Below are 56,157 nucleotides of genomic sequence, written 5' to 3' on the forward strand. Positions count from 1 at the left end.
TGAGCGAACTCACAGCCAACTGCGACAGCGGGAATGTCTCTTGCCCCATGCTCTCAAAACTGCGCACCGACTAGTGAAACTTCGGGCTCGAACCTGACATTGAAGTGCCGGTGATCTTGGAGTCACTGGCACATGGTAGCCGCTTACTGCGCCGGATGCGAAGGTAAATTCGGCATCGCGACCCATCCGGGCAGTTCGTCCGGCGAAACTGAAACATGCAGGCGTTCTGACGGGTCCTGCCCGACCTTGCGGTGCTTTCGCAGCAGGAAAATCTTGCCCCAGCCGCGCCATGTGCCAACCGACGGCGCATGGGGATCAATGGGAAACCGATCGCGCCAGCCGTCGGGCAAAGGCAGACCGTGCAATTCCGCCTTGTCCAGCATCCAGATCAGGGAAATGTTGCTCAGCGGCCGCGCCTCTTCGTAGCCGTTCAGTTGGCCACCTATGTCGCCATGGGTTCCGCGGAACCAGACCTGCTCCACATGGCCCTTGAACTCGGGCGTGCAGGTCCACAGAACTGGTTCGAACACTTCGCGCGTCTCATCCAGCGCCAAAGCGTGATACCCGTGACGGGTGGCCGGGCCCAACTGATGGTTGTGAAAGGCGTGCTTCTCTTCGGCCCTGCGCCACAGCAACGGCAGACGCAAACCCAGCGCCTTGACCGTGTCCCAGACGCCGATCATCTCGATCTCGACCCCGTCGTGGCAGAAACGTCGGCGGAATTCGCTGGCGGCGATGCCGTCTGGATTGCATTCATAGTGGCGATACGCTTGCAATATGTTTCGTTCAGTGGCGTGTTCCGCCTTGAGCAGGCCGATCATGTCAATCACGCCGGCCAGACTGCGCACGCCATAGGCACCGCGCGAATAACCGATGAAAAAGATCTTGTCGCCCGGCTTGTAGCGGGACGCCAAATACCCATAGGCGCGACGGATCTGGCGGTTGATGCCCCGGCCCATCATCACGTCCAGCGAGGACTTCCAGCTTTCCCACTGCACGCCTGCCTCGTAGAACACCGAAACCTTGCTGCCCATCTCGCAGCACAGGCGAAATGTCTGACCGGCATGGGTTTCAAACCCCGGTTCCAGAGTGGACATGGTGCCATCAAGAATGATGACATGGCTGATCGGTTCGCGGTGCCGCGTCTCGGCGGAATGCTCGGACCGCAAAGGGCGCCCGAGCCATCCCAGAACCTTTCTACTCAGCCGCGACAGATTCATGCGTCAGCAATTCCCATACTCTTTGAGGTGTGAAAGGCATGTCCGCCTGCCGCACCCCGTGATCCCAGAGCGCATCCTGAACCGCGTTTGCCACAGCGGCCAGCGCGCCCACGGTGCCAGCCTCGCCACACCCTTTCATCCCCATCGGGTTCGAGGTTGACGGAACCGGCGCCGAGGTAAACTTAATCATGGGTATGTCGGTTGCACGGGGCAAGGCGTAATCCATAAACGAAGCCGTGAGCAGTTGCCCATGTGCATCGTGCACGACATGTTCTGTCAGGGCCTGGCCGATACCCTGCACCACCCCGCCATGCACCTGCCCTTCGGCCAGCATCGGATTGATAAGATTGCCAAAATCGTCAACCACCGTGTAGCGGTCCACCCAGGTTTCGCCGGTGCAAGAATCGATCACGACTTCGGCAACATGCGCGCCGTTCGGGTAGCTGCGCGCATCCAGGTTGGCGCGGGCCTCATGTTGCAGCAGATCCGTTCGACCATCGGCACGCGCCATCTCGGCGGCTTCGGTCAGGGTCGGCGTCAGGTTGGAGCCCGGCGCTCGGAATGTCTCGTGGTCAAAACTCACATCATTTTCCTCGACCCCCATCTTATCGGCAAGATAAGGCGTGAATGCGGCGATCATCTTGTCAATCGTGGCCAGGGTGGCCGTGCTTTGCACCGTGACCGAGCGGGACCCGCCAGTGCCGCCGCCATGGGCAAGCCGGTCGGTATCGCCCTGAATGACGGTGATCTTGTCCATGGGGATACCCGTCTGATCTGACAGGAACTGGGCGTAGACCGTCTCATGCCCCTGCCCGTTCGATTGTGTGCCGACGTACAGATTCACCGTTCCATCCTCGCAAAACGCGACCTTCGCGTTTTCGGAAGGGTCCCCCAAAATGCTTTCGATATAGTAACAGAGACCCTGCCCCCGGATCAGACCGCGTTCGGCATCCGCAGCTTTACGGGCCTCGAACCCTGTGGTCTGGTCGGCCGTGCGGGTGAGAACCATGTCGAAATCGCCGACATCATAAGTTTCGCCGGTGGAAGTGGTGTAGGGGAAATCGCCGGGGCGGATGAAATTCCTGCGCCGCAGTTCCCACGGGTCAATGCCCAGTTCGCGCGCGGCGCGGTCCATCGCGCGTTCAAGCACGTAAATCGCCTCGGGGCGGCCCGCACCGCGATACGCATCCACCTGCGTCGTGTTCGTAAAAAAGCCTTCGACCCGCAAACAGGTGGTCTGAACGTCATAGACACCCATCAGCACTTTGCTGAACAGGCTGGTCTGGATCGCCTGACCAAAGTGGCTGTTGTATGCGCCAAGGTTCACCTTGCTGTGGACCCGATAGGCGGTGATCTTGTGATCGGCGTCGAAGGCCAGCTCGGCCAGCGAGGTCAGATCGCGGCCATGATGATCAGACAGCATCGCCTCGGACCGGTCGGACATCCAGTGCACCGGCTGACCCAGTTTCATCGCCGCCACGGAGACGCAGAAATATTCAGGGTACGGCATGACTTTCATACCGAAACCACCACCCACATCCGGGGTCGTGACGCGTATGTCGTCCGCATCCAGTTTCAGTTTTTGCGCCAGTTGGGCCTTCATCGCCCATACGCCCTGACCTCCGTAAGAGAAATGCAGGCGCCCCTCGGACCAGTTCGCCTGACATCCGCGCGGCTCCAGCGAATTGATGATGACCCTGTTGTCGGCGACGTTCAGCGACACGGTATGCGCGGCCGCCTGAAAGGCTGCCTGGGTCGCGGTTTCGTCGCCCAGCCCCCAATCGAAAGCACGGTTCTCGGGCGCTTCCACGTGCAGGATCTCGCCCCCGGCCTCGACGTCCAACTTGGCCGGGCGCTCTTGCGTATCCATCCAGATCAATTCAACCGCGTCCTGCGCCTGCGTCAGGGTATCCGCAATGACAACTGCCACCGGCTCGCCCACGAAACGCACGCGATCCCTGGCCAGCATGTGCCGATCGGGCGCAGCGGCCCTGGACCCATCCCGGTTCTGCAAGACCGCCGCATTCAGCACCGTGTCGATGCCTGACGCGGCCAGATCGTCCAGAGTCATGACCAGCCGAACACCGTCGGCAGCCCGCGCGGCCTCGACATCCAGAGAGGTGATGTCACCATGCGCCACCGGGCTGCGGAAGAATGCGGCAAACAAAGCGTTCCCGGGCACCACATCATCCATGTAACGCCCCTGCCCGGTCAGGAACCGTTGATCCTCGGTCCGTTTCACCGGCTGGCTTCTGCCGAACTTTTCCATGGGTGGCCCTCCTGCGCGATATCAGGGGCGAGCCTAGCCCGCGACCCGGCGATGTCCAGCGGGGTTCACCGGAATTCGTTTGCGCGCAAAGGATGTTCGGCTAGCCTTTGGCCATGAGCTGGACGCATGATACCGTTTTTCCCTTCTCTGCCCCGATGACCAGCGGGCAGTCGAGCACACATGACGTTTATGTCGGAGGCGAAGGCCCACCGATCCTGATCCTTCAGGAACTGCCCGGGATCGGGCCCGAAACGCTGGCGTTGTCCGCCAAGCTCAACGCATCCGGCTTTCGCGTCTACCTGCCTCATTTGTTTGGAACCTATGGCAAGGTTGAAATGGCCAAGAACATGGCCCGGTTGTTCTGCGTACGGCGCGAGTTCAACATTTTCGCCCGTGGCAGGCAAAGCCCCATTGCAGGATGGATGCGCGCCCTGACCCGTGAGATCAAGCAACGCGAAAACAGCGCCGGTGTAGGCGTCATCGGCATGTGCCTGACCGGCAGTTTCGCCCTTACCCTGATGGCCGAAGACGCCGTTCTGGGCGGGGTAGCCAGCCAACCTGCGCTGCCGATCCTCGGGGGCCGCCATCTGCATATGAGCGCTGAAGATATCGGCGCGGCCTCTGCGGGTATGGCCGCGAAAGGCCCCGGTCTGGCGATGCGGTTTTCCGAAGACAAGCTTGCACCCAAGAAACTGATGCGGGCGCTTGAACAGGCATTCGGCAATCTGCTGGAAACCGTCGAATATCCCGGCAAAGATCATTCGCTGCTGACGCTGGATTTTCATGAACCCGCCTATCAACGCGTTGACGCCTATTTCAAAGCACGCTTTGGCATGGCATAGGCGCGCTAGGCCTTTCCCTTGCCGCGCGCATTCGCTATTGCAGGCGCTGACCCGAATTTGTTGACGCAGGACGCATCCCATGGCGATGGAAAAGACATTCAACGCGGCCGAGGCCGAGGCCCGGATCTACAAGGCCTGGGAACAGGCCGGAGCCTTCAAGGCAGGCGCGAACAAATCGCGCGACGAGAGCTTTTGCATCATGATCCCGCCGCCGAACGTGACCGGCGCGCTGCATGTGGGCCATGCGTTCAACAACACCCTACAGGACATCCTGATCCGCTGGCACCGCATGCGTGGCTTTGACACGTTGTGGCAGCCCGGCCAGGACCACGCCGGCATCGCAACCCAGATGCAGGTCGAAAAGATGCTGGCCGCCACCCAACAACCCAGCCGCACCGAATTGGGCCGCGAAAAGTTTCTGGAGAGAGTCTGGGAATGGAAGGGTGAATACGGCGGCACCATCATCGAGCAGCTGAAGCGCCTCGGCTCCTCCTGCGACTGGTCGCGCAACGCCTTCACCATGGCCGGCGCGGCGGGCGACCCGCGCACGGGCCATGAAAACAGCCCCAACTTCCACGACGCGGTGATCAAGGTTTTTGTCGATATGTACGACAAGGGCCTGATCTATCGCGGCAAGCGGCTGGTCAACTGGGACCCGCATTTCGAAACCGCGATTTCGGACCTCGAGGTCGAGAATATCGAGGTTGCCGGCCACATGTGGCACTTCAAGTACCCTTTGGCGGGCGGTGAGACATATGAGTATTTGGAAAAAGATGAAGATGGGAATGTGATCTTCCGCGAGGAGCGGGATTATATTTCCATCGCCACGACCCGCCCCGAGACCATGCTGGGCGACGGCGCGGTTGCGGTGCACCCCTCGGACGAACGCTATGCGCCGATCGTTGGCAAGCTGTGCGAAATCCCGGTTGGTCCGAAAGAGCATCGCCGCCAGATCCCGATCATCACCGATGACTACCCCGACCCGAATTTCGGCTCGGGCGCGGTGAAGATCACCGGCGCGCATGACTTCAATGACAACATGGTCGCCAAACGCGGCGGTATTCCGATGTACCGCCTGATGGACACCAAGGGCGCGATGCGGGCCGATGGGGCCCCTTATGCCGAAGAGGCAGGCAAAGCGCAGGACTATGCGCGTGGGCGCGCGTTCACCGAGAACGAAATCGACGCGATCAATCTGGTGCCGGATCATCTGCGTGGCCTCGACCGGTTCGAAGCGCGGGCCAAGGTGGTGGAAGAGATCACCGCTGATGGTCTGGCCGTGATGACCCGCGCGGATGATCCGCGTCTGGGTTCGACCGCATTGAAGCCGGATCAGGAAGGCGCCGACACGCTGGTGCCGCTGGTCGAGAGCAAACCGATCATGCAGCCCTTCGGCGACCGGTCGAAAGTGGTGATCGAGCCGATGTTCACCGATCAGTGGTTCGTCGATGCCGCCAAGGTCGTCGGCCCCGCGCTGGACGCGGTCAAGGACGGCACGGTCAAGATCATTCCAGAGTCGGGCGAGAAGACCTATTACCACTGGCTGGAAAATATCGAGCCCTGGTGCATCAGCCGCCAACTGTGGTGGGGGCATCAGATTCCGGTTTGGTATGGTCTCGACCTGTCGGCAGAAGACTTCATTGACGACGAGAACGATGGCGACCTTGATCTGGTTGAATTGGGTCGTTTGCTGAACGAAGGCGGCATGCTGCACCGTGGCAATGTCATGGAATGTGCCGCGAGCTTTGAGGCCGTTACCGAAAAGTTCCTGGACGACAACGCGGACATTCCCAGCCCTCTGAGCCACGCGACCGTGATCGAAGTCGCCGACAAGCAGGAGGCGATCCATCGGTTCGCCGAAAGCCTGGCGCAGTACGCCGTTGAACAGGATCCGACCAAGCTGGTTTACCCGGTGTGGCGCGACCCTGACGTGCTGGACACGTGGTTCTCCTCCGGCCTGTGGCCCATCGGCACGCTGGGCTGGCCCGAACAGACCGAGGAGTTGCAGCGCTACTTCCCCACGGACGTTCTGATCACCGGTTTCGACATCCTGTTCTTCTGGGTCGCCCGGATGATGATGATGCAACTGGCCGTGGTCGATCAGATCCCGTTCCACACCGTCTATCTGCACCAGCTCGTCCGCGACGAGAAGGGCAAGAAAATGTCCAAAACCACCGGCAACGTCATCGACCCGCTGGAGATCGTGGACGAATTCGGCGCCGACGCGCTGCGCTTTACCAACGCGTCGATGGCGGCGATTGGCGGCGTGCTGAAACTGTCCCGCGAACGCATCACCGGTTATCGCAACTTTGGCACCAAACTGTGGAACGCCGTCCGCTTTGCCGAAATGAACGAGGTTTTCACCGATGCCGTCCCGCAACTGGACGTTGCCGATCTGAAACCCAAGGCCGCCGTGAACCGCTGGATCATCGGCGAAACCGCCCGGGTGCGCGAAGAGGTCGACGCGGCGCTGGGCAGCTACCGCTTCAACGACGCGGCGAACGGGCTTTATGCTTTTGTCTGGGGCAAGGTCTGTGACTGGTATGTGGAACTGTCCAAACCTCTGCTGCAAGGCGATGACGCCGAGGCCCAGGCTGAAACCCGCGCCACCATGCGCTGGGTTCTGGATCAGTGCCTGATCCTGCTGCACCCGATCATGCCCTTCATCACCGAGGAACTGTGGGGCCTGACCGGCGCGAGGCCCAAGATGCTGGTGCATGCCGACTGGCCCAGCTATGCCGCCGCCGATCTGGTCGATGCCGACGCGGACCGCGAAATGAACTGGGTGATCTCGGTGATCGAGAACACCCGTTCGGCCCGCGCCCAGATGCGTGTTCCGGCGGGTCTGTACGTGCCGATGCTGGTGACCGAGATCGACGCCCACGGCCAGGCCGCCTGGGACCGGAACGAGGCGCTGATCAAGCGACTGGCCCGGATCGACAGCCTGACCAAAGCCGACACGCTGCCCAAGGGCACCATCTCGATCGCGGCGCCCGGCGCGTCCTTTGGCCTGCCGCTGGCGGATATCATCGACATCGGCGCGGAAAAGGAACGGCTGGAAAAGGCCAAGGGAAAGCTGGCCAAGGAACTTGGTGGCCTGCGCGGCCGTCTGAACAACCCCAAATTCGTGGCCTCGGCCCCCGCAGAGGTCGTGGAAGAGGCCAAAGCCAACCTCGCCGCCCGAGAAGAGGAAGAGGCGAAACTGAACGAGGCGCTGGCCCGACTGACCGAAATCGCCTGATCTTCATCTTTTTCCAAATACTCAAATCCGGAACCCCGCCGCGGCCACAACGGCGGGGTTTTCTTTTGCACCATCGGACCTTGCCCGACCCTGCCCCTGCTTGTTAGCAATCAGCGAACTCATTTCTCCGAGGCCGTCATGACGCACAAAGCCCCACCGTTCCAGACAGTCTCGACCGGGCTGGTTGTGGCAATCGTCGGTTTTTTCAGCTCTTTCCCGATCGTCTTGCAGGGGTTGGCGGCGATGGGCGCGTCCCCGGCGCAGGCGGCGTCAGGATTGATGATGGCGGCGATCGCCATGGGCCTGACCGCCATCGTGCTGAGCCTGTGGTACCGACAGCCGATCAGCGTGGCCTGGTCCACGCCGGGTGCGGCCCTGCTGGCGGTTTCCGCCACACCTGCGCTGGGGTTTGCCGAAGCGACAGGCGCGTTCCTTTGTGCAGGGGCTTTGACCGTGTTGGCCGGGCTGTGGCGACCATTGGGGCGCATGGCTGCGGCGATACCGACGACCCTGGCGCAGGCCATGTTGGGAGGCGTGTTGCTGCCGCTTTGCATATTGCCCTTTCAGGCGGCAGTTGACCTGCCGTGGCAAGCGCTGCCGGTAATTCTGACATGGTTCATCGCCGGCCGGATCAACCGCCTGTTTGCCGTTCCGGCTGCGGTCGTGGCAGCGGCAGCCGTCGTGGTCCTGAACGCCGGGGACGCGTCGCTGACGCCGACGCAATGGATCGCGGCTCCGGTCTGGACCACGCCCAGCTTCTCTGTGGCTTCGGTCATCGGGATTGCCGTGCCGCTGTCCGTCGTCACGATGGCGACCCAGAACATCCCCGGCATCGCTGTGATCCGCAGCTTTGGCTATGCACCGCAGACCGGCAAACTGTTCTCGTCCGTGGGCATTTCCAGCATCTTGTCCTCTCCGTTCGGTGCCCCCGCCACCTGCCTTGCGGCGATCACCGCTGCGATGTGCGCGAACGAGGACAGCCACCCTGACCCCGCGCAACGCTATTGGTCTGCCGTGATGGGTGGATTGTTCTATTGCCTGTTCGGGGTGTTCGCCGTGGCGATTACCGGGTTCGCCATTCATGCCGATCCACTGTTGATGGGCACGCTGACCGGTGTTGCGCTGATCGGGGTGATGGCCAATGCCACATCCGCCGCGCTGGAAGTTCCGGCCGAGCGCGAAGCGGCCATCCTGACCTTTGCCATCACTGCATCAGGGATCACCGCGTTCGGGCTTGGTGCGGCGGTCTGGGGCTTGCTGGCAGGCGGGATGGCCTATCTTGTGAAACAACGCTTTCGGTGAACGGGTTCAAACCGCACTTCAAAGCAAGTATGAAGAGGCCATGTTTGGAGCGTTAGGAAAACTCGTCGAGCGCCAGATCAAGAAAGCCCAGGCCGAGGGTCAGTTGCAGGGCCTCGAGGGTGAAGGCCAACCACTGCCTGACCGGTCATCCGAGGCATTGAGCGATCCGGCCATCGCCGCCGGCCATCGGATCATGGCGCAGGCAGGCGTAATGCCGGAAGAATTCGACATCAAAAAGCAGCTCGACACAGCGCGGCAGGATTATGCGACCCTGACGGACCCGGCAAAGCGCAAAGCCGCAATGGCCCGTATCGCCGATCTGGAAATGCGCTACAACATGGCCCGCGACGCACGGCGGGCCTTCATGCGGTGATCATTTGAACTCGGGCTTGCGGCCCTGCATCTGCGCCATGACAACTTCCATCTGGTCGGGTTTGCCTATCAGTTCCACCTGCTCAGCGGATTCCGCCATCAGAACGTCTGCGCGGGACTGAGTTTCAGCGACCTCGATCAGACGCTTGGCAGCACGGATGGCCGAAGGGCTTTGACCCGCGATGTTTTCGGCAATGGCCAACGCTTCGGTCAACGGATTGTCGGACAATTGCGTCACAAGGCCCCACTCCGCCGCCTGCGGCGCACCGATCGGGCGGGCCGTATAGGTCAGCAGCCGCAGCACGTCCGACCGGACCAGCCGGGGCAGCAGAACCATGCCGCTCATATCGGGGATGATGCCCCATTTCATCTCCATCACGGCCAGTTTCGCCTCGGGATGCGCGATACGGATATCCGCGCCCAGCGCGATTTGCAGGCCACCGCCATAGGCCACGCCCTGAATTGCGCAGATCACCGGAACCGGTACGCCACGCCAGATCAACGCCAGTTCCTGAATCTCGTTGGCGTCTTCATGGCTGCGGGTCATCAGCCATTCCGTGGGGTCCATGTGGGCCATCTTGGCAAAGCTTGCCATGTCGAGCCCGGCGCAAAAGCTTTTGCCTTCGCCAGACAGGACCACGGCACGGGCATCCGACGCGGCGACTTCTTGCCCGGCGGACAAAAGTGCCTTGATCATTGCATCATCCAGCGCATTCATCTTGTCGCCTCGGGTCAGAGTGACATGGGCAACGTGGTCTTGATAGGCAACGGATACGCGTGACATGGAGGACCTCCGGTAATTCAATCGTGACAAACATGCCCGGACAGACTGAGGAATACCACTGCGACGTCAGGGCATGTCGGTGACAGGCATTCGCCCGAACCACGGGGAATCGAGGGTCATGACATAGAACTGATCCCCCGCAATCTTGCCCCCGGTCGTGATGCCCAGGCGGCCTTGCGGGTCCTGTAGCGTGCGCAGGATCGTACCGTCGCCATCGAACTGCACCATCATGCCACGATGGATCGGCGCGGGGCGTACTGCCGGACCCAATCGCCAGATCACCTTGCGCAGGAACGGGTACGGCATCAGCGCCTCGGACGGGACACGCGGGCTGGCGAAGGCCATCCAATAGGTGCCGTCGCCCTGAGCCTCGAGGTTGTCGGGATAGCCGGGCAGGTTTTCCAGCAGGATCTCCTGCCGCCCTGCATTTGGTCCGGTCAGCCACAGCTTGTGCACGCGCGCGCGACCTGTTTCCGCGATCAGCAGAAAATCCTCGTCAGGTGAAAGCGCGACACCGTTGGTATAGACAAAGCCCTCGGTGATTTTCTCGGTGCGGCCGTCGGGTGTGCGACGCGCGACGTAACCCGTATCGGACTGTTCCCAGATGGTGAGGACAGAGGTCGGTTTGGTCCCGCCCATGGTTTCAGGATCGAAGCGGTCAGATGAATTCGAGAAGTAGATCGTGCCATCCTGCGCCACGTCCAACTGGTTGGCGTAGATCACCGGCGCGCCGTTGATGTCACTCACCACCCTTTCCAACGTGCCCGGACCGGTCCAGCGCATCACGCCCCGATAGCTGTCGGCGATGTAAAGCGCGCCATCCGGTCCGGCCTTGAGGCCCAGCGGACGCCCGCCAAGTTGGTCAACCTCGACCGGTTCCACCCCGTCGATGCGGTAAAGGGTACCTGACAGGCTGGTTGTGTAGATCGTGCCATCTGGCATGACGGCGATGTCTTCGGGCCCGATCTCTTGACCCGGCAGGGGGATCAGCTGCGCCGCATCCAGTGCCGTGTTTTCAACGAAATTCCCGACAAACCCGGCATCTTCCGGCATTTTGACAGCGACAGGTTTTACCGGGACCGGCCAGATCAGAAGATAGGCAAGCCCCAGGAGAACAACGATCGAGAGAATGCGCATCTGCGCTCCTTTGTTCTTACTTCTTTTCCAGCACGCCCAACGCCTGTGCGCGCTTGCTCATCGATCGGGCTTGGGGTTATCTGCGGACATGACCGGACCTCGATACACCCCACTTGCCCAATCCCTGCCCTCCACCGTGCCCTTTGTCGGCCCGGAAACGCAAGAGCGCCAGCGCGGCGCGTCCTTTGTGGCCCGACTGGGCGCCAATGAGAGCATTTTCGGACCCTCGCCCAGCGCGACCCAGGCCATGGCGCATGCCGCGTCAGAGATCTGGATGTACGGCGACCCCGAAAACCATGACCTGCGCCATGCTTTGGCCGACCATCACGGCGTATCGCCGGAAAATATCGTCGTGGGCGAAGGTATTGACGGGCTGCTGGGCTATCTGGTTCGGCTGATCGTCGGGCCCGGGGATGCGGTTGTCACCTCGGACGGGGCCTATCCGACCTTCAACTATCATGTGGCCGGGTTCGGCGGCATTCTTCACAAAGTGCCGTATTCAGGTGATCACGAGGACCCCTCGGCGCTTTTTGCCAAGGCAGCTGAGGTTGGTGCCAAGCTGGTCTATCTGGCCAATCCGGACAATCCGATGGGCAGCTGGCATTCCGGCGCGGACATCGTGGCTGCCATGGATGCCTTGCCTGATGGGTGCCTTCTGGTTCTGGATGAGGCCTATGTGGAATGTGCGCCCGAGGGGACGGCGGCACCTGTCAGTGTAGATGATCCGCGCGTAATCCGGATGCGGACCTTCTCGAAGGTCTATGGCATGGCGGGTGCGCGAGTTGGCTATGCCATGGGCACGCCAGATCTGATCGCGGCCTTCAACAAGGTGCGCAACCATTTCGGCATGAACCGCGCCGCACAGGCCGGTGCCTTGGCGGCTTTGCAGGATGGCGCGTGGCTGAAGCATGTTCAGGCGCAGATCGCAGAGGCGCGCGCGCGGATCGGTACGATTGCCCGGGAAAACGGATTGGCGGCCCTGCCTTCGGCCACCAATTTCGTGGCGATTGACTGCGGGCGCGACGGGGATTTTGCCAAGGCCGTGCTGGACGCCCTGGTGGCGCAGGGGATTTTTGTCCGAATGCCGTTCGCGGCACCGCAGAACAGGTGCATTCGGGTAAGCTGTGGCCCGGCGTCTGATCTGGATGCGTTCGCCGCGGCTTTGCCCAAGGCGCTCGCGGTCGCGCGGGTGCGCTGATTGATCCCTTTGCGCCCGGTCGGACAGCAAAGGGGGGCTGTCTGCCCCCCATCGCGCAAGGGCGCGATTCCCCCCGAGGATATTTTTGGCCAGATGAAGAGGCGGATCCTGCGGACACGCCCGTAGGGTGTCAGGCCGCCAGCACGGCGGCGGCGGCTTCAAGGGCCCCCTTGCCACGCGATATGTCAAGTGAAGCCATGCCCGTTTCCACACCGCCCAGAATCGCCATGACCATCTGCCCGTTGATATGCCCCATGTGGCCGAGACGGAAACAGCTGTCATAATCCTCCATCCCAAGGCCGATGCCCAATGTCAGGCCCAACCGGGTTTCAGTGAACGTACGCAGGGCCGTGCCGCGACCTTCGGTCAATCGCAGGGCCGTGACGGCGTGACTGCGAAAGGCACGGTCGGCGACGTTCAGGTACAACATGCCGCCTTCGGCCCAGGTCTCACAGGCCGCCCAGATGGCATTGGCCACGCGCTCATGGCGGGCCCAGACCTGCTCGATCCCCTCTGCATGGATCAGATCAAGCGCGGCGCGCAGGCCATACAGGTGGTGCGTGGGCGCGGTGCCGTTGAAATACTGATAGAACAGATCTGGATTAGCGCGCGGCTGCCAATCCCAATATTGCGAAACGCGCGGCATGGTGGCCCGTTTGGATTGTGCTTTCTCGTTGAAGAAAACAAAACCGATGCCCGCCGGGGTCATCAGGCCTTTTTGGCAAGCGGCAACTGTGACATCGACGCCCCAGCCATCCATCTCGAACCTGTCACAACCCAACGAGGCAATGCAGTCTGCCATCAACAGCGCCGGGTGTTGCAGGTCGTCCAGAAGCCTGCGCAGCGCCGGGATATCGTTCCGGATCGAACTGGATGTATCCACGTGGACCGCCAGAACCGCCTTGATCTGGTGGTTTCGATCCGCACGCAACGCATCTGCGATCCGGTCGAAATCCCAGGCTGACGAGGTGCCGAAATCGATCAATTGGACCTTTGCCCCGATCCCTTCGGCCATTTCTGCCCAGCCATGGGTGAACCTGCCCGAGGCAGGGGCCAGAACGGTTTCGCCGGGGGCGATCACGTTGGACAGTGCCGCCTCCCAGGTGCCGTGGCCATTGGCGATATAGATGGCAACGTTGTGATTTGTGCCGGCAACCCGGCACAGATCGCGCGTCAGGCCGGGCATCATATCAATAAGTTCGCCATCATAGATGTTGGGCGACGGACGGTGCATGGCTTGCAAAACCGCGTCCGGCATGACCGAAGGGCCCGGAATGGCCAAATATGTCCGCCCCTGGGAAAGGGAAACTGTCTGTGTCATGGGGTCAACCTGTATGAATTGACGCCCACATTACCGAGAGGCCGCGCGGCGTCAATCCGCCAGCTTCGACGCCTCGCGGGCAAGTGTCTCGATCCCGGCCCAGTCGCCGTTTTCGACCAGTTGCTTTGGTGCAACCCAGCTTCCGCCAGCGCAGATCACGTTGGGCAATGACAGGTAGTCGCTGGCGTTGGAAGGCGACACGCCACCCGTCGGACAGAAGCTGATCTGGGGCAGCGGCGCGCCGATTGCCTTGAGCGCGGGCGCGCCGCCCGACGCCTCGGCCGGGAAGAATTTCAGCATGTCATAGCCCTTTTCCAGCAACGCCATAGCCTCGCTTGCCGTCGCGGCACCGGGCAGCAGCGGCAGGTCTTCGGCCTCGCAGGCCGCGATCAGGGCATCCGTGGCACCGGGAGAAACGCCGAAAAGCGCACCCGCTTGTTTGGCAGCGCGGACGTCTTCGGGCGTGACCAGCGTGCCTGCACCGACCACGCCGCCGGGCACCTCGGACATGACCTTGATCGCATCCAGTGCCGCCGGGGTGCGCAAGGTCACCTCGAGCGCGGGCAAGCCGCCGGCGATCAGCGCCTCGGCCAGCGGGCGGGCCTGTGCGGCGTCATCGACAACCAGCACCGGAACAATGGGCGCCAGAGCGCAGATTTCGCGGGTGCGTTGAGTTTTGGACATCTATTACGCTCCGAATATGCTGGCGCCAGTGTCGGCGGACCCGACATTCTGCCGAAACGCAGCGAAGAGATCGCGCCCGACACCGTGTTGATTGGCGGAAAGGTCGGCGGTGGCGGGGGACCGGTCCAAAACCCCTTTGGTCAGGATTTCCAGGTCGCCGTTGACCGCGTCGACACGCAGGATGTCACCGTCTTGCAGGTAGGCGATGGGCCCGCCGTCCAGTGCCTCGGGGCAGACATGGATGGCGGCGGGCACTTTGCCGGATGCACCCGACATGCGGCCATCTGTGACCAGCGCCACCTTTTGCCCCCTGCCTTGCAGGATCGACAGAATCGGGGTCAGCGAATGCAGTTCAGGCATCCCATTGGCCTTTGGCCCCTGAAAGCGGACCACGACGATGACGTCATCCGTGAATTCTCCGGCCTTGAAGGCGGCTTTCACCTCATCCTGATCGTGGAACACCCGCACGGGTGCTTCGACGACCTGATGTTCCGGCGAGACGGCTGATACTTTCATGACCCCGGTGCCCAGATTACCGGTCAGGCGCGACAGGCCCCCGGTGGGCTGGAACGGGTCATTGGCCGGGCGCAGGATCTTTTCGTTCAGGCTGTGTCCCGAACCATCCTGCCAGATCAACTCACCATCGATCAGTTTGGGTTCCTTGGTATAGTTGTGCAGCCCCTGCCCTGCGACGGTCAGCGTGTCGGGGTGCAGTAAGCCTTGTTCAAGCAATGTACCGATCGTGTACCCAAGTCCGCCGGCCGCGTGGTAATGGTTCACATCCGCCAGGCCGTTGGGATAAACCCGCGCAACCAGCGGAACCACAGCGGAAATATCGGAAAAATCCTGCCAGTCCAACACGATACCACCAGCGCGCGCCATGGCGATCAGGTGAATCAGCAGATTGGTTGAACCACCGGTCGCCATCAAACCGACGATGCCATTGACGAATGCGCGTTCATCCAGAACCTGACAGACCGGTGTATAGCTGTTGCCCAACGCGCTGAGCGACAGGGCTCGGCGCGCGCCTTCCTCGGTCAGGGCGTCACGCAGCGGGGTATTCGGATTGACGAAGCTGGAACCCGGCAGGTGCAGGCCCATAAACTCCATCAGCATCTGGTTGGTATTGGCGGTGCCATAAAAGGTACAGGTGCCGGGGCCGTGATAGGCCGCCATTTCAGCCTTCATCAGCTCTTCGCGGCCCACTTCCCCGGCGGCGAATTTCTGTCGGACCTTGGCTTTTTCGTCGTTCGGCAAGCCGCTGGTCATCGGGCCTGCGGGCAGGAATACGGCGGGCAGATGGCCAAAGGCCTGCGCGCCGATAATCAAGCCGGGCACAATCTTGTCACACACCCCAAGAAAAACAGCCGCGTCATAGGTGTTGTGGCTAAGGGCCACACCGGTTGCCAACGCGATGACGTCGCGCGAGAACAGCGACAGCTCCATCCCCGCTTCGCCCTGGGTGACACCGTCGCACATGGCTGGAACACCGCCTGCCACCTGTGCCGTTCCGCCGGCGGCGCGGATCGCGTCGCGGATCAGGGCGGGATAACGTTCGAACGGCTGATGGGCCGAAAGCATGTCATTATAAGCGGTGACAATGCCCAGATTGCCGGCGGTGCCGGTGGCCATCGATTGCTGATCTTCGCCTGCGCCCGCATAGGCATGGGCCTGACCGCTACAGGACAGATGCGCACGGGCAGGACCCTTGGATCTGGCCTGCTCCATCCGTTCAAGATGTGGGCCGCGCAGATCGGCGCTGCGGTCGATGATCCGTTTGGTGACATCGGAAATGACTGAGTGAACCATGATTACCCTCCGATCTGACGCCAGCGGCGCCCATCGCGATGCATCAGCATCAATGCTTCTTCGGGGCCTGAACTGCCCTGATCGTATCGGGATGGGCGGTCTCCGCGCTGCTCCCAGCCCTGAATGATGGGATCGACCCAGGCCCAGGCGGCCTCGGCCTCGTCCCCACGCATGAACAGTGTCTGATCGCCACGGATGACATCCATGATCAGCCGCTCATAAGCGTCGGGGGCTTGCGCTTCGGCCCCAAGCGCATCGGCAAAACTCATGTCCAACGCAACATCCGACAGCCGGAAGCCCCCCGGCCCAGGATCCTTAATCGTGGTGCGCAGGGTGATGCCTTCATCAGGCTGCAACCGGATCACCAGAACGTTTCCGTGCAGAGGGCCGACATTGGGGAAAATCGTGTGCGGCGGATCGCGGAAGAACACCGCAATTTCGGATTCCCGCGCGCGCAGACGCTTGCCAGTGCGCAGATAGAACGGCACACCTGCCCAACGCCAGTTGCCGATATGAACCTTGAGGGCGATGAAGCTTTCGGTTCGGCTGGCAGGGTTGCCGACATGATCGACATAACCGCCCTCGCCCTTTTCGGCCCGGTACTGACCGCGCGCGATGTCAGACTGGGCCACGGGCTCGAGCGCTTCGATCACCTTGACCTTTTCATCGCGCACCGCGTTGGGTGAGAATTTCGACGGCGGTTCCATTGCGGTCAGACACAGCAACTGAACCAGATGGTTCTGGACCATGTCCCGCATTGCGCCGGACTGATCGTAATAGGCCCCGCGCCCTTCGACGCTTACGGTCTCGGCCACCGTGATCTGCACGTGGTCGATATGGGTCGAATTCCAGAGGGGTTCGAACAGCGAGTTGGCAAAGCGCAGCGCCATCAGGTTCTGCACGGTCTCTTTGCCCAGATAATGGTCGATCCGGTAAATCTGATGTTCTTCGAAACAGGCGCGCAAGCCTTCGTTCAGCGCCTTCGCCGAGGCAAGATCGTGCCCAAATGGTTTTTCGACGACAATGCGGCTGTCCGGTGTCGCAAGACCGGCGTCATGCAGCCGCTGCGCTATACCCGAAAAAAGGCTTGGACCAACGGACAAATAAAAGGCCCGCACGACGTCTTCGCGCATCCGTTCTTTCAGATCGGACCACCCGGCCTCGCCCAGCGCATCCACGGGCACATATTCGACATGGTCAAGGAACCGATCCATTGTTTCCCGGGAAAAACCGGGCGCGAACTGTTCCATCGATTTGCGGACCTGATCGCGAAACCCGTCATTGTCGATATCAGAGCGTGCCGTACCGATGATCCGCGCGCCGTCGGGCATTTGGCCGACCTCGAAGCGATGGTACAGGCCCGGCAGGATTTTACGCTGCGCCAGATCGCCGGTCGCACCGAAAAGCACCAGATCAAATGGCTCTACCGGAATTACGCGTGAAACCATCACAGGCTCCTTCTGAATTTGCCGATATCAGCTTAGCACGGCGTGATACCCCGCAAAACCTGACATGTTATCGCTAACACTGCCTGTCTATTAGAAAGCCGCCCATGAAAAATCAAGCACAGTTTGAAGAAACCGTGCCGTTTCGCGCATCAAGTCTGATGGCGCAGCCAGTCCATGACCGCGGGACGCACCGATTGCTCTCCGCGGTGGCGCGCGTCAGCGATGATCTTGCGAACCTCCGTCAGATTGGACCGCAACAGCAGGCTTTTGACCGGGCCGATCGAGGCAGGCCGCATCGACAGCGTCCGTATCCCCATCGCCGCAAGGCACAAGGCCTCGACCGGGCGGCCTGCATCTTCACCACAGAAGCTGAGCGGCGTGTCCGAGATATCGCAGCGTTCGACGATGCGTTCCATCAGGCTCAGGAAGCTGACATTCAGCGTGTCATAGCGGCGCCGGACCAGTTCGTTCTCACGGTCAGCAGCAAAGAAGAACTGCTTTAGATCGTTCCCGCCTATCGAAATGAAGTCCACTTCGTCAAAGAACTTCTGCGGCGCAAAGGCCAGCGACGGCGTTTCCAGCATCGCGCCAACTTCAAGCATCTCGGGCAGCACATGACCCAATCGCTTTTCCCGCTCGATCGTTTTGTTCACTTCCCAACGGGCTTCGCGATATTCCTCGGCCTGTGCGACAAAAGGGAACATGATGGTCAGCGGTCGACCATTGGCGGCGCGCAGCAGGGCCTGCAATTGCATCCGCATAACACCGCGCTTGTCCAGACCGACCCGAATGGCACGCCAACCCAGCGCCGGGTTTGGTTCCGCCACGTGCTTCATATAGGGCAGAACCTTGTCCGACCCGATATCGAGTGTGCGGAATACCACCCTCTTGTCCCCCGCCGCGTCCAGAACGCGCTGATATTGGCTGACCAGTTCCGACCGTTTCGGCATCTGGTTGCGGATCAGGAATTGAAGTTCAGTGCGGAACAGGCCAACGCCCTCGGCGCCCGAGGTGCCAAGCGATGGCAGGTCGGCCATCAGGCCTGCATTCATCACCAGGTTAATCCGCGAGCCATCGCGCGTGACGCAGGGTGTTTCGCGGATCGACGCATAACGTTCCTGCGCCTTTGCCTGCATCGCGATCTTGTCGCGGAAGGCACTGACCACGCTGTCTTCCGGGCGCAGATGCACAACGCCCTGATCACCATCCACCAGAATGTGATCTCCGTTCAGGGCCTCGGTGGTGATCCGGCCCACATGCACGACCAAAGGAATCGCAAGCGCCCTGGCCACGATCGTGGCATGACTGCCGACAGAGCCTTCTTCAAGCACGATCCCCTTCAGCGCCCGTCCGTATTCCAGCAAGTCGCCGGGGCCGATATTGCGCGCGATCAGGATCGGATCGGGTGGCAAATCAGCACTGTCCGTCTTGCCTTGCCCGGTCAGGATGCGCAGCAGGCGATTGCTGAGATCGTCCAGATCCGCAAGACGTTCACGCAAGTAGGGATCGGTGACCTGCCCCATGCGCGCGCGGGCCTGGGATTGTTCTTTCTCCACCGCAGCTTCGGCGCTGAGACCCAGGGCTATGTCTTCCTCCATCCGCCGCATCCAGCCTTTGGAATTGGCAAACATGCGGTAAGCTTCCAGAACTTTCAGCTGTTCCTTGTCGCCGCCCTGCGAAATTTCGAGCATCTTGTCGACACCGACGCGCAGTTCCTCCACCGCTTCGACCAAACGTTCGCGTTCCCGTTGAGGGTCTTCGGCAATTGGATTGGTAACCACAACGCGGGGTTCGTGCAGCCAGACATGCCCTTCGGCAGACCCTTCCTGCGCCGGGCCGCCGCGCAGCAGAACCGATTGCTGGTGCAGGGGTGACAGGGCCGCGCCTTCGCCGACAAAAGCGCCAAGCTCGGCCATTTCGGCCAGCACCATAGCCACCACTTCCAGCGCATAGACCTCATCGGCGGAAAACTCGCGCGCCTCGCGGGACTGGACGACCAGAACGCCCAGCTTTTCCCCAAGGCGTTGAACCGGCACACCAAGGAACGAGGAATACCGTTCCTCGCCGGTTTCCGGCATGTAACGAAAGCCCTTGGCCGACGGCGCGTCGGCGGTGTTGACGACCTTGCCGAACTTGGCGACCCGCCCCACAAGACCTTCGCCCATGCGCATCCGGGTTTTATGGACCGCTTCCGGAGACAGCCCCTCGGTCGCGCAAAGTTCCAGCGTATCTTCATCGCGAAACAGGTAGATGGAACACACTTCGGCCCTGATACTGTCGGCAATCAGGTGCGTGATCCGGTCAAGACGTTCCTGACCGGCGGCTTCGCTCGCCATTTCTTCGCGCAACCGCCGCAGCAGCTTGCGGGATTCTGTTTCCGTGCCGTCCGCCATGGCCCAACCGATTTAGTGTGTCAGGCGATACCTTTGGCCGATAAGCTCAGGCCGCCTTGTCCAGTTCAAAGGCATCATGCAGTGCCTGAACAGCAAGTTCCATGTATTTCCTGTCGACAAGGACGGAAATTTTGATCTCGGAGGTTGTAATGACCTTGATGTTGATCCCCTCATCCGAGAGAACCTTGAACATCTTGGCCGCCACGCCCGATTGCGAGCGCATCCCGATACCCACAACCGAAACCTTGCAGACATCGGTATCTGCAACCAGTTCGGCATAGTTCAGCTCGCCCTTTTCCTTGATCGCCAGCAGCGCTTTTTCGGCGCGGGCCACCTGATCGGTGGGACAGGAAAAGGTCATGTCCGTACGCCCCTCGTCCGAGATGTTCTGGACGATCATGTCGACATTCACGCCCTCTTCGCTGAGCGCCGAGAAGATGGTCGTGGCGATACCCGGTCGGTCGGCCACGGAAACAACGGTCATCTTGGCTTCGTCGCGGGAATAGGCCACACCGGCCACAACATTGGATTCCATAATATCCTCCTCGTCGCAGACCAGCGTGCCGGCCTCATCGGATTGTTCTTCAAAGCTTGAGAGAACGCGCAGTTTCACTTTGTATCGCATCGCAAGTTCGACCGAGCGGGTTTGCAGAACCTTGGCACCAAGCGACGCCAGTTCCAGCATTTCTTCGAACGAGATGCGGTCCAGCTTGCGGGCCTTTTCGCAGATGCGCGGATCGGTGGTGTAGACACCATCAACGTCCGTATAGATGTCGCAGCGTTCGGCGTCGAAGGCTGCCGCAAAGGCAACGGCCGTTGTATCTGACCCACCCCGGCCCAGTGTCGTGATCCGGCCTTCCGGGCTGATGCCCTGGAACCCGGCAACCACGGCAACACGCATACCTTCGCTGAATTTCTGGTTCAGGTTCTCGGTCGGAATTTCCTCGATCCGCGCCTGACTGTGCGCGCTGGTGGTCAGCAGCGGCACCTGCCAGCCCTGCCAGCTGCGCGCGGGGATGTCCATTTCCTGCAAGGTCAGGGCCATCAGGCCAGCGGTCACGTTCTCGCCCGAGGACACGACGGCATCGTATTCCCTGGCGTCGAACAGGGGCGACGTTTCGTTCACCCAGCCCACAAGCTCGTTGGTCTTGCCCGACATGGCCGAGACGATGACGATCACGTCATAGCCCTTGGCAACTTCAACGCCGATACGTTTGGCGGCGCGGCGGATGCGGTCCAGATTGGCGACCGATGTGCCGCCGAATTTCATTACGAGTACGGGCATGGGGGCAAAAGTCTCCGCGCCTTGGATTAGAAGTTCCGTGCCTCATAAGCGAGGGGCACCGCAAGGGCAAGGGCGCAAAGCGGTCGCCCCTGCGGCGCAGGGCCGCTTTACATTGCACTGGCGCAATGTCAGCCTAAGGACACCAACCAGATCAAGAGGTTCTTTATGTTTCGCCTAGCCCTCGCCTTTGCCCTATTGTCATCGCCTGCACTGGCCCAGGTCGCGAGTGTCGCCGGGACGGACGGCAAGAACGCGCTGGGCACAATTCCCTGCGCTGCAAATGCCGGTGATCCCGTACAAAGCTGCCACGCCGAACTGCGCCGCCATGATGACGGAAACATAACGGTCGCAGTGGCCCTGGGAGGCGGACATGTGCGCAATATCTATTTCAAGGATGGTGTGCCGGAATCCAGCAATTCGACCTCGAAAATCTCACATGAAACGCGAGGCGATATGATGGTGGTCTACATTGAACCTGGTGAGGTCTTCGAAATCCCCAAAGCCGCATTGACCTCTCAGTAGGCGTGCGGTTGCCCGTCATAGGTTTCAAAACAGCCCGTTGTGCTTAGCGACAAGGCATCAAATCGTTCAATCAGGCCGGACACGGCCTGATCCACATCGATATCCGCCGCTGCACCGCCCATATCCGTCTGAACCCAGCCCGGATGATAGATGCCGACGGCAATCCCGTCATCTTTGAGATCCATCGCCAGATTCCGCCCCAGGTTCAGAGCCGCCGCCTTGGACGCGCGGTAGATGTAACTGCCACCCGGCGCAAGTGTGTGCGACGCCATTTTCGACGAAAGGATCGCAACTTTACCGCCCGCGGCGCGCAGGTTGGGCAAAAGGGTCTGTATCGTCAGAAAGACCCCCGTGACATTTACCGCAAAGCTGTGCGCCCACATGTCGGCCGGATAGCCATCGATCGAATGCCCCTTGTCCAGATACACGCCGGCATTGCAGACCAGCAGGTCGACAGGCTGGTCTTTCATCTGTTCTGCCATGGCTGATTGCTGCACGGGATCGGCCACATCCAGACGCACCTGCATGCTGCCGTCACGCGCCGTCCCAGTGACTTTGTCCCCCCGGTTCACGTAACGCTTTGCCAAGGCTTGCCCGATGCCGCGATTGGCGCCGGTGATCATGATGTGCATGATCAATTGGTCTTTCTGCTGGGGACAAACGGCAGCGGAGCCACCGGCACGCCATCTTCGATCAGGGATTTCGCCTCATCCAGCTTGGCCTCTCCGTAAATCGCACGCTCAGGCGCCTCGCCCAGATGAATCTTGCGCGCCTCACTGGCGAAATCTTTCCCGACATAATCCGAGTTTTCTTCGACATGGCGGCGCATCTCGGCCAAAACCTTCTCAATTTCGGGCGATGGGGTTGCAACGTCGATCTTTTGTTCCGGGGCGGAACGGATTTCACTTTCCTTCCGGGCATTCCGCGCCGGGCGGACGCGTGGCGTCATGACCGCTTTCTCGACCTGCGTGCACCCGCAAACCGCGCAGGTGACCATACCCACAGAGGCCAGCTTGTCATAGGCTTCTGCGGATTGGAACCAACTGTCGAAACTGTGGCCTTCGCTGCATTTCAACGCGTATTGAATCATGTTCAGTCCAAAAAAACGATTGGCGAATAGATACCGATCAAGGTGACAATATCAAGCCTATCAGATGCTACTTTAATGTGAGTACGGCTTAAAGTCGCGCAACAATTCAGCAAGCTCATGAGAATCGACCTTTAGCGCTGCTTTTTTCGGCGAAAACCATTTGCGCCGACGCTCGGTCTTTTCCGGGTATTCCTGCGACACAGTGCTTACATGCACTGGAAAAACATCCACCAGACACAAGGATGGGGGCCGGTTAGAATGATGTTTGTGGTGCAGGAACTGCCCCAGTCGCGCCCCGTTGATCCGGCCAGATACACCCGCCTCTTCCCAAGCCTCTTGCAATGCGGTTTCCTGCGGGCCCAGACCGGGGATGAGCCATCCTTTGGGAATGATCCATCGCCGCGACTTGCGTGTCGTGATCAACAGAATCTTGGGACGGCCGCGCTTGATCCGGAAACACAAAGCCGAGGATTGCCGCAAAACTGGCTGCCTTGCAGCTTTTGGAAGGTCATGAAGCAACAATCGTGCTTTCATCGAGCGACGCTCCCTTTCGGTCGAACGTCAGCCATCCAAATTGGTACGCTCACCTAATCTAGCGGCTGGCACCTGCAATCATACCACATGATGTAACACACGCCAAGTCACTCGCGTCGCCCAAGATATCGCCTACATTCGGGCAGAAAGCCGCCGTGCCAGATCCTCATGGGGGATGTCAGCGTCAATTGCCAGCCGGCGCAAACCGAAATGCACGCGCGCTATTTGCTGATAATAGCGCGTGTAGACATAGTTCGTGCCACCGCCGGCCAATGCCCCCAGCACAGGAACGGACTGGGCTGCAAGCTTTTGCCCCAGTACTATCGAAAAACGCGGCGCAACGGCGGCAATCAGGCGTTGCATGGCCGGTCCGGTCAGGGTCAGCCGGACCGAGAAAAAACCCAGGTCCGCCCCATCGTCATGCGACAATGGTCCCGCTGCCGACAAGACGCGGACGCAATCGAACTTTACGTTTTCGGCAGAGGGATCAAACCCCTCGCGCGCCGCAGCCCCCTGAATGGCACGTAGCAGCATCGCGGTTGTCGCGGGCAGCTCCATCAGGGCTGTCGAAACACCGCCCAGCCCCCCGGCCGCACCCATGGCAGTCGTCACTGCGGTATTGACCCAGGGCTGCTGATCAGGAACCGCGCGCCGCGAACCCTCGGCCGCATGCATCGCCAGCCATAACGCCTGCTCGGTTGCGCCTGTCAGGCCATTCCGAACGGGTTCTGGCAATTGCTCCAGCAATGACTCGGCTGATCCTCCAAGCTTGTTGAGAAGTTTCACGCCAGCCCCTCCGGCGGATCGGTAGTGATCCGCCAAACGATCCAGTTCGGCCTCGGTATCCACGTTTTCAACAAGAACAACGTTCTGCATTCACGCCCTCCTGCCTTTCAACATCGGCGTTGCGCAGCATGGTTTCAATAGGTCAGCGGCTCCAACGTGTCACCGCGCCCTGAACCCCGGACCAGGCACCGGGCACCAGTTCCAGCCCCAAAACCCGGTCAGGGTTGGTGGGCGGAGGCATCTCGACCGCGTGCAATCGCGTGAAACCGAACCGGCTGTAATAGGGCTCATCCCCGACCAGCATGACCCTTTGCCAACCGCGAGTGTGCCCCGCTTCGACTCCGGCATGTATCAGATATCCGCCAAGGCCTTCACCTTGGTGGGTGGGGTGCACGGCAATCGGCCCCAGCAGCAGAGCATCATGATCACCGACATGAACCGGCCAGAACCGGATCGCACCGGCCAGAATCCCCTGACCGTCGCGCGCGACCAAAGACAAACCCGCAACCGGCGGCACATCATCACGCAAGCGGTAGGACGACAAAGCCTCGCGACCCGGCGCAAAACACAGGTCATACAGGGCTTCGACCTCCCACCAGTCGTCCGGCTCTTCCGGCCTGATCCCGAATTGCTGCACCCTGCCCTCATTTACTTGCTGGCAATCGCCCTAGCACTTCGCTACGCCTTGGGCAAACGCTTGGAGATCAGATGTTCTACCGCCCCGAAGACGGCCACGGATTGCCGCACAACCCGTTCAACGCCATCATCACGCCGCGCCCGATTGGCTGGATTTCGACTCGGGACGCGGATGGGATCAACAATCTGGCGCCTTATTCCTTCTTCAACGGCGTCGCCTATACGCCACCGCAGGTCATGTTTGCCTCGACCGGCACCAAACAGGATCAGAACGCCGGCAAGGACAGCATCGCCAATATCGAGGCCACGGGCGTGTTTTGCGTAAATGTCGTGGCCCATGCGCATCGGGACGCAATGAATGCAAGTTCGGCCGGCTTGCCGAAAGAAGTTGACGAGTTTTCGCATGCCGGGCTTTCACCCATAGAATGCGAAACCATACCCTGCGCACGGATCGAAGGGGTCCCAGCTGCGTTGGAATGCAAGCTGACCCAGATCGTCACGCTGCCTGGTGAAGCCAATCGGGTGGTGTTCGGCGAGGTGACAGGTGTGCACCTGCACGACGATCACATTCGGGACGGCAAGTTTGACGTGACCTCGTTCCAACCTTTGGCGCGGCTCGGGTATCGCGATTACTCCGTCGTTTCCGAGTTGTTCAGCCTTTCGAGACCGGATGACTGATGCCCCTGCCTGACGCTGCGCGCCGATATCCTGTCACTCTGCCAGATGGTACGGAACACAGAGGAACAGCCCTTCTGTCACAGGTGATCAACCACCCGAGAATTCAGGTGGGCGATTACACCTATGCGTCAGATTTTGACGCGCCCGAGGATTGGGCCAATCGTTTGGCGCCTTACCTTTTCGAGTTCTCGCGCGAAAAGCTGGTTTTGGGAAAGTTTTGCCAAATTGCCCATGGCGTCCGCTTTGTGACAGCTTCGGCAAATCACGCAACGGATGGGATAACCTGTTTTCCCTTTCCGGTTTTCGATCCGGAACGGATGCTGGAATATCAGCCAGACGTCCGGGACACCCTAGTCGGCAACGATGTCTGGATCGGCTATGGCGCGCTGATCATGCCAGGAGCCAGTATCGGTGACGGAGCGATAATTGGTGCGGGTTCAGTTGTTCGCGGGACGATCCCGCCTTATTCTGTTGTCACCGGCAATCCTGCCGAGGTAAGGCGGTATCGTTTTGACGCCGACAAGATCGAGCGGTTGCTTGCTTTGAAGTGGTGGGATTGGCCAGTCGAATTGATCATCGAAGCCGAAAGCGTCCTGCTGAGGGGAGATATCGAAACCCTGGAGCGTCTGGCCCTTTGAAAAAGGCGGCTTGTTCAGCCGCCTTTCAAAGTCAATGCCCGCCCAGAATGCCGGTGCGGACAGAGTAGTCCACCGCCAGTTCGTAATCCGGATCATCATCACTGTCGACCATGAGGTGTCCCGCTTTTTTCAGCAGCTTGTGACAGTCGCGGCTCAGGTGGCGCAGCATGACCCGTTTGCCTGCCGCCTCGTATTTTGCGGCGATGTTTTCGATGGCTTGCAGGGCGGACTGATCCACAACGCGGCTTTCGGCGAAGTCGATGATGACGGTTTCGGGGTCGTTCGGGACGTCGAACAGTTCGATAAAGCCGTCAGAGGAGCCAAAGAACAGCGGCCCCTGAATTTCATAGACTTTCGCGCCTTTCTCGGTCTCGGAGTCACGCGTGACCGCGTGAATGCGCTTGGCATTGTTCCAGGCATAGGCCAGCGCCGAGACGATGACGCCGACCACAACGGCAACGGCCAAGTCCTCCATCACCGTTACGACGGTGACCAAAACGATGACGAACGCATCGGTCATAGGCACTTTGCGCAGAATTTTGAACGAGTTCCACGCAAAGGTGCCGATCACAACCATGAACATCACGCCAACAAGCGCGGCCAGCGGGATTTGTTCGATCAAGGGTGATGCGAACAGGATGAAGACCAGCAGGAAAAGCGCTGCCGCAATTCCGGCAATACGAGTACGCCCGCCGGATTTCACGTTGATCATCGACTGCCCGATCATCGCGCAACCGCCCATGCCGCCGAAAAATCCGGTCACGATATTCGACGCGCCCTGTGCGATACATTCCTGAGACGCCCCACCACGCTTGCCTGTGATCTCACCCACGAGGTTCAGGGTCAGCAGGGATTCGATCAGGCCGATAGCGGCCAGAATGACTGCATATGGCAGGATGATCTCAAAGGTTTCCCAATTCAAAGGAACCATTGGAATATGGAAGGAAGGCAGGCCGCCTTCGATCGATGCCAGATCGCCGACGCGCGGCACATCAAGGCCAAAGCCGATCACGATTGCCGCGACAACCAGAATACCGGCCAGCGGCGCAGGAATAATGCGTGTAATCCGGGGCATGACCCAGATCACTGCCATTGTCAGCCCGACAAGTCCCAGCATGGTGTAAAGCTGCATCCCGGACAGCCATTCGCCGCCGCCCATGCCATGACCGGTATTTTCCATGGTTCCGGGCACTTTGAACTGTCCCATCTGAGCAAGAAAGATCACGATGGCCAAACCGTTCACAAAACCCAGCATGACAGGATGCGGCACCAAACGGATGAAGCGCCCCCAATGCATCGCCCCGGCGATGACCTGAAGGATTCCCATAAGAACAACGGTCGCGAACAGGTATTCAACCCCATGTTCGGCCACCAGTGCCACCATGACAACCGCAAGCGCGCCGGTCGCACCCGAGATCATGCCCGGTCGTCCACCGATCAGTGCCGTGATCAAACCGACCAAAAACGCCGCATAAAGACCGACCAGCGGGTGCACGCCCGCCACAAAGGCAAAGGCCACCGCCTCGGGCACCAGTGCAAGGGCAACAGTCAGGCCGGACAGCAGCTCGATCCGCAGGCGTGAGAAGGTCAGCCCTTCATCTGGAACCCAGCGCAGATCGGGAATGGCGAGGCGATTGGCAAAGCTTGCCAGCAAGGCTCGGGGCATCAGACAGTCCTATAGGATTATATGTTCGCGCGAAGGCGTCGTTGTAGCTGGCGCGCCGGTATTGAGCTACTGCATAAAACGGGATGCAGCCATGCGCGTGACGCATACGTGGCGCTCGCGGCAAGTTGATTTGCAGAACCATGATGAAGCCACAACATGTGAGGCCATGCGTTGGATCCTCTTCTTACTGTTCCCGGCCCTTCCCGTCCTTGCACAGGATTTGGATGGCAATGACACGGCCGGCAACTGGCGGGTAACGCATCACGAGATTTTCGGCATCTGGAATTCGATCTGTGACGAGCGCGAAGAAGACGGCACACTGCGGCAGAGGTGCTACATCCGACGGGCAGAAGTGTTTTCCTTTCGGCCAAAATTTGCGGCACAGTTCGTTTTCATTACGCCCGAACCTGAAGGTTTCAAAGTTGAATTCGGGATCGAGCCGGGCACTTTCTTCAGCCCATCCGGATTTCGCATCGACAACGGCGAAGAAGCCATATGGCGCACGCGGCGCCCCGGATGCCTGACCGGGCTTGGCTGTACCTTCGAAGACCAACGTGCCGAGGCGATTTTGGACGCCATGCTGACCGGCGATGCGTTCCGTTTCGTGTTCCGAGACCGGCACGGACAATCACAGGATCTGACCTGGTCTTTGGGCATGTTTGGCGCGGCCTGGGATGATTTCACCGTGCAATCGCAGCAGCGCAACCTGTTGACGTTACGGGAATAGGCCTCTTGTCAAATCCGGGCTGAACCCGCACAAATTCAACATCAGTTATTCAGGCGGAGCAGGACAGTGACCCAAACCAGGATAGCCGTCATCGGCGGATCGGGCATCTATGACATCGATGGGCTGGAAAACCCGGAATGGGTAGAGGTTGAGACCCCTTGGGGAACGCCGTCAGACCAGATCCTGACGGGGTCGCTTGACGGTATCGAAATGGCCTTTCTGCCACGTCATGGGCGCGGTCATGTGCTTTCGCCCACCGATGTTCCCTATCGCGCCAATATCGATGCGCTGAAACGGTTGGGCGTGACGGACGTGATCTCGGTGTCGGCCTGCGGATCTTTCCGCGAACATATGGCACCGGGTGACTTCGTGATTGTCGATCAGTTCATCGATCGCACTTTTGCACGGGACAAGAGCTTTTTCGGAACCGGCTGCGTTGCCCATGTCAGCGTTGCCCATCCCACCTGCCCACGCCTGTCGGACGCATGCGAGACGGCAGGTAAGGCCGCCGGCATCACCATCCACCGGGGCGGCACCTATCTGGCGATGGAGGGCCCCCAGTTTTCCAGCCTTGCGGAATCCAGGATGTATCGCGAGCAATGGGGCTGTGACGTGATCGGCATGACCAACATGCCCGAGGCGAAACTCGCCCGCGAGGCCGAGCTGTGTTACGCGTCGATCGCGATGGTCACCGACTATGACAGTTGGCACCCGGACCATGGCGAGGTGGACGTGACCACGATCATCGCCACCCTGACCGGCAATGCCGACAAGGGCCGCGCACTTGTCAAGGGCCTGCCATCCCTTCTGGGGGCCGAGCGGGCACCCTGCCCGCACGGTTGCGACCGGGCGCTGGAATACGCGATCCTGACCGCACCGGAAAAGCGCGATCCGGCGCTTTTGGCCAAACTGGATGCGGTGGCCGGGCGAGTGATGTAAACGCCCGGTTTTTCTACTGCTGGCTGGGGATCGAGCCGAAACCCGGCCTAGCACTGGGTACTAGTAAGGTTTGTTGTTTTGCCAGTTCTTCAGAACGGAGCGTTCCTTGGCATTTTTCGTTAAGTGTTTACTGAAGAAAGCGCTTTCTAGAACTTCTTGGGACTCGAGCGTAATGCTTTTTGCGTTTTTGGGCCTGTTTTGGCGCCTCCAACAGGGATATTGAGTCCGGCATTGTCGACTTGAATCCAATTCGTAGTATGACAGAAAATCTGTATGAACTGAGTTGAGTAAAGGAACCGCATCATGCCTTTTGAAGTCTGGCTGGCCTTTGTGGCTGCTTCCACGGCATTGCTGCTGATCCCGGGCCCGACGGTGTTGCTCGTTCTCAGCTATGCCCTGTCCAAGGGGCGCAGTGTCGCCGTCGCGTCCGCTACAGGTGTTGCGGTGGGCGATCTTGTAGCCATGACTGCATCTTTGTTGGGACTAGGCGCGCTTGTTCTTGCATCGGGAACCCTGTTTTCCGTGCTTAAATGGGTCGGCGCGGCCTATCTGGTCTGGCTTGGGGTCAAACTGTTGCGCAGCGCGCCCGCCGGTGGATTGAGCACGGTTGACACCGGGCGGGATGTCACCGCGCGCAGCGTATTCGGCCATGCAGCCGCCGTCACTGCCCTGAACCCGAAATCCATCGCCTTCTTCATTGCCTTTGTGCCACAGTTCATACGCCCTGCTGAACCGCTTGGACCTCAGTTCGTCATCCTGATTGCCACATTCGTCGGGTTGGCCTGGCTGAATGCGTTGGCCTACGCCCTGTTGGCAGACAAGTTGCGGCGGCTGATCGGTCGCGCCAGCGTGATCACTGCTATGACGCGTTTTGGCGGGTTGACCTTGATCGGCATGGGTATGGCCACGGCGGTCCTACGCCGACCGGCCTGACACCGCATCAGTCTTCGGCGTGCTCTTTCATGAATCCACGGATAAATCTGCGGATTTCGCGCGCAGCCGACGTGTCCAGCTCTTTGCAAAGCTCGACAAACGAGTCACGTTCATCCCTGTCGAGGCGCAAGACCAACTGACTGTTCTTCTTGGTCGATCCTTTGCCTTCATTCCTGGCCACGTGTATTTTCCCAACGAAGTTATGCTCTATCTGTCGATGCCGTGTAATTCATAGCATAGTTTTTGTCGTTATCGGGCACTTAACGGCAAGGACAGGAAATTGACAATGAACCTTGCCACCTTCGGGCCGTTCTTGAGCCGGTTCCCAGCAATTGAAGCCGACCGCGCCTGTGACCAAGGTACGTCGAACTGCAAACCAGACAGATTGCTCATTGCACGCCCGGAAATCCGTGCGCGGGGGTTGTTTGGCACAGGTGGCAGCAACCAAACAAATGGGTCGGGCACCTATCGCGGCCAGCGCACGGGTTGCCCCGGTTTTTGGCCTGCTCAACGCTGCAACCCAAATCCGGTGCTGATCCAGCCGTGGAATTGTTCCTTGCAAGGCCAACCCTCTTGGGTCAAACACAATACCTGTGTTTGGCGCTAAAAGGTTGATCCATGTCCAGAAACAAATCTGTCAAAGATTACATCCGAACCATCGTCGATTTCCCCCATGAAGGGATCATGTTTCGGGATGTGACAACCCTGTTTGCCGACCCCCGCGGGTTTCGGATGGCGATTGACCAGATGTTGCACCCCTATGCCGGTGAGCGGATCGACAAAGTGGTCGGGCTTGAAGCACGCGGGTTCATTCTGGGCGGTGCGATTGCACATCAGTTGAGCGTCGGTTTTGTCCCGATCCGCAAGAAGGGCAAACTGCCCGGCACGACTATCAGTCAGGACTACAAGTTGGAATACGGAGAGGCGATCGTCGAGATTCATGACGATGCCATCCAACCCGGTGAAAAAATTCTGGTGGTCGACGATCTGCTGGCCACGGGCGGAACTGCCGCGGCGGGTATTAAGCTGATCGAACGGCTTGGGGGCGAAATCGTCTCGTGCGCCTTCATCATTGACCTGCCCGAACTTGGCGGCCGAAAAGTGTTGGAAGAGATGGGCATGGACGTGCATGTCCTGTGCGAATTCGAAGGACTCTGACCAGGAGTTTTTCACAAAAACGTGACTGGAAACTGAAAACCGGGCGGGCTTAGCGCGGTTTTTGCGCCGATCAAGGCGAAAAACGGATCAACACAAGTGATCTTGTGGTCAGGTTGCCCCGTACCCTCGGTGATGCTGCTTGAAGCATTTCAACCTAGGGAGTTAAGCTCATGTTACGCAAATTCGCCGTCGCCGGTGTCGCCTCGATCCTGTTCAGCACTGCCGCATTCGCCGATGGTCACGGCAAAGACATTGTCGACACAGCCGTCGCCGCTGGCAGCTTTGAAACACTCGTCGCGGCAGTTCAGGCCGCCGAACTCGTGGACACACTCAAAGGCGATGGCCCGTTCACCGTGTTTGCCCCCACCGATGACGCATTCGCGGCTTTGCCCGATGGCACCGTCGAAAACCTGCTGAAGCCCGAAAACAAGGATCAGCTGGTTGCCATTCTGACTTACCATGTCGTGCCGGGCAAAGTGATGTCAGGTGACCTGAGCGATGACATGACGGCTGCAACCGTACAAGGCGGCGATATCACGATCGATCTGGATTCGGGTGTGATGGTGAATGACGCCAACGTGGTTCAGGCCGACATCGAAACCAAAAACGGCGTAATCCATGTGATCGACAAGGTGATCCTGCCTGCCTCGTAAGAAACAACCGGGCACGGTCCGACGTTCGGGCCGTGTTCACCCTTTCAGTACCGCGCCGGGATTCATGATGTCCTGCGGGTCCAATGCCAGTTTGATAGCCCGCATCGCGCCCAGCTTGGCTGGATCGGCATAGCGTTCCAAATCGTTGGTCTTGAGGCGCCCGACCCCATGTTCGGCACTGACCGAACCGTCGAAGGCGTAAACCAGATCATGGACGGCCTGCTTGATCGCGCCTCTTTGATCATCAAATTCCGATCGGTGCTGCCCTTTGGGCGGGAACACGTTGTAATGCAGATTGCCGTCACCAAGATGGCCAAAGCAATTGATCCGGAAGGGCCCCAGGCCCGCAATCAATTCTCTGCCTTCGCAAATGAAATCGGGAATTCTGGAAATCGGGATCGAGATATCATGGCTCGACACTGACCCGATCAAACGATTGGCTTCGGGAATGCGTTCGCGCACCGCCCACAAATCGGCCCGCTGCGCTTCACTTTGGGCGATTACTCCGTCCTGAACCTGACCAAGCTCTTCAGCACGAACAAAGAGTCCCTCCAATGCGGCAAATGGTGATTGCCCGTCAGCCAGACCCAGCTCGATCAGCACGCTCCACTCCGGGGGCGAGGCGAACGGTTGACGGACATCCGGCAGAACCTCGGTCAGGAAATCAAGCCCCTGCCGGTGGATCAGTTCAAACGTACTGACGGCCTCACCCACCTTGTCCCGCGCCAAAGCCAGCAGGTCGATCGCCGCTTCGGGAGAAGCCACCTGAAACACCGCCGTCCCGACACCGGCAGGTCGCGGGAACAGCTTGAGCGATGCGGCAGTGATGATCCCCAGCGTCCCCTCAGCCCCGATCAGCAGGTTGCGCAGGTCATAGCCGGTGTTGTCCTTTCGCAGCCGGCTGAGGCCGTGCCAGATCTCACCACTGGGCAGCACCGCCTCAAGCCCCAGGCACAGGTCGCGCGCGTTGCCATACCGCAAAACGTTGACGCCCCCTGCGTTGGTCGACAGGTTGCCCCCGATCCGGCAGGATCCTTGTGCCGCCAATGACAAAGGAAACAAACGGTTTACCGCCCCGGCTGCGGCCTGAACATCTTGAAGAATGGCCCCGGCTTCGGCGACCAGAACGTTCTCGGTTGGAAAGACACACCGGATGGCGGTCATCCGTTCCAACGAAATCACCAACGGCGCAGGCCCCGCCGACATCACCTGCCCGCCGACCAGGCCAGTGCCGCCGCCATATGGAACAATCGGAACCTGTGCCTGCGCAGCCAATTTTACCAGCTGCGCCACCTCATCGGTGTTGCGCGGCAAGGCCAGCAGACCGACCCGTCCCGAAAAACGCCCGCGCGGTTCTTCCAAATACCGTTCCTCTACGGGGCGCAGGACACCGTCGCCCAGTTTCGAACGGAGCAGCGCGGCAAAACGGTCATCAGCGGGGTTCAAACTCATACGCCTTCAATGCCCAAGCGATGCGGTTGTCGCAAGCCTTATTCAAGATCAATCAGATAGCGCGGCTCAAGCACCACAACCGTGGGGCGGTCCGGTAGGTTCCGCAACGACACGGTGATCTCCGACACCCCGTCGCGCTCAACCGGAAATGTATCCCTGATATCCACCAGGAAGCGATCCAGCGAAAACTGCGAGAACCAGTGCATCGGAATGATGACAGAACTTTTCAGCCGTTTCAGAACCGCAATCATCTCGGGCAGAGGCATGGTGGTCCCGCCATCCACGGCGGCCATGACCACATCCAGCCGCCCGAGCGCGGCAAACTGCTCATCCGAAGGGACATGATGCAAATGTCCCAGATGACCTATGCACAACCCCTCAACCTCGAACACAAAAATCGAATTGCCGCGTTCTTCGACCCCACCATAAACAGATCGAATATCGGTCGAGACATTGCGCACCAGCATCTCACCCAGATCCAGATGATGCTCGACACCTTTCCCGAACTCTCCCCACCCCGGAAGAACATGCGGAATGGCCGGGTCGGGATGCGCCGTCCAATGCGTGCCGTGGGCATGGTTCATCGTCACCACGTCGGGGATCAGGTTTGCGCTGCCGATAAATCCGGTAAAATCCGTCACCGCATTCAGCCCGCCGCGGGTCTGGATCATGAAAGAGGCATGCGCGATATAGCTGATCCGCACCGAGAATTCCGGCACAGGATCCTGCCAGGCCGCCCTGTGCAGATACTCTATTCCGGGCGCCGCATCGGCAATGGCGACACAATGACTTGGCCGTCGCTCCTGCGCAGCGGCCCCGCCCGAAATCACCATCAATGCCGCAATCAACCAGCGCATACCCCGAGTGTAGCGCAGAACTACGACAAGTCATGCCCCTTGTTCATCTGGCCCCAAATATCCCGGGGGAGGCGCGGCTTGCCGCGACGGGGGCAGCGCCCCCTATCCTGCGTCGGTTTTTCCGCGCCGGTCAGACCGCAAGCTGGCATACAGAACATGCGTCCGCCACCGCCCGTTGATTTGCAAATACGACTGCGCCACGCCCTCGTACTTGAAGGCCGAGCTTTCCAGCAACCCGCGCGACGCCCGGTTTTCCGGCAAGCAGGCGGCTTCAATCCGGCTCAGGTCCAAACGGGTAAAGGCATGGTGAACCATCGCGCCGATGGCTTCACGCATATACCCTTGTCGGGCAAAGGCCTGACCGGTCCAGTACCCCAATGTGCCCGCCTGCGCGGGACCGCGCCGAATGTTGTCCAGCGTGATGGCCCCAACCAACACGTCATCCTCGCGGCGAAACAGAAAAAGCGGGATTGCCGTCCCGGCCGTTACAGAACGTTGTGCCCAATACACACGGTTGGTAAAGGATTTGCGGCTCAGGTGGTCCTTGGCCCAGATCGGTTCCCAAGGTGTCAGATAGTCTTTCGAGGCCCGCCGCAATGCGGCCCAATCGTTGAAGTCGGAATGTACTGGCGGGCGCAGGCTGAGCCGCGCAGTCTCGAGTTTCAGCTTGCGTCTGCCCAACAGCATCACGCCGCCCGCCTCTCCTGTAGTTCGGCCAATGTCGGCGCCCCCGAAACCGGCCCGTACAGCGCCAAAGCGGCAGGTGCGTTTACGGCCATCTGCTCGGCAAATACGCGCACATCTTCGGTGCTGACCGCATCAATTCGGGCCACCGTATCTTCCAGAGACGGGACCCGCCCCCAGATCTGAACCAGCCGTGCCAAGCGTTCGGCCCGGTTTGACGGGCTTTCCAGCCCCATCAACATCCCGGCTTTCATCTGCGCACGGGCACGGGCAACCTCTTCCGTGGCCATGTCCTCTGCCGCGCGCTTCATTTCGTCGATGGTGATGGTGGCAAGCTCTGCCACCTGATCTGCCGATGTACCGGCGTAGATCGTCGTCGTACCGGTATCGGCATAGGCACCGGTCTGGGCAAAGATCGTATAGCACAGCCCGCGCGACTCGCGCACCTCCTGGAACAACCGCGAAGACATGCCACCACCCAAAGCGGTGGAATAGATCTGCGCCGTATAGATCGCATCGTCGCGATAGCCCGGGCTTTCCAGCGCAAGTGCGAAATGCGCCTGCTCCAGCACTTTTTCCTGCCGCGCTTCACCACCGGTAAAACGCGCAGGCTCGGCGATCAGCCCGGTGCGTGGTTGCAGATGACCGAACATCTCTTCGGCCATTTTCATCAGTTGATCGTGATCCACGGCTCCGGCAGCGGACAGGATCATCTGATCGGGGCCATAATGCTCGGCCACGAACCCCGACAGATCCTCGCGCGAGAACGCACTGACCCGTTCGGATGGTCCCAGTATGGTTCGGCCCAAAGGCTGGTCGTGATAGCTCTGCTCCTGCAACCAGTCAAAGATCACATCGTCAGGTGTGTCATAGGCCTGGCCGATCTCCTGAAGGATCACGCCGCGCTCAACCTCGATTTCGCGCGGGTCGAAAACCGGGTTCAGAACGATGTCGCCGATCACGTCCATCGCCAGCGCCACGTCGTCCTTCAGGACGCGCGCGTAATAGGCCGTTACCTCGCGCGAGGTATAGGCGTTGATATACCCGCCCACATCTTCGATCGCCTCGGCGATTTGCAGCGCCGAACGTCTCTCGGTTCCCTTGAACGCCATATGCTCAAGGAAATGTGCGATGCCGTTCTGTTCGATCCGCTCATGCCGCCCACCGGCGGTTACCCAGATGCCGATGGCCGCAGATTGCAGCCCCGGCATATGTTCACTGACGACACGAAAGCCGTTCTTCAGTTGGTCTTGTCTGACAGTCACTCGGCGATGTGCCCTTTGATATGATCCTCGATGGCGCCCAGATCGTTGGCGATCCGGGTGACCCGTTCCGGACGTTCATACAGATCAGACATGCGGGATGGAAGAGGCGGATGAACGTCGCTCGCCTTCTCGACCGCTGCAGGGAACTTGGCGGGATGCGCAGTGGCCAAGGTGATCATCGGGGTATAAGTGGCACGGTGGTTTTCGCCGACCTTGATCCCAACCGCAGTGTGGGGGCAGACCAGTTCCGCGCTGTGGGCAAGCGTATGCCTGATCGTCGCCAGCGTTTCGTCTTCGGACACCCGGCCCGAGTCGAAAGTCTCGCGCAGCGCTTCCATCGCGCCCTGGCTGACGTTGAAGCCGCCATTTTTGAGCTCATCCATCAACTGCGCCACGGCACCGCCGTCCTCGCCATAGGCGTAATACAACGCACGCTCGAAATTCGAGCTGACCTGAATGTCCATCGACGGGCTGATCGAGGGGATGGTGTCGCCCTTGAAATACCCCTCACCCGACAGACACCGGTGCAAGATGTCGTTCTGGTTGGTTGCAACGACCAGACGATCGATGGGCAAGCCCATGCGCTTGGCCAGATAGCCTGCGAAGATGTCGCCGAAATTGCCGGTCGGCACGGTGAAGCTGACCTTGCGGTGCGGCGCGCCGAGGCTGACGGCGGCCGAGAAGTAATAGACGATCTGCGCCAGCACCCGCGCGAAGTTGATCGAGTTCACACCCGCCAGCTTGACCCCGTCGCGGAAGTCGAAATCGTTGAACATATCTTTCAGCGCAGCCTGACAATCATCGAAATCGCCATCCACGGCCAGAGCATGAACATTGCTGTCCGCAGGCGTCGTCATCTGGCGACGCTGCACCTCGGACACGCGGCCATGCGGGAACAGGATGAATACATCCACGGCATCCAGCCCCCGGAAGGCCTCGATCGCGGCCGAGCCGGTGTCACCGCTGGTGGCGCCGACGATGGTCACGCGATCTCCGCGCCGTTTCAGGGCCACCTGGAACAGCTGGCCGATCAACTGCATGGCAAAGTCCTTGAACGCCAGCGTGGGCCCATGGAACAGTTCCAGCAGAAAATGGTTCTCGTTCAACTGCTTCAATGGCGCGCGGGCGTCATGACCGAACCCTTCATAAGCGCGGGCGATGATCTGCTTGAACTCATCCTCGGCAAAGGAGCCGCTGACATAGGGCCACATCACGCGGAACGCGATGTCTTCATAGGGCAGACCAGCAAGCGCCGCGATCTCGTCATGGCTCATCACAGGGATCTCGGCGGGCAGGTAAAGCCCCCCATCGCGGGCCAATCCGGTCAGCATCGCCTCTTCAAAGGTCAGTTCTGGCGCTTGGCCACGGGTCGAGATGTATTTCATTGCTCTTCACTCTCAGAAGGGGCGCGATTGCGCCACAGGAAATAACCGGTCATCACAGCCCAGACCAGAGCCAAGCCAAACCAGGTGATTGCATATTGCAGGTGATCATTTGGAATCCCCGCCGTATCCACCGGCAAAGGCGTCAGGTTCGGGTCGGTCTGAGACCGCGCGATCAGCAACACCGGCTCGGCCCCCAAAGCCGCCGCCAGATTGGGCACGTCCCGGGCAAACCAGATGTTGTCGTCAATATCGGGCTCGGGCGTATAGCTGTCGACCTCATCCGGCCAGTGCAGGTTGCCGGTGATCTCCATCGGGCCGGTCAGACGCGGCGCCTGTTTCGCCGTTGTCGGCACAAACCCCCGATCGACCAGAATTGTGCGGTCCTCGGTGCTGAACGATTGGATGATGCGATACCCTGCCCCGACCTGTTTGACCGAAACAAGTACATGGATTTCGCCTGGTTCCATCTCACCCGAAACCGTTACCGGAAGGTATTTGTCGGTGTCCTCTGAAACATGCCTGGGCAAGGCGATGGGGTCGGCTGAAATGCGGTTTTCGATCTCTGCCAACAGCTCCTGTTTCCAGGCCAGACGCTGCGTCTGCCAGATCCCCAGCGACAGCAGAACGCCCAAACCGGCGAGGCCGAAGATCAGCAAGAACAGAATGCGGCGCATGGCAGGGTCGAACCTCGTTTCAGGAACCGGCGTCTTGTTAAGGGGCGTGTGGGCCAAATTGCAACCACGCAATTGTATGGGGCGCAATCTTGCGCCCGGAACAGAGAAAAAGCCGCCCCTCTAGGGCGGCTTTTGCAATTTGATCAGCTGATCGGGCTTACATCAGCGGGGCCTGTCCCCAGATGTAGACCGCGAAAAACAGGAACAGCCAGACAACGTCAACGAAGTGCCAGTACCAGGCCGCCGCTTCGAACCCGACATGCTTTTCCGGTGTGAAGTCGCCTTTGAGGGCCCGGATCAGGCAGACCGACAGGAAGATGGTGCCGATGATGACGTGGAATCCATGGAAACCGGTCGCCATGAAGAAGTTCGAATAGAACTGATCATCGCCAAATTTCCAGCCTTCATGGGCCAGCAGCTCGTAATACTCGAACGCCTGCAAACCGGTAAAGGCAATGCCCAGAACGATACCGATGGCCAGGCCGTTGATCAGCGCTTTGCGGTCGTTGTCATGCACCAGCGCGTGGTGCGCCCAGGTAATAGCACAGCCTGACAGCAGCAGAACCAGAGTGTTGATCAGCGGCAGGTGGAACGGGTCAACCGCGTGGATGTCCGGCTGGATGTATTCGGTGCCGGCATAGTCGTACATCGGGTACATGCGATGTTTGAAGAACGACCAGAACCAGGCAAAGAAGAACATCACCTCGGACATGACGAACAGGATGAAACCGTAACGCAGACCGATGCGAACGACAGGGGTGTGATCCCCCTGGCGGCTTTCGACAACAACTTCGGACCACCATGCAAACATGGTGTAAAGAACTGCGACCAGACCGGCCCAGAACATCCACGGGGTCAATCCGTGCATCCAAAGGACGGCTCCGAACAACATCACAAAGCCGCCGACAGCTCCGATCAGAGGCCAGATCGACGGGGCCAGAATGTGATAATCATGGTTTTTAGCGTGTGCCATCAGCGTCCCTCACCTACAGGCGTTAGTTCGTGTTTGTTTCTGCCTGCGCTTCAAGGGCGGCATAGCCCTCTGGCAGGTCAATTTCGTAGAATGTATACGACAGCGTGATCGTATGAACATACTTTGCTTCAAGATCTTCGACCATTTCAGGATCGACGAAGAAGGTCACCGGCATCTCTACCCGCTCGCCAGGTTGCAGCACCTGCTCTTCAAAGCAGAAACAGGCAATCTTTTGAAAATACCCGCCTGCCGAATAGGGTGCCACATTGTATGAGGCCTGACCCGCTATTGGACGATCCGTTGGGTTGTAGGCCTCATAGAAAGCCAGTCCAGTCTCGCCGATGCGCACTTCCATCTCGCGAACGACCGGTTTGAATTCCCAAGCCATGTTTTTGGCCTTGGACGCATCAAAACGTACGGTGACCGTGCGGTCCAGAATGTCTTCGGGGGCGGCTTCGGCCACACCGGTTGTACCGCCAAATCCGGTTACGCGGCAGAACCAGTCGTAGAATGGTACCGCCGCCCAGGCCAGGCTGCCCATCAGGACAACCACACCTACGGTTTGAGCGACCGTTTTCTGTGGACCAGACAAAGCCATCAGTTCTGGACCTCCTGTGTGGCCATATTGAAATCAGTGCCCGAGACCTTGACGATCGTCAGGCCAAAAATGATCACGATAAAGGCAACCAGTGTCAGTCCAACGCCCAGATTGCGGCTGAACCGTCGCTGATGCAGTTCATGGCTTTTGCGCAGGCTCATGACCATCCTCCCAAACCATAGGGTTTCAGCAAGGCTTCGGCCAGAATAGCGCCGAAATGCAGGAAGAGGTAGAGCAGCGAAAGCTTGAAAAAGCTGCGTTCGACCTTGAAATTATCGGCCTCCGAGTCATCCTCGGTCCGACGCGAAATTTGCCAGGCGCCGCGCAGGAACAACGCGTTCAACACCAAAGCCACGGTCAGATAGATGGGACCACCGATGCCAGAGAACGCGGTTCCCACCGCCAGTATCGCCAGCAAGCCCGTATAGACGAGAATGTGTACACGCGTTGCGCGGCGGCCGTGAGTCACAGTCAGCATGGGCACGCCCGCATCGTCATAGTCCGAGCGCATGAACAGGGCCAGAGCCCAGAAATGCGGCGGTGTCCACATGAAGGTCAGGGCAAACATCAGCCACGGTTCAACCGCCATGGACCCGGTAGCAGCCACCCAGCCAATCACCGGAGGGAAAGCGCCCGCCGCACCACCGATCACGATGTTCTGCGGCGTCGAGCGCTTCAGCCACATCGTGTAGACAACGACATAGAAAAAGATTGTGAAGCCCAGAAACGCACCCGCGAACCAGTTGGTCGCAAGGCCCAGCATGATCACCGACAGGCCTGACAGGGTCAGGCCGATGGCCATCGCCTCACCCTCTTCCACCTTGCCGGAGGGGATCGGGCGACCTTTGGTGCGTTTCATCACCTTGTCGATATCCGCATCCCACCACATGTTCAGCGCACCCGATGCGCCGCCACCGATGGCGATGAACAGAATGGCGCAGAACCCGACGAAGGGATGGACCGGAACCGGGGCCGCCAGCAGACCGACCAGCGCCGTGAACACGACCAGAGACATCACGCGCGGCTTCAGCAGGGCGAAGTAATCGCCAAAGCTGGCCTCGTCCGCGTGGGCGGTCGCTGTGCTGGCATTGATGCTTGCGTCGGTCATCTCGGGTCCTTTTGGGGCGAAAGCTGCGCGGTCAGCCCGCACAGCCTGCATTTCGTGTCAGGCGGGCTTTTACCCGCCCTCAGTGTGCTCAGTTCGATGCAACCTGATAGCTTTGCGGCAGACCGGCGTATTCTTCGATCGCACCTTGCAGCCACTGGTCATACGCTTCCTGGCTGACGACTTTCACGGTGATTGGCATATAGGCGTGGTCTTTGCCGCAGAGTTCCGAACACTGACCGAAGTAGATGCCTTCCTTCTCGGCCTCGAACCACAGTTCCGCCAGACGCCCGGGCACGCCATCCTGCTTTACGCCGAAGGATGGGATGGTCCAGGAGTGAATCACATCAGATGCGGTAACCTGCATCACGACAACCTTGCCAACCGGAACAACAACGGCAGTGTCCGTGGCCAGCAGCCATTCGTCATCGCTGTAACCCGCATCTGCCAGCTTCGCGCGCATGGCATCGTCAAGCACAAACGGGGTCACGTCGGCGTCAGCCGGGCGCGCGCCCTCGTCCAGAGTGGCCGGATGGCCCAGCAGGTAGCTGTCGAAGGCAAAATCGTGATCAACATATTCATAGGTCCAATACCACTGGTTGCCCACGACTTTGATAGTGATGTCGCCTTCCGGGATCTCCTGCTGCTTGAACAGAACCGGCAGCGAAAACGCACCGATGAAGACCAGAATCAGGATTGGGCCAAGGGTCCATGCAATCTCAACCGGGGTGTAGTGCGAAAAACGTGCCGGTTTCGGGTTAACGCGTTCGTTGTAACGCACGATGCAATAAACCAGCAGGCCAGCAACCAGCAGGCAGATGACGGTGATGATCACCAGAATCATGCCGTCCAGACGCTGAATTCCTGTGGCAAGGCTGGTGGCTGCCGGCTGAAAGCCCATACCGCCGTCAACCGGTTTGCCAATAATCTCAAGCTCCTGAGCCATGGCTGGAAGGCTGGAGAGGGCTGTCATAAACCCTGAAAGCATCAAAGCATTCTTCATGTTCTGTCCTGGTCGTTTGATCTTTGCGTCCCTGGCGAAAAGGTGTGAATCGGTCGCACCTCTCCCGTTGTCTTTGGCCGCGTTAAAAACCATATTCCTTCGGGTAGATAAAGCAAAATGCTTGCGTCAAACAGACGCTATTTTTGATCTGGATCAAACCCGAAAGGTCCCAACCCATGTCCGACGCCCCGTTTCGCCCGTTTGAAAGCGCTTTACCGCACGATGAAGCGCTTGCCATTTTGCACTCGGCCACGGACGGGGCCGAGGACGGAGAGCTGTTTGTCGAGCGGCGAAAATCCGAGTCTCTCGTGTTCGATGACGGCCGTCTGCGCACCGCGTCTTACGATGCGTCGGAAGGGTTCGGGCTGCGTGCCGTACAAGGTGAAGTGGCTGGATATGCGCATTCCACAGACGTTTCGATTCCTGCCCTGAAACGGGCGGCGGAAACGGCAAGACTGGCTGTCGGGGATGGCGGCGGGGTCTTGGCGGATGCTCCGCGCTCCACCAATACGCGCCTCTACACGGACGAAGACCCGATTGATTCTGCCGCGTTCCCGGTCAAGATCGAGACATTGCGTGAGATCGACGCCTTCGCCCGCGATCTGGACCCGCGTGTGGTTCAGGTCAGCGCCACGATCGCGGCAGCCGTGCAAGAAATCGAGATTCTGCGCCCTGACGGTGTGATGGTTCGCGATGTGCGCCCCATGACCCGCGTGAACGTATCGGTCATTGTCGAACAGAACGGACGCCGCGAAAGCGGATCCGCCGGTGGTGGTGGCCGGGTTGGCCTGAGCGGGTTGATCGACCCCGCCGACTGGCAGGCCAAGGCCCGCGAAGCCCTGCGTATCGCACTGGTCAACCTGGACGCAGTTCCTGCGCCGGCCGGTGTCATGGAAGTTGCGCTTGGCCCCGGCTGGCCCGGCATCCTGCTGCACGAGGCCATCGGCCACGGCCTGGAAGGCGACTTCAACCGCAAGGGCAGCTCGGCCTTTGCCGGGTTGATGGGGCGGCAGATTGCTTCAAAAGGTGTGACCGTGGTGGATGACGGCACGATTGCTGATCGTCGCGGTTCGATCACCGTGGATGATGAGGGCACGCCCAGCGCGCGCACGGTGCTGATCGAAGATGGCGTGCTGACCGGCTACATGCAGGACCGCCAGAATGCGCGGCTGATGGGAGTTGCTCCTACGGGCAACGGGCGGCGGCAGAGCTATGCGCACAAACCCATGCCGCGCATGACCAACACGATCATGCTGGGCGGCGAAGCCGACCCGCAGGCCCTGGTAGCTGATATCAAGGACGGCATCTGGGCGGTTGGATTCGGCGGCGGTCAGGTGGACATCACCAATGGCAAGTTCGTTTTCTCGTGCACCGAGGCGTATCGTGTCGAAAACGGCAAAATCGGCGCGCCGGTCAAGGGCGCCACGCTGATCGGTGACGGGCCCTCGGCCTTGAAACGCATCCGCGGGCTGGGCAACGATATGGCGCTGGACCCCGGCATGGGAACCTGTGGCAAGGACGGGCAATGGGTGCCGGTGGGTGTTGGCCAGCCGACCGTCCTGATGGACGGGCTGACTGTCGGCGGTTCGGCCGCCTGAGTCGGACGCGGCGCAATCCAAGAGGCGCAGGGTTAACCCGGCGCCTCTTTTTTCACGAAGATCGCCTTTAGTGTTCAAAGCGCTCTTTTTGACTGAAAGTTTTCTATTTTATTTATTATCAACATCTTACATTCGACAACCCTGACAAGATTGCAAAAAATCACTTCTAATTTTCAACGATTCACAAGCTGTTAACTGCCTGTCCCGTAAACCAGTTCTGCAACAAGGCGGAGCAACGGATGACCGAAGAGCAGCTTTCTTCCTATCACCCCCCACTCCCACCCACCACGGAAGAGGACCGGTTCTCGTGGCTTCGTCTGTTGCGTTCTCGCAAGGTCGGTCCGGTGACATTTCGTCGGCTGCTTCGCGAACATGGCTCAGCGCAGAACGCGCTGGCCGCGCTGCCTGAAATGGCACGCGCCGCCGGTATAAAAGGGTATGAAACCTGCCCACCCGGCGTGATCGAGGCGGAACTCAGGGCCGCAAAAGCCGCTAAAGCGCGGCTTTTGTGCCTTGGGTCCGCTGAATTCCCCGCGGCCCTGGCTGAACTGAACGAAGCCCCGCCGCTGCTTTGGGCGATCGGAGACGTTTCGCTGCTGCAAAAACCAGCAATTGCGATGGTCGGCGCGCGAAACTGTTCCTCGCTCGGCGCGCGGATGGCACGTGGCCTGGCCACCGAACTGGGCAGCAAAGGGCACGTTATCGTCTCGGGCTTGGCGCGTGGCATCGATACAGCCGCGCATATGGCCGCGCTGGAAACCGGCACGGTGGCAGTCATGGCCGGTGGCGTTGATGTGATCTATCCGGCCGAAAACACGGAACTGGCCCATGACATCGCGTCCCGCGGCTTGCGGATTTCGGAACAACCGATGGGCGTGACACCCCAGGCCCGGCACTTTCCACGCCGAAATCGGATCATTTCGGGGCTTGCGCAGGCGGTTGTCGTCGTCGAGGCTGCCGCCAAGTCCGGCAGTCTGATCACTGCACGGGACGCACTGGATCAGGGGCGCGAGGTTCTGGCCGTTCCCGGCCATCCGTTCGATGCGCGGGCCGCCGGCTGCAATCTATTGATTCGTGATGGCGCCACACTTGTCCGATCCGCCGAAGACGTTATTGAAGCCTTGCCGAGGCAGGACGACCTGTTTTCCCGGCCAATCGAACCGCCCTCGGAACCAATCGCGCGTCCTGCAAGAAACCTGCACGAGCAAATCATCGCGCGGCTTGGCCCCTCACCCATCGCCGAAGATCAATTGCTGCGGGATATCGCGGCGTCGGCCGGTGAGCTTGGACCGGCGCTGATCGACCTTGAACTTGATGGGCGAATCCAGCGTCAGCCCGGAGGTCTGCTGTCGCTGGCAAGTTGATCGTACCCTCGTACCGGCGTGCCCGGTTTCTGAAGATCGGTGGTAGCGCACTGAAATCACGGCGCTTTTCCACCGGCGAAAGGAACGCATTGACAATTCCTGCTTGCCCCACACATTTTGCACCACCATAGAAGGCGCCAAATTCGTCGAGCGAGGTTTCCCCTTAAATGCCCGTAGTTGTTGTAGAATCTCCGGCCAAAGCAAAAACAATCAATAAATACCTGGGCCCCGACTACACGGTTCTGGCCTCTTACGGCCATGTGCGGGACCTGCCGCCAAAGGATGGATCGGTCGATCCTGAACATGACTTCTCGATGAAATGGGAGGTCGGCAACGACAGCCGCAAGCATGTCAAGGCCATTGCCGACGCGTTGAAAGAAGACAATGCGCTGATCCTTGCCACCGACCCCGACCGCGAGGGCGAGGCGATCAGCTGGCACCTGCAGGAGGCGTTGACCAAACGCCGTTCGATCAAGAAGGATACGCCCGTCAGCCGCGTCACCTTCAACGCCATCACCAAGGACGCCGTGACCGAGGCGATGCAGAACCCGCGTCAGGTCGATATGCCGTTGGTCGAGGCCTATCTGGCCCGCCGCGCGCTGGATTATCTGGTTGGGTTCAACCTGTCTCCGGTTTTGTGGCGCAAACTGCCAGGTGCGAAGTCGGCGGGTCGCGTGCAATCCGTCTGTCTGCGCCTGATCGTCGAACGCGAGATGGAAATCGAGGCATTCAAGCCGGTGGAATACTGGTCGGTTCGGGCGCTGTTCGAGACACCGCGCGGGCAGACCTATGAGGCGCGTCTGGTCACGCTGGCCGGCAAGAAGCTGGACAAGCACGATCTGGCCAATGCGACGCAGGCCGAGCTTGCGGTTCAGGCCATCACCAGCCGCGCGCTGAGCGTGACTTCGGTCGAGGCCAAACCCGCCGCCCGCAACCCCAGCGCGCCGTTCATGACATCGACCTTGCAACAGGAAGCCAGCCGCAAGTTCGGCATGGGCGCGCGCCACGCAATGCAGGTGGCGCAGCGGCTTTATGAGGCCGGGTACATTACCTATATGCGGACCGATGGCATCGACATGGCGCCCGAGGCCGTGGCCGCGACCCGCGAAACAATCGCGGATCGATACGGCGCTGAATATGTACCGGACAGCCCGCGCATGTATAAGAACAAGGCCAAGAACGCTCAGGAAGCGCACGAGTGTATCCGCCCGACGGATATGTCGCGCGATGCCAAGGCGCTGAAAGTGACAGACGAGGATCAGCGCAAGCTTTATGATCTGATCTGGAAACGCACCATCGCCTGTCAGATGGCTGCCGCGCGTCTGGAGCGCACCACCGTCGAGATCGGCAGCGACGACGGTCAGGTCGGCCTTCGCGCCACGGGCCAGGTGGTCATGTTCGATGGGTTCATGCGGGTATACGAAGAAGGCCGGGATGACGTCGCGGACGAGGATGAAAAGCGTCTGCCACAGATCGCGCAGGGCGATCCGGCCCGTTTTGCCAAAACCTCTCTGAAGGATCAGTTTGCCAAGGCGACCAGCGAAAGCGGCGACAAGATCGCGAAAGAAGCAATCCTGTCCGAGAACGAATCCGTTCTGGCCCTTCAACACCACACCCAACCGCCCCCGCGCTATACCGAAGCGACACTGGTCAAAAGGATGGAAGAGCTGGGGATCGGGCGCCCATCAACCTATGCTTCGATCGTAACGACGATCCAGGACCGGGAATATGTCCGCAAGGACAAGAACAGGTTGATCCCCGAGGAAAAAGGCCGGATCGTCACGATCTTCTTGCTGAATTTCTTCCGGCAGTATGTGGGGTATGAATTCACTGCCAATCTGGAAAAAGAACTGGATGACGTCAGCGCCGGGGAGCGCGACTACAAGGACCTGCTGGGCAAGTTTTGGCGTGATTTTTCAGCCGCGATTGGCGAGACCTCCGAACTGCGGATTTCGGAAGTGTTGGACAAGCTCGACGAAGCTCTGGCTGCGCAGCTCTACCCGCCGCGCGAGGATGGGTCCGATCCGCGTATCTGCCCGAAATGCGGCACCGGTCAGTTGCACCTGAAGACCTCTCGTACGGGTGGGTTCGTTGGGTGCGGGAACTATCCGGAATGTACCTATACGCGCCCGATTGCCGGTGAAGGCGCGGAAGGTGACGAAAGGCTGCTGGGCGAAGATGCCGGGGATGAGATCTGGTTGAAATCCGGTCGCTTCGGTCCTTACGTTCAACGGGGCGAACCCACGCCCGAGAACAAAAAGCCCCCGCGCGCATCCCTTCCGCGCGGGTGGAGCAAGGATGACATGGATCTGGAAAAGGCGCTGACGCTACTGTCCCTGCCTCGTCAGATCGGCGAACACCCCGAAGGCGGCATGATCAGCGCGAATTTCGGGCGGTTCGGGCCTTACCTGATGCATCAGCTGCCGGAGGAGCCGAAGCCGGTCTATGCCAATCTGAAAGACCCCAATGACGTGTTCGAAATCGGCATGAATCGCGCCGTTGAGTTGCTGGCCGAAAAACGGGCAAACCCCGGTCGTGGACGGCGGGCCGCGGCAAAACCTCTGAAGGAGCTGGGTGAGCATCCCGATGGCGGAGCGATGCAGGTTCTGGACGGGCGCTATGGGCCTTATGTGAAATGGGAAAAGGTCAACGCGACAATCCCCAAGGACATCAAACCCGAGGACGTGACGCAGGAAATGGCCATCGAGCTTGTCAACGAGCGCGCTGCCAAAAAAGGCACCAAGAAGAAGGCCACGTCCAAAAAGGCTACGTCCAAAAAGAAAACAACCACCAAGAAAGCAACAACCTAGGCGGTCAGGTGGTCGGGGTTGAACAGCCCCCCGCAATCGCCGTTTCGGCATTACGGGGGGCTGTCAGCGTGTTACTTGGGCTGTGGGCCGCACCGGACTTCGAGCGTCGTCTGCCAGTCTTCCGAGCTGCTTGAGCTAGGATAGTAGCCGGGTGCGCTGCCTGAGTTCTGGGCAGCAGCCGTCAGGACATCGATGATCAGGGCTGCATTCTTGTCCACCCCCTGATAGCCGGTATCGCTGGCCAGAACGAAGGCCTCTTTGCCCTGCTGTGCGCACCGTGCGTTGGCGGTTGAAATTGCGGATTCAAGTGAAGACTTCTCAGAATAACCGGTTCCTATAACTTTGATCTTGTTATCGTCGAGCGGAAGTACGGTCGCCTGCTCAGGCTCACAGGCTGACATAACCAAAAGCGCAACACCTGCGACCGTTCCGACCCAAATTCGTTCCATGTTTTCAAACTCCTATAAAGGTACGGCGCTTATGCTGAACCGTCCGGTTCATTGCAACAGCTCATTTCACTGGTAGAAATACCACCTCCCCCTTGGTTTCATTGACTTCCCCGTGACACGGCGGCACAACCAGCCCATCACCATGTCATTGGGGGAGTTTTCCATGAAGAAAGTCTATGCCAATGCCACCGAGGCGCTCGATGGGGTGCTGTCGGATGGCATGCTGATTGCCGCAGGCGGGTTTGGCCTCTGCGGAATTCCGGAACTGTTGCTTGAGGCCATCAGGGACTCGGGCGTCAAAGACCTGAGCTTTGCGTCGAACAATGCCGGTGTGGACGATTTCGGGATCGGCATCCTGTTGCAGACCAAGCAGGTGAAAAAGATGATCAGCTCGTATGTCGGTGAAAACGCCGAGTTCATGCGCCAGTATCTGAGCGGTGAGCTGGAGCTGGAATTCAACCCCCAGGGAACGCTGGCCGAACGGATGCGCGCCGGTGGGGCGGGCATCCCGGGCTTCTACACCAAGACCGGCGTCGGCACCGTGATCGCCGAAGGGAAAGAGCACAAGGACTTCAACGGCGAGACCTACATTCTGGAAGAAGGCATTTTCGCCGATCTGGCCATCGTCAAAGCCTGGAAGGCTGACGACACCGGCAATCTGGTTTTCCGCAAGACCGCCCGTAATTTCAACGTTCCTGCTGCGACCTGTGGCAAGATCTGCGTTGCCGAAGTGGAAGAGATCGTTCCGCGTGGTTCGCTGGACCCCGACTGCATCCACCTGCCCGGTATCTATGTGCATCGCATCATTCAGGGCGAACACGAAAAGCGCATCGAACAGCGCACCACCCGCAAGAAGGAGGAAGCATAATGCCCTGGGACCGCAATCAGATGGCCGCACGCGCGGCAGAGGAACTGGAAGACGGCATGTATGTGAACCTGGGCATCGGGATCCCGACGCTGGTGGCAAACTATGTGGGTGACAAGGACATCACGCTGCAATCGGAAAACGGCATGCTGGGCATGGGCCCCTTCCCCTTTGAGGGCGAAGAAGACCCGGACCTTATCAATGCAGGCAAGCAGACGATCACCGAACTGTCCCGCACGGCCTATTTCGACAGTGCCACATCCTTCGCCATGATCCGCGGTGGCAAGATCGCTGCGGCGATTCTGGGCGCCATGGAAGTGGATGAGAAGGGCGATCTGGCAAACTGGATGATCCCCGGCAAGCTGGTGAAGGGCATGGGCGGCGCGATGGACCTGGTTGCAGGCGTGGGCCGAGTGATTGTCGTGATGGATCACACCAACAAGCATGGCGACAGCAAGGTCCTGAAGGAATGCACCCTGCCACTGACCGGAAAGGGCGTCGTGGATCGCATTATCACCAATCTTGGTGTGCTGGATGTGGTTGAAGGCGGTCTGAAAATCGTCGAACTGGCGGAAGGTGTCAGCGAAGACGAGCTGCGCGCCGCAACGGAAGCGACAATCGTTTCCTGATCAAATGGAAAGGCCCGCCGGATCACGGCGGGCCTTATTAGTTGGAAGTCTGAAAAACACAGCCATCGGAAATCAGGTCTGGCGGCGTTGCGCACAAAGCCCGCGCGATCTGAAACGCAGCGAGGACTTTTGGCACGTAGTCCCGAGTTTCAGCATAGGGTGGCACGCCGCTGTGTTTGCGCACGGCCCCCTCTCCCGCGTTGTATCCAGCCAATACAAGTATTGGATCATTCCCGAACTCTTCCATCAGCCAGTTGAGGTATTTCACACCGCCCGCAATGTTCTCAGAGGGCTTAAGGCTGTCCTTTACTCCGAATCTGGCCGCTGTCGCGGGCATCAATTGCATGAGCCCCTGTGCGCCTGCGGAACTGACCGCGTCTGCACGTCCGGCCGATTCCACCGAGATGACCGCAAGCACCAGCGCAGGTGAAACATTAGTTCCCACAGTGGAACGGAGGATATCGATCCCGCGTTCCTTTGCGATATCTTGCAGCGATTGCAGTCGCGGTGATCTCACGTTGGTTGCGGCCAGGGCGTTGATAGCCGCGTCAAGCCGCCCGGCCCCGCGTTCATCAATGTGCGGTGAAATCCGGCTCCAGAAAGCCTTGTACGATCCTTTGGGATCTCGTTTGACTTCCGCACCCGGCGCTGGCAGCGGGGCGACTTTGGTACGCGCGATAATTTCCGGGACTACCAGTTCAGTGCCCGTGCTGGGCGCTGAAGGGTTAGCTGCGTGTTCTTCCGGAGTAATCTGCACGGTCACACGCGGACGTTCACCGGGTTTTGGGGCTTTGACGCGCTTGTATACGCCGCGCGGCTCTGTCTCGGTCGCATTCACAGATGCGGTGCCCGATATCAGAAACGCCAGCACACCGGCGCATTGAAGTGCGTTCCGGAGGTTCATTTGCCTGCCTCATGTTTTCTTTTTAGGCGATTTGAACCCCGAATCTTCCCGCAAGGCCAGAAAAACAAAGCGAAATGGGGCAGTTTCGCCTCATTTGGCGCAATTTTGCATCGCTATAGAGCCTTTGCTTCAATCGTTGTGATTTTTTTATCTTTTATTTTCAAGATGTTATAAAAAATATAACCAAAAAGTTAAGCCGTGCGAAAAAAAATCTGTGTTTGGCCCAATTCCTGCCACGCCCAACGGTCAAACATAGTCCCATACCGAGACGGACATGAGCGGACTGAGAGAGAAAGCTCTGAAAGACGCCTAGGTTTGTTAAACTCTTTTTGATCCTTTAGGAGGGACGTAACATGATCAAGTTCATCAAGAACTTCCGCAAAGACGAAGACGGCGCAGTAACAGTTGACTGGGTTGTTCTGACCGCAGCAGTCATCGGCCTGGCCGCCGTTGCTTATCAGCAGATCTCGGCTGGCGCCACTGGCCTGGCAACCGGCGTAAACGAAGCGCTGAACGCCGCATCGCTGAGCACCGGCAGCAACACCGCGACAGGTGGTATCACCGGCGAAGGCAAAAGCAACTAAGTTGCGGATCTAGAGAATTTCCAAGGCCGCGCTCATCGGGCGCGGCCTTTTTTATGATCTGAAACTGCCCCATCCCAAGTTCGCTAGAGCCTGCCCGCGCGCAAGTTGTGAAGGCAATCGCGACGATCATGGCTTTTCCTGTAATTGCCGCGTTTCTTCTGCTCTAATCAATTCGACTAACGCGCGAAACCTGGTAGGAGCTCAAAATTTCCCTACGAAATCAATATTTAGCCCAACTTTCGCCATCCATGCGAACCAGTTTTAGGCCAACCTATTGTTAGCACTGACGCGACGTATTTGGAGATAAGCACATGTTAAGGTTCCTTAATCAGTTCAAATCTGACGAAGCAGGAGCGGTGACAGTTGACTGGGTGGTGTTGACCGCAGTGGTCATAGGATTGTCGGGCGCGACCTACCTTGTAATAAGCTCAAGCGTCGACAGCATGGGCGGCAATATCAACGGGGCCATGAACAGCGCCGTCGTCAGCACCGGCTCGAATACTGCACCGTCTGGTATTATCACGGCGGGAACTGCCGGCGGCGGCGGCTAAGTTGCAGCTGGTGCGCGCTCTGGCTGGTTTCCAAAAACGTCTTGCTTAACCGTTTCGAAGCAAAGCGCTGCGCCCGTTGGGTGCAGCGTTGTTTTGTTACGCTCAGTCCGCTGGCAATCATGGGAAAGGTAACAATAACCATGCGGAATTGTGCGGAAGAAGGCGCAGAAATCTGACAATCAGGCATTTTTGTCCCACATTTCGACACAATTTGCGGTTAGCAAATAGGCTGTTTCAATGTGGTTCCTTGGCCGCTAAGTATTCGACCAAACAAAAGAATGAGGTACACGCATGCGAGCAGTTTTCGGACTTGTCCTGATTGTCGGCGTTGCACTGGCCGGGGGCGCCGTATACATGGCGCGAAACTATATCGCGGCTTACCAAAGTGAACTGGCACGCCAAAGGCTTGCTGCGGAAGAGGCTCTGGCCAATGCCAAAGTCGATGTTGTTCCGACAGTCACTGTATTGGTGTCGAACCGCGCCCTAAAATACGGCGAGCGACTGACGGAGGAAGATATCCGCGCAGTTGACTGGCCGGAAAACGCGATTCCGGAAGGTACATTCACAGAGCTCACAGCCCTGTTCCCCGAAAGCGGCGCAAATGAACGTTTCGTTTTGAGGGCAATGGAAAAAGACGAAGCGATCATGGAGGTCAAGATCACTCGTCCAGGCGAAAAGGCCGGCCTGACGTCACGTCTGGAAAAAGGTATGCGTGCCTTTGCGATCAGCGTTGACGTAGCTTCTGGCGTTTCAGGATTCCTGCGGCCCGGCGACAGTGTCGACATCTATTGGACCGGTTCCAGTGGAACCATCGAAGGGAACAGCGGCGGAATTACCCGCCTGATCGAAACCAACGTGCAGCTCATTGCCGTCGATCAGACCGCTGGTTCAGACGTCACCAACACAACCATTGCACGTACAGTCACGGTCGCAGCCACACCTGAACAGGTCGCGGCTTTGGCACAGGCTCAGAACACCGGGCGTCTTTCCTTGGCTCTGGTTGGGGTACAGGATGAGTCCGTTGCCTCTACGATTGAAGTGGATCAGCGCAAGCTGTTGGGAATTCAAGAAGCCGCGCCGGAACCAGAAGCAAAAGCCGAAAGGGTATGCACGACACGTATTCGCCGCGGTGGCGAAATTGTAAATGTGCCTATCCCCTGCACAAATTGACGCCAATTCAGAACGTTACAGGTTCAGAGCCGCGCCCTTGGTGCGGCTCATTTTTTTGCGGATGTTGCCAATTCCCCACATAAGGAAACTTACGGAAACCATTGATTATTGCAATAAATTCGGATTTCGCGCAGTCTTTCCTCCCATAGGGCATAAGACCCAAAAAAACGAGGCGTGATCGGAGAGGCAGGTCACATGACAATACGTACCTGGATCAGCGCAACCCTGCTGGGGTTGTCGCTTGTTATGGGCCCCATTGGCGACACCGCCTGGGCTGAAACTTTGCGCGTGGTGAAAAAAGGGACTGTGGAAACACTGGACGTCCCGATGAACCGCGCAATCGTCGTAGAAAGCGAACAACCTTTCGCAGAGCTCAGCATTGCCAATGCCGGCATTGCAGACATCTCTTCTTTGTCGGAGCGCACGATCTATGTTCTGGGCAAGGCGCCTGGCCTGACCACGCTGACACTGTTTGACGGCGCGGGCAATCTTTTGGCCAATGTCCGCGTCCGGGTCGCACCGGATGTTACAGAATTCAAGGAACGTCTGCGTCAAATCCTGCCCAACGAACCCATCGAGGTTCGCACAGCCAATGATGGCATTGTTTTGTCCGGTACGATCTCCAGCTCGGCCAAACTGGCGCGCGCGCTGGAACTGGCTGAACGGTATGCCCCCGAGCGTGTCTCGAACCTGATGTCGGTCGGTGGTGTGCAGCAGGTCATGCTGAAGGTCCGCTTTGCAGAGATGAACCGCTCGGTCGCCAAAAGCCTGACAGCGTCGCTTGGCTTCGGTGGAAGCGACGTTACCGGAGGCTTTAACACGCTCAACAACCAGTTCGCACTGAACAACGCTTTGGCGAACAACATTCCGGCAGTTCAGGCCAATACCGGTGCGATCCTGTTTGGGTTTGGCGCGGGTTCGACGCAGGTTCGCCTGTTGCTGGAAGCGCTGGAAACCAAGGGGCTGGCCCGCAGCCTGGCCGAGCCGAATCTGTCCGCGCTGTCCGGCCAGGAGGCGTCGTTCCTAGCCGGTGGCGAAGTTCCCATCCCGGTACCGCAGGATGACGGCGTTGTGGCCATCGAATACAAGGCCTTCGGCGTTGAAATGGACTTCATCCCACGCGTCGTAGATGGCGATCTGATCAACCTTGAGATGGGCACGGCTGTTTCAAGTATCGACAATAGCTCGGATTTTACCATCAACGGGGATTCGGTTCCTAGTTTCATCACCCGCCGGGCAAAAACAACGATTGAACTTCGCGATGGTGAAAGCTTTGCCATTGCAGGCCTGATCCAGGACGATTTCGCGGATCTGAGCAACCAGATTCCATGGTTGGGGGATGTGCCGGTTCTGGGCGCGTTGTTCCGCAGCGCCAACTACCAGCGCGAGCAAAGTGAACTCGTCGTTATCATCACCGCGCATCTGGTTTCACCGACTCGGGGCGAAACTCTTGCGCTTCCAACCGATCGGGTCAAACCGCCCAGCGAATTTGACTTGTTCTTGAACGGCCAGGTGGCGCGCACACAGCGCACGGGCGCCGGCGGAGCGTCAGAAGTTGCCAAGCAGAACTTCGGCAGCTCCTACGGCTACGTCCTAGATTGATCAGGAGGATAGGACCAATGCATAAGTGGATCATCACACTGGGTCTTTCGGTCGCTGTCGCCGCATGCACCCGCGAGGCCGGGTACGAGATCGATACAGGCACTTTCGGAAACGCGACGCTCAACAACGTCCAGGTACAAAGCGGCGAATTGACCTACGCGCAGATTCTCAGCCGCCGGTTTGCCGCGGATGTACCCAGCCAGGTGAACTTTGCGTTCAACAGCTCGCAACTGGATGCTTCGGCTCAGCGCATTCTTTTGCAACAGGCTGACTGGATCAAGCAGTTCCCCGAGGCCCGGTTCCGCGTTTACGGACATACGGATGCTGTGGGGTCGGCCAGCTACAACAAAAGCCTTGGCCTTCGCCGCGCTCAAGCAGTCGTCGCGTTTTTGGGGCAGCAGGGTATCTCGCGCTCACGGCTTGAGGCGGTGGTATCGTTTGGCAAAACGCAACCGTTGATCGCAACGCAAAACCGGGATCGCAGGAATCGCAGAACGGTCACTGAAGTTTCGGGATTCGTTGATCGCAACCCGCAGCTTCTGGACGGCAAGTACGCTCAGATCATTTACCGCGAATATGTGGAAAGTGCGACCGCTGTAAGCCAGATTCAGGAAGTGAACGCCCAGGACGCTGGCAGCGGTGGATAATACGTTTGAAATGGGCGGCATCGTCGCCCATTTCCCTACAATTGGTTCTTTTGCGCCCAATTCTCGCCCAACTTCAAAGCAACATTGTGAACAATAGGGTGACCTGCGGCCAAATTTGACCGTATTGGGGCGACAGCACATCAATCTGGCGGATTTCGTTCATATGACATGCTGAGCCCTCACGACGAGGATAGTGTTTATGACCAGCGCGACGCCGCAAGACGACAATACTGCAATCTTGGCCTGCACCATCAGTCGGGATGTTCAGAATTTCGACCTTCTGATCGAAGACATGGAAGCCATCTTGGGCGAACGCTGGGGAGATCTGGGATTTGCAGAAGCGTTGGCCTTTTTCAGCCAACCCGAAGCTGAAACGCTGGAATTCGTAGCACTGGCGATCGACGGAGAAGACGAAGACAACCTTTCTCTGCTAGGTGAGATAATCACTCAAGCCAATGAAAAGAAAGTAAAAGTCGTTCTGATCGCCGAGGATGTTACTCCGGCATCCCTGCACCAACTGCTACGCAAGGGTGCTGACGAGTTCGTGCCCTATCCTCTTCCCGAAGGCGAATTGCAGGAAGCCATTGAGCGTATGAAGCAGCCCGACCCGGTTGCCGTTGCGCAAGCAGCCGCCGTTCCTTTGGCCGGCGGCGCGTCCAAAGAAGGCGCTTTGTTTGTCGTTCAGGGCCTGGCAGGTGGTGTCGGTGCAACGACACTGGCCGT

The 56,157-nt window shown here is 59.3% G+C and carries 54 protein-coding genes (1 of these 54 only partly in view); 24 read left to right on the plus strand and 30 right to left on the minus strand.

Annotated elements, in window-relative coordinates:
- Positions 1-143: 143 nt before the first annotated feature.
- Positions 144-1,220, minus strand: coding sequence for a DUF2235 domain-containing protein (locus ACR0E2_RS15455; RefSeq protein WP_480447023.1), 1,077 nt, complete (start codon positions 1,218-1,220; stop codon positions 144-146).
- Positions 1,198-3,489 carry a xanthine dehydrogenase family protein molybdopterin-binding subunit gene (locus tag ACR0E2_RS15460; RefSeq protein WP_480447024.1) on the minus strand — a complete coding sequence of 764 codons (2,292 nt, stop codon included), beginning with the start codon at positions 3,487-3,489 and terminating at the stop codon, positions 1,198-1,200. The genes ACR0E2_RS15455 and ACR0E2_RS15460 overlap by 23 nt, the downstream gene beginning before the upstream one ends.
- Before the next feature lie 113 nt (positions 3,490-3,602).
- On the opposite strand from ACR0E2_RS15460, the gene ACR0E2_RS15465 reads away from it, so the two are divergent.
- The 4 genes from ACR0E2_RS15465 (at position 3,603) to ACR0E2_RS15480 (ending at position 9,247) form a co-directional block, all read left to right on the plus strand.
- On the plus strand, positions 3,603-4,331 hold the full coding sequence (locus ACR0E2_RS15465) for a dienelactone hydrolase family protein (RefSeq protein WP_480447025.1): 729 nt from the start codon (positions 3,603-3,605) through the stop codon (positions 4,329-4,331).
- Between the two features lie 79 nt (positions 4,332-4,410).
- Positions 4,411-7,572 carry a valine--tRNA ligase gene (locus tag ACR0E2_RS15470; RefSeq protein WP_480447026.1) on the plus strand — a complete coding sequence of 1,054 codons (3,162 nt, stop codon included), beginning with the start codon at positions 4,411-4,413 and terminating at the stop codon, positions 7,570-7,572.
- A 138-nt stretch (positions 7,573-7,710) separates the two neighbouring features.
- Complete coding sequence (locus ACR0E2_RS15475; protein ID WP_480447027.1) at positions 7,711-8,874, plus strand: benzoate/H(+) symporter BenE family transporter; 1,164 nt, start codon at positions 7,711-7,713, stop codon at positions 8,872-8,874.
- A 40-nt stretch (positions 8,875-8,914) separates the two neighbouring features.
- On the plus strand, positions 8,915-9,247 hold the full coding sequence (locus tag ACR0E2_RS15480; RefSeq protein WP_480447028.1) for a DnaJ family domain-containing protein: 333 nt from the start codon (positions 8,915-8,917) through the stop codon (positions 9,245-9,247).
- On the opposite strand, the gene ACR0E2_RS15485 is transcribed toward ACR0E2_RS15480, so the two are convergent.
- Both ACR0E2_RS15485 and ACR0E2_RS15490 read right to left on the minus strand, forming a co-directional pair.
- The gene (locus ACR0E2_RS15485; RefSeq protein ID WP_480447029.1) at positions 9,248-10,030 is read right to left on the minus strand and encodes a crotonase/enoyl-CoA hydratase family protein; all 783 of its coding nucleotides are present in this window, start codon (positions 10,028-10,030) and stop codon (positions 9,248-9,250) included.
- A 66-nt stretch (positions 10,031-10,096) separates the two neighbouring features.
- The gene (locus ACR0E2_RS15490; protein WP_480447030.1) at positions 10,097-11,167 is read right to left on the minus strand and encodes an SMP-30/gluconolactonase/LRE family protein; all 1,071 of its coding nucleotides are present in this window, start codon (positions 11,165-11,167) and stop codon (positions 10,097-10,099) included.
- Positions 11,168-11,255: 88 nt separating this feature from the next.
- Here ACR0E2_RS15490 and ACR0E2_RS15495 point away from each other — a divergent pair, with 88 nt between their 5' ends.
- Positions 11,256-12,365, plus strand: a complete 1,110-nt coding sequence (locus tag ACR0E2_RS15495) for a pyridoxal phosphate-dependent aminotransferase (protein ID WP_480447031.1) — start codon at positions 11,256-11,258, stop codon at positions 12,363-12,365.
- A 130-nt stretch (positions 12,366-12,495) separates the two neighbouring features.
- On the opposite strand, the gene ACR0E2_RS15500 is transcribed toward ACR0E2_RS15495, so the two are convergent.
- The 6 genes from ACR0E2_RS15500 to ACR0E2_RS15525 form a co-directional block, all read right to left on the minus strand.
- Entirely contained in the window at positions 12,496-13,686 is a 1,191-nt protein-coding gene (locus ACR0E2_RS15500) for a pyridoxal-phosphate-dependent aminotransferase family protein (RefSeq protein ID WP_480447032.1), read from the minus strand.
- Positions 13,687-13,737: 51 nt separating this feature from the next.
- Positions 13,738-14,370, minus strand: coding sequence for a bifunctional 4-hydroxy-2-oxoglutarate aldolase/2-dehydro-3-deoxy-phosphogluconate aldolase (locus tag ACR0E2_RS15505; RefSeq protein WP_171229623.1), 633 nt, complete (start codon positions 14,368-14,370; stop codon positions 13,738-13,740).
- A gap of 3 nt (positions 14,371-14,373) precedes the next feature.
- Positions 14,374-16,179 (minus strand): phosphogluconate dehydratase, encoded by a 1,806-nt coding sequence (edd, locus tag ACR0E2_RS15510; protein ID WP_480447033.1) that lies wholly within the window; start codon positions 16,177-16,179, stop codon positions 14,374-14,376.
- Positions 16,180-16,181: 2 nt separating this feature from the next.
- Positions 16,182-17,627, minus strand: coding sequence for a glucose-6-phosphate dehydrogenase (gene zwf, locus ACR0E2_RS15515; protein WP_480447034.1), 1,446 nt, complete (start codon positions 17,625-17,627; stop codon positions 16,182-16,184).
- Between the two features lie 149 nt (positions 17,628-17,776).
- Positions 17,777-20,020, minus strand: a complete 2,244-nt coding sequence (ptsP, locus tag ACR0E2_RS15520) for a phosphoenolpyruvate--protein phosphotransferase (RefSeq protein ID WP_480447035.1) — start codon at positions 20,018-20,020, stop codon at positions 17,777-17,779.
- A gap of 46 nt (positions 20,021-20,066) precedes the next feature.
- Positions 20,067-21,305: an aspartate kinase gene (locus ACR0E2_RS15525; protein ID WP_152457283.1), complete on the minus strand. Its 1,239-nt coding sequence runs from the start codon at positions 21,303-21,305 to the stop codon at positions 20,067-20,069.
- Between the two features lie 165 nt (positions 21,306-21,470).
- Here ACR0E2_RS15525 and ACR0E2_RS15530 point away from each other — a divergent pair, with 165 nt between their 5' ends.
- Positions 21,471-21,827 (plus strand): hypothetical protein, encoded by a 357-nt coding sequence (locus ACR0E2_RS15530; protein WP_152457282.1) that lies wholly within the window; start codon positions 21,471-21,473, stop codon positions 21,825-21,827.
- On the opposite strand, the gene ACR0E2_RS15535 is transcribed toward ACR0E2_RS15530, so the two are convergent.
- From ACR0E2_RS15535 to ACR0E2_RS15555, 5 genes are all read right to left on the minus strand, one after another.
- Entirely contained in the window at positions 21,821-22,459 is a 639-nt protein-coding gene (locus tag ACR0E2_RS15535; RefSeq protein WP_152457281.1) for an SDR family NAD(P)-dependent oxidoreductase, read from the minus strand. The genes ACR0E2_RS15530 and ACR0E2_RS15535 overlap by 7 nt on opposite strands.
- Before the next feature lie 2 nt (positions 22,460-22,461).
- Positions 22,462-22,917: a DUF1178 family protein gene (locus ACR0E2_RS15540; RefSeq protein ID WP_171229617.1), complete on the minus strand. Its 456-nt coding sequence runs from the start codon at positions 22,915-22,917 to the stop codon at positions 22,462-22,464.
- 72 nt (positions 22,918-22,989) lie between these two features.
- A complete protein-coding gene (locus ACR0E2_RS15545) occupies positions 22,990-23,451 on the minus strand; it encodes an NUDIX hydrolase (protein WP_480447036.1) in 462 nt (153 codons plus the stop codon).
- A gap of 132 nt (positions 23,452-23,583) precedes the next feature.
- On the minus strand, positions 23,584-24,327 hold the full coding sequence (locus ACR0E2_RS15550) for an EcsC family protein (RefSeq protein ID WP_171170805.1): 744 nt from the start codon (positions 24,325-24,327) through the stop codon (positions 23,584-23,586).
- Between the two features lie 52 nt (positions 24,328-24,379).
- A complete protein-coding gene (locus tag ACR0E2_RS15555) occupies positions 24,380-24,874 on the minus strand; it encodes a GNAT family N-acetyltransferase (protein WP_480447037.1) in 495 nt (164 codons plus the stop codon).
- Positions 24,875-24,945: 71 nt separating this feature from the next.
- On the opposite strand from ACR0E2_RS15555, the gene ACR0E2_RS15560 reads away from it, so the two are divergent.
- Both ACR0E2_RS15560 and ACR0E2_RS15565 read left to right on the plus strand, forming a co-directional pair.
- Positions 24,946-25,551: a flavin reductase family protein gene (locus ACR0E2_RS15560; RefSeq protein ID WP_480447038.1), complete on the plus strand. Its 606-nt coding sequence runs from the start codon at positions 24,946-24,948 to the stop codon at positions 25,549-25,551.
- Positions 25,551-26,189: a CatB-related O-acetyltransferase gene (locus ACR0E2_RS15565; RefSeq protein WP_480447039.1), complete on the plus strand. Its 639-nt coding sequence runs from the start codon at positions 25,551-25,553 to the stop codon at positions 26,187-26,189. The genes ACR0E2_RS15560 and ACR0E2_RS15565 overlap by 1 nt, the downstream gene beginning before the upstream one ends.
- 31 nt (positions 26,190-26,220) lie before the next feature.
- On the opposite strand, the gene ACR0E2_RS15570 is transcribed toward ACR0E2_RS15565, so the two are convergent.
- Positions 26,221-27,855 carry a SulP family inorganic anion transporter gene (locus tag ACR0E2_RS15570; protein WP_171229611.1) on the minus strand — a complete coding sequence of 545 codons (1,635 nt, stop codon included), beginning with the start codon at positions 27,853-27,855 and terminating at the stop codon, positions 26,221-26,223.
- A gap of 166 nt (positions 27,856-28,021) precedes the next feature.
- Between ACR0E2_RS15570 and ACR0E2_RS15575 the strand changes: the two genes are divergently transcribed.
- The 3 genes from ACR0E2_RS15575 (at position 28,022) to ACR0E2_RS15585 (ending at position 30,454) form a co-directional block, all read left to right on the plus strand.
- Positions 28,022-28,582: an invasion associated locus B family protein gene (locus tag ACR0E2_RS15575; RefSeq protein ID WP_480447040.1), complete on the plus strand. Its 561-nt coding sequence runs from the start codon at positions 28,022-28,024 to the stop codon at positions 28,580-28,582.
- A gap of 66 nt (positions 28,583-28,648) precedes the next feature.
- Positions 28,649-29,521 (plus strand): S-methyl-5'-thioadenosine phosphorylase, encoded by an 873-nt coding sequence (locus tag ACR0E2_RS15580; protein WP_480447041.1) that lies wholly within the window; start codon positions 28,649-28,651, stop codon positions 29,519-29,521.
- Between the two features lie 303 nt (positions 29,522-29,824).
- Entirely contained in the window at positions 29,825-30,454 is a 630-nt protein-coding gene (locus ACR0E2_RS15585) for a LysE family translocator (RefSeq protein ID WP_480447042.1), read from the plus strand.
- A 7-nt stretch (positions 30,455-30,461) separates the two neighbouring features.
- On the opposite strand, the gene ACR0E2_RS15590 is transcribed toward ACR0E2_RS15585, so the two are convergent.
- Positions 30,462-30,635 carry a hypothetical protein gene (locus ACR0E2_RS15590; protein ID WP_171117543.1) on the minus strand — a complete coding sequence of 58 codons (174 nt, stop codon included), beginning with the start codon at positions 30,633-30,635 and terminating at the stop codon, positions 30,462-30,464.
- A 437-nt stretch (positions 30,636-31,072) separates the two neighbouring features.
- Between ACR0E2_RS15590 and ACR0E2_RS15595 the strand changes: the two genes are divergently transcribed.
- Entirely contained in the window at positions 31,073-31,612 is a 540-nt protein-coding gene (locus ACR0E2_RS15595; RefSeq protein ID WP_224857464.1) for an adenine phosphoribosyltransferase, read from the plus strand.
- Positions 31,613-31,782: 170 nt separating this feature from the next.
- Entirely contained in the window at positions 31,783-32,265 is a 483-nt protein-coding gene (locus ACR0E2_RS15600; protein WP_480447043.1) for a fasciclin domain-containing protein, read from the plus strand.
- Between the two features lie 36 nt (positions 32,266-32,301).
- Here the strand turns inward: ACR0E2_RS15600 and ACR0E2_RS15605 are convergent, their stop codons facing one another.
- From ACR0E2_RS15605 to coxB, 11 genes are all read right to left on the minus strand, one after another.
- Positions 32,302-33,717, minus strand: a complete 1,416-nt coding sequence (locus tag ACR0E2_RS15605; protein ID WP_480447044.1) for an FAD-binding oxidoreductase — start codon at positions 33,715-33,717, stop codon at positions 32,302-32,304.
- Between the two features lie 38 nt (positions 33,718-33,755).
- Entirely contained in the window at positions 33,756-34,574 is an 819-nt protein-coding gene (locus tag ACR0E2_RS15610; protein WP_480447045.1) for an MBL fold metallo-hydrolase, read from the minus strand.
- 102 nt (positions 34,575-34,676) lie between these two features.
- The gene (locus ACR0E2_RS15615; protein WP_480447047.1) at positions 34,677-35,261 is read right to left on the minus strand and encodes a GNAT family N-acetyltransferase; all 585 of its coding nucleotides are present in this window, start codon (positions 35,259-35,261) and stop codon (positions 34,677-34,679) included.
- Entirely contained in the window at positions 35,261-36,523 is a 1,263-nt protein-coding gene (locus ACR0E2_RS15620; RefSeq protein WP_480447048.1) for a M16 family metallopeptidase, read from the minus strand. Before ACR0E2_RS15620 ends, ACR0E2_RS15615 begins: the two co-directional genes overlap by 1 nt.
- Positions 36,520-37,908 (minus strand): threonine synthase, encoded by a 1,389-nt coding sequence (gene thrC, locus ACR0E2_RS15625; RefSeq protein WP_480447049.1) that lies wholly within the window; start codon positions 37,906-37,908, stop codon positions 36,520-36,522. Before thrC ends, ACR0E2_RS15620 begins: the two co-directional genes overlap by 4 nt.
- Positions 37,905-38,582 (minus strand): SURF1 family protein, encoded by a 678-nt coding sequence (locus ACR0E2_RS15630; protein WP_480447050.1) that lies wholly within the window; start codon positions 38,580-38,582, stop codon positions 37,905-37,907. The genes thrC and ACR0E2_RS15630 overlap by 4 nt, the downstream gene beginning before the upstream one ends.
- A gap of 157 nt (positions 38,583-38,739) precedes the next feature.
- Positions 38,740-39,555, minus strand: coding sequence for a cytochrome c oxidase subunit 3 (locus tag ACR0E2_RS15635; RefSeq protein WP_152457261.1), 816 nt, complete (start codon positions 39,553-39,555; stop codon positions 38,740-38,742).
- Positions 39,556-39,577: 22 nt separating this feature from the next.
- Positions 39,578-40,153 (minus strand): cytochrome c oxidase assembly protein, encoded by a 576-nt coding sequence (locus tag ACR0E2_RS15640; protein WP_152457260.1) that lies wholly within the window; start codon positions 40,151-40,153, stop codon positions 39,578-39,580.
- The gene (locus ACR0E2_RS15645) at positions 40,153-40,314 is read right to left on the minus strand and encodes a hypothetical protein (RefSeq protein WP_171170832.1); all 162 of its coding nucleotides are present in this window, start codon (positions 40,312-40,314) and stop codon (positions 40,153-40,155) included. Before ACR0E2_RS15645 ends, ACR0E2_RS15640 begins: the two co-directional genes overlap by 1 nt.
- Entirely contained in the window at positions 40,311-41,261 is a 951-nt protein-coding gene (gene cyoE, locus ACR0E2_RS15650; RefSeq protein ID WP_171229601.1) for a heme o synthase, read from the minus strand. The genes ACR0E2_RS15645 and cyoE overlap by 4 nt, the downstream gene beginning before the upstream one ends.
- 88 nt (positions 41,262-41,349) lie before the next feature.
- On the minus strand, positions 41,350-42,261 hold the full coding sequence (gene coxB / locus ACR0E2_RS15655; RefSeq protein ID WP_171229600.1) for a cytochrome c oxidase subunit II: 912 nt from the start codon (positions 42,259-42,261) through the stop codon (positions 41,350-41,352).
- A 176-nt stretch (positions 42,262-42,437) separates the two neighbouring features.
- Between coxB and tldD the strand changes: the two genes are divergently transcribed.
- From tldD to topA, 3 genes are all read left to right on the plus strand, one after another.
- Entirely contained in the window at positions 42,438-43,859 is a 1,422-nt protein-coding gene (tldD, locus tag ACR0E2_RS15660; RefSeq protein WP_480447051.1) for a metalloprotease TldD, read from the plus strand.
- A 239-nt stretch (positions 43,860-44,098) separates the two neighbouring features.
- Positions 44,099-45,223, plus strand: a complete 1,125-nt coding sequence (gene dprA / locus ACR0E2_RS15665) for a DNA-processing protein DprA (protein WP_480447052.1) — start codon at positions 44,099-44,101, stop codon at positions 45,221-45,223.
- Positions 45,224-45,390: 167 nt separating this feature from the next.
- Positions 45,391-48,033 carry a type I DNA topoisomerase gene (gene topA / locus ACR0E2_RS15670; protein WP_480447053.1) on the plus strand — a complete coding sequence of 881 codons (2,643 nt, stop codon included), beginning with the start codon at positions 45,391-45,393 and terminating at the stop codon, positions 48,031-48,033.
- 71 nt (positions 48,034-48,104) lie between these two features.
- Here topA and ACR0E2_RS15675 read toward each other — a convergent pair whose 3' ends face one another.
- The gene (locus ACR0E2_RS15675; RefSeq protein WP_152457254.1) at positions 48,105-48,482 is read right to left on the minus strand and encodes a hypothetical protein; all 378 of its coding nucleotides are present in this window, start codon (positions 48,480-48,482) and stop codon (positions 48,105-48,107) included.
- 163 nt (positions 48,483-48,645) lie between these two features.
- Between ACR0E2_RS15675 and ACR0E2_RS15680 the strand changes: the two genes are divergently transcribed.
- Both ACR0E2_RS15680 and ACR0E2_RS15685 read left to right on the plus strand, forming a co-directional pair.
- On the plus strand, positions 48,646-49,350 hold the full coding sequence (locus tag ACR0E2_RS15680) for a CoA transferase subunit A (RefSeq protein WP_152457253.1): 705 nt from the start codon (positions 48,646-48,648) through the stop codon (positions 49,348-49,350).
- Entirely contained in the window at positions 49,350-49,976 is a 627-nt protein-coding gene (locus tag ACR0E2_RS15685) for a CoA transferase subunit B (protein ID WP_152457252.1), read from the plus strand. The genes ACR0E2_RS15680 and ACR0E2_RS15685 overlap by 1 nt, the downstream gene beginning before the upstream one ends.
- A 37-nt stretch (positions 49,977-50,013) precedes the next feature.
- On the opposite strand, the gene ACR0E2_RS15690 is transcribed toward ACR0E2_RS15685, so the two are convergent.
- Positions 50,014-50,880, minus strand: a complete 867-nt coding sequence (locus tag ACR0E2_RS15690; protein WP_171117518.1) for a lytic transglycosylase domain-containing protein — start codon at positions 50,878-50,880, stop codon at positions 50,014-50,016.
- A gap of 353 nt (positions 50,881-51,233) precedes the next feature.
- On the opposite strand from ACR0E2_RS15690, the gene ACR0E2_RS15695 reads away from it, so the two are divergent.
- The 6 genes from ACR0E2_RS15695 to ACR0E2_RS15720 form a co-directional block, all read left to right on the plus strand.
- The gene (locus ACR0E2_RS15695; protein WP_117869713.1) at positions 51,234-51,464 is read left to right on the plus strand and encodes a Flp family type IVb pilin; all 231 of its coding nucleotides are present in this window, start codon (positions 51,234-51,236) and stop codon (positions 51,462-51,464) included.
- Between the two features lie 311 nt (positions 51,465-51,775).
- The gene (locus tag ACR0E2_RS15700) at positions 51,776-52,015 is read left to right on the plus strand and encodes a hypothetical protein (RefSeq protein ID WP_152457250.1); all 240 of its coding nucleotides are present in this window, start codon (positions 51,776-51,778) and stop codon (positions 52,013-52,015) included.
- A gap of 291 nt (positions 52,016-52,306) precedes the next feature.
- The gene (cpaB, locus tag ACR0E2_RS15705) at positions 52,307-53,185 is read left to right on the plus strand and encodes a Flp pilus assembly protein CpaB (RefSeq protein WP_152457249.1); all 879 of its coding nucleotides are present in this window, start codon (positions 52,307-52,309) and stop codon (positions 53,183-53,185) included.
- Between the two features lie 195 nt (positions 53,186-53,380).
- Entirely contained in the window at positions 53,381-54,787 is a 1,407-nt protein-coding gene (locus ACR0E2_RS15710) for a type II and III secretion system protein family protein (RefSeq protein WP_152457248.1), read from the plus strand.
- Positions 54,788-54,804: 17 nt separating this feature from the next.
- Complete coding sequence (locus ACR0E2_RS15715; RefSeq protein ID WP_152457247.1) at positions 54,805-55,434, plus strand: OmpA family protein; 630 nt, start codon at positions 54,805-54,807, stop codon at positions 55,432-55,434.
- A 199-nt stretch (positions 55,435-55,633) separates the two neighbouring features.
- Positions 55,634-56,157 carry the beginning of a CpaE/TadZ family protein gene (locus tag ACR0E2_RS15720; protein ID WP_152457246.1) on the plus strand. It continues 712 nt past the right edge of the window, so the window shows 524 of its 1,236 coding nt (coding positions 1-524); the start codon lies at positions 55,634-55,636; its stop codon lies off the right edge, out of view.

Source organism: Ruegeria sp. A4, assembly GCF_056543025.1.

Excerpts from the sequence above, each read along its gene's own strand:
- ACR0E2_RS15570 (WP_171229611.1), bottom strand. The coding sequence starts at position 27,855 with ATGCCCCGAGCCTTGCTGGCAAGCTTTGCCAATCGCCTCGCCATTCCC.
- ptsP (WP_480447035.1), bottom strand. The coding sequence starts at position 20,020 with ATGGCGGACGGCACGGAAACAGAATCCCGCAAGCTGCTGCGGCGGTTG.
- ACR0E2_RS15565 (WP_480447039.1), top strand. The coding sequence starts at position 25,551 with ATGCCCCTGCCTGACGCTGCGCGCCGATATCCTGTCACTCTGCCAGAT.
- ACR0E2_RS15575 (WP_480447040.1), top strand. The coding sequence starts at position 28,022 with ATGCGTTGGATCCTCTTCTTACTGTTCCCGGCCCTTCCCGTCCTTGCA.
- ACR0E2_RS15560 (WP_480447038.1), top strand. The coding sequence starts at position 24,946 with ATGTTCTACCGCCCCGAAGACGGCCACGGATTGCCGCACAACCCGTTC.
- ACR0E2_RS15530 (WP_152457282.1), top strand. The coding sequence starts at position 21,471 with ATGTTTCGCCTAGCCCTCGCCTTTGCCCTATTGTCATCGCCTGCACTG.
- ACR0E2_RS15615 (WP_480447047.1), bottom strand. The coding sequence starts at position 35,261 with ATGCTGTTGGGCAGACGCAAGCTGAAACTCGAGACTGCGCGGCTCAGC.
- ACR0E2_RS15585 (WP_480447042.1), top strand. The coding sequence starts at position 29,825 with ATGCCTTTTGAAGTCTGGCTGGCCTTTGTGGCTGCTTCCACGGCATTG.
- ACR0E2_RS15540 (WP_171229617.1), bottom strand. The coding sequence starts at position 22,917 with ATGATTCAATACGCGTTGAAATGCAGCGAAGGCCACAGTTTCGACAGT.
- ACR0E2_RS15640 (WP_152457260.1), bottom strand. The coding sequence starts at position 40,153 with ATGGCTTTGTCTGGTCCACAGAAAACGGTCGCTCAAACCGTAGGTGTG.
- ACR0E2_RS15700 (WP_152457250.1), top strand. The coding sequence starts at position 51,776 with ATGTTAAGGTTCCTTAATCAGTTCAAATCTGACGAAGCAGGAGCGGTG.
- cyoE (WP_171229601.1), bottom strand. The coding sequence starts at position 41,261 with ATGACCGACGCAAGCATCAATGCCAGCACAGCGACCGCCCACGCGGAC.
- ACR0E2_RS15505 (WP_171229623.1), bottom strand. The coding sequence starts at position 14,370 with ATGTCCAAAACTCAACGCACCCGCGAAATCTGCGCTCTGGCGCCCATT.
- cpaB (WP_152457249.1), top strand. The coding sequence starts at position 52,307 with ATGCGAGCAGTTTTCGGACTTGTCCTGATTGTCGGCGTTGCACTGGCC.
- ACR0E2_RS15455 (WP_480447023.1), bottom strand. The coding sequence starts at position 1,220 with ATGAATCTGTCGCGGCTGAGTAGAAAGGTTCTGGGATGGCTCGGGCGC.
- ACR0E2_RS15695 (WP_117869713.1), top strand. The coding sequence starts at position 51,234 with ATGATCAAGTTCATCAAGAACTTCCGCAAAGACGAAGACGGCGCAGTA.
- ACR0E2_RS15715 (WP_152457247.1), top strand. The coding sequence starts at position 54,805 with ATGCATAAGTGGATCATCACACTGGGTCTTTCGGTCGCTGTCGCCGCA.
- ACR0E2_RS15460 (WP_480447024.1), bottom strand. The coding sequence starts at position 3,489 with ATGGAAAAGTTCGGCAGAAGCCAGCCGGTGAAACGGACCGAGGATCAA.
- thrC (WP_480447049.1), bottom strand. The coding sequence starts at position 37,908 with ATGAAATACATCTCGACCCGTGGCCAAGCGCCAGAACTGACCTTTGAA.
- ACR0E2_RS15480 (WP_480447028.1), top strand. The coding sequence starts at position 8,915 with ATGTTTGGAGCGTTAGGAAAACTCGTCGAGCGCCAGATCAAGAAAGCC.
- ACR0E2_RS15550 (WP_171170805.1), bottom strand. The coding sequence starts at position 24,327 with ATGCAGAACGTTGTTCTTGTTGAAAACGTGGATACCGAGGCCGAACTG.
- tldD (WP_480447051.1), top strand. The coding sequence starts at position 42,438 with ATGTCCGACGCCCCGTTTCGCCCGTTTGAAAGCGCTTTACCGCACGAT.
- ACR0E2_RS15710 (WP_152457248.1), top strand. The coding sequence starts at position 53,381 with ATGACAATACGTACCTGGATCAGCGCAACCCTGCTGGGGTTGTCGCTT.
- ACR0E2_RS15490 (WP_480447030.1), bottom strand. The coding sequence starts at position 11,167 with ATGCGCATTCTCTCGATCGTTGTTCTCCTGGGGCTTGCCTATCTTCTG.
- ACR0E2_RS15610 (WP_480447045.1), bottom strand. The coding sequence starts at position 34,574 with ATGCGCTGGTTGATTGCGGCATTGATGGTGATTTCGGGCGGGGCCGCT.
- ACR0E2_RS15465 (WP_480447025.1), top strand. The coding sequence starts at position 3,603 with ATGAGCTGGACGCATGATACCGTTTTTCCCTTCTCTGCCCCGATGACC.
- ACR0E2_RS15645 (WP_171170832.1), bottom strand. The coding sequence starts at position 40,314 with ATGAGCCTGCGCAAAAGCCATGAACTGCATCAGCGACGGTTCAGCCGC.
- ACR0E2_RS15635 (WP_152457261.1), bottom strand. The coding sequence starts at position 39,555 with ATGGCACACGCTAAAAACCATGATTATCACATTCTGGCCCCGTCGATC.
- edd (WP_480447033.1), bottom strand. The coding sequence starts at position 16,179 with ATGGTTCACTCAGTCATTTCCGATGTCACCAAACGGATCATCGACCGC.
- ACR0E2_RS15630 (WP_480447050.1), bottom strand. The coding sequence starts at position 38,582 with ATGCGCCGCATTCTGTTCTTGCTGATCTTCGGCCTCGCCGGTTTGGGC.
- ACR0E2_RS15485 (WP_480447029.1), bottom strand. The coding sequence starts at position 10,030 with ATGTCACGCGTATCCGTTGCCTATCAAGACCACGTTGCCCATGTCACT.
- dprA (WP_480447052.1), top strand. The coding sequence starts at position 44,099 with ATGACCGAAGAGCAGCTTTCTTCCTATCACCCCCCACTCCCACCCACC.
- ACR0E2_RS15525 (WP_152457283.1), bottom strand. The coding sequence starts at position 21,305 with ATGCCCGTACTCGTAATGAAATTCGGCGGCACATCGGTCGCCAATCTG.
- ACR0E2_RS15595 (WP_224857464.1), top strand. The coding sequence starts at position 31,073 with ATGTCCAGAAACAAATCTGTCAAAGATTACATCCGAACCATCGTCGAT.
- zwf (WP_480447034.1), bottom strand. The coding sequence starts at position 17,627 with ATGGTTTCACGCGTAATTCCGGTAGAGCCATTTGATCTGGTGCTTTTC.
- ACR0E2_RS15690 (WP_171117518.1), bottom strand. The coding sequence starts at position 50,880 with ATGAACCTCCGGAACGCACTTCAATGCGCCGGTGTGCTGGCGTTTCTG.
- ACR0E2_RS15605 (WP_480447044.1), bottom strand. The coding sequence starts at position 33,717 with ATGAGTTTGAACCCCGCTGATGACCGTTTTGCCGCGCTGCTCCGTTCG.
- coxB (WP_171229600.1), bottom strand. The coding sequence starts at position 42,261 with ATGAAGAATGCTTTGATGCTTTCAGGGTTTATGACAGCCCTCTCCAGC.
- ACR0E2_RS15495 (WP_480447031.1), top strand. The coding sequence starts at position 11,256 with ATGACCGGACCTCGATACACCCCACTTGCCCAATCCCTGCCCTCCACC.
- ACR0E2_RS15475 (WP_480447027.1), top strand. The coding sequence starts at position 7,711 with ATGACGCACAAAGCCCCACCGTTCCAGACAGTCTCGACCGGGCTGGTT.
- ACR0E2_RS15500 (WP_480447032.1), bottom strand. The coding sequence starts at position 13,686 with ATGACACAGACAGTTTCCCTTTCCCAGGGGCGGACATATTTGGCCATT.
- ACR0E2_RS15680 (WP_152457253.1), top strand. The coding sequence starts at position 48,646 with ATGAAGAAAGTCTATGCCAATGCCACCGAGGCGCTCGATGGGGTGCTG.
- ACR0E2_RS15685 (WP_152457252.1), top strand. The coding sequence starts at position 49,350 with ATGCCCTGGGACCGCAATCAGATGGCCGCACGCGCGGCAGAGGAACTG.
- ACR0E2_RS15600 (WP_480447043.1), top strand. The coding sequence starts at position 31,783 with ATGTTACGCAAATTCGCCGTCGCCGGTGTCGCCTCGATCCTGTTCAGC.
- topA (WP_480447053.1), top strand. The coding sequence starts at position 45,391 with ATGCCCGTAGTTGTTGTAGAATCTCCGGCCAAAGCAAAAACAATCAAT.
- ACR0E2_RS15535 (WP_152457281.1), bottom strand. The coding sequence starts at position 22,459 with ATGCACATCATGATCACCGGCGCCAATCGCGGCATCGGGCAAGCCTTG.
- ACR0E2_RS15545 (WP_480447036.1), bottom strand. The coding sequence starts at position 23,451 with ATGAAAGCACGATTGTTGCTTCATGACCTTCCAAAAGCTGCAAGGCAG.
- ACR0E2_RS15675 (WP_152457254.1), bottom strand. The coding sequence starts at position 48,482 with ATGGAACGAATTTGGGTCGGAACGGTCGCAGGTGTTGCGCTTTTGGTT.
- ACR0E2_RS15470 (WP_480447026.1), top strand. The coding sequence starts at position 4,411 with ATGGCGATGGAAAAGACATTCAACGCGGCCGAGGCCGAGGCCCGGATC.